The 52,719-nt window shown below is 39.2% G+C and carries 51 protein-coding genes and 5 pseudogenes; 21 read left to right on the top strand and 35 right to left on the bottom strand.

Features of this window, described 5'->3' with window-relative positions:
- Positions 1-3 precede the first annotated feature (3 nt).
- The 3 genes from BG00_RS14570 to BG00_RS14560 form a co-directional block, all read right to left on the bottom strand.
- Complete coding sequence (locus BG00_RS14570) at positions 4-213, bottom strand: cold-shock protein (RefSeq protein WP_036983594.1); 210 nt, start codon at positions 211-213, stop codon at positions 4-6.
- 184 nt (positions 214-397) lie between these two features.
- Positions 398-607, bottom strand: a complete 210-nt coding sequence (locus tag BG00_RS14565; protein ID WP_008463923.1) for a cold-shock protein — start codon at positions 605-607, stop codon at positions 398-400.
- 289 nt (positions 608-896) lie between these two features.
- Positions 897-1,349 (bottom strand): Lrp/AsnC family transcriptional regulator, encoded by a 453-nt coding sequence (locus tag BG00_RS14560; RefSeq protein WP_036983593.1) that lies wholly within the window; start codon positions 1,347-1,349, stop codon positions 897-899.
- A gap of 114 nt (positions 1,350-1,463) precedes the next feature.
- Between BG00_RS14560 and BG00_RS14555 the strand changes: the two genes are divergently transcribed.
- Positions 1,464-2,108, top strand: coding sequence for a LysE family translocator (locus BG00_RS14555; RefSeq protein WP_036983592.1), 645 nt, complete (start codon positions 1,464-1,466; stop codon positions 2,106-2,108).
- 14 nt (positions 2,109-2,122) lie between these two features.
- Here the strand turns inward: BG00_RS14555 and BG00_RS14550 are convergent, their stop codons facing one another.
- Both BG00_RS14550 and BG00_RS14545 read right to left on the bottom strand, forming a co-directional pair.
- Positions 2,123-2,659 (bottom strand): DUF6942 family protein, encoded by a 537-nt coding sequence (locus BG00_RS14550; protein WP_036983591.1) that lies wholly within the window; start codon positions 2,657-2,659, stop codon positions 2,123-2,125.
- Between the two features lies 1 nt (position 2,660).
- On the bottom strand, positions 2,661-3,116 hold the full coding sequence (locus BG00_RS14545; protein WP_008110780.1) for a YaiI/YqxD family protein: 456 nt from the start codon (positions 3,114-3,116) through the stop codon (positions 2,661-2,663).
- A 68-nt stretch (positions 3,117-3,184) separates the two neighbouring features.
- On the opposite strand from BG00_RS14545, the gene BG00_RS14540 reads away from it, so the two are divergent.
- Positions 3,185-3,718 carry a lipocalin family protein gene (locus BG00_RS14540; RefSeq protein ID WP_036983590.1) on the top strand — a complete coding sequence of 178 codons (534 nt, stop codon included), beginning with the start codon at positions 3,185-3,187 and terminating at the stop codon, positions 3,716-3,718.
- Positions 3,719-3,923: 205 nt separating this feature from the next.
- Here BG00_RS14540 and BG00_RS14535 read toward each other — a convergent pair whose 3' ends face one another.
- The 4 genes from BG00_RS14535 to BG00_RS14520 all read right to left on the bottom strand — a co-directional run bounded on the left by BG00_RS14535 (position 3,924) and on the right by BG00_RS14520 (position 7,648).
- A complete protein-coding gene (locus BG00_RS14535; RefSeq protein WP_036983588.1) occupies positions 3,924-4,265 on the bottom strand; it encodes a DUF3325 domain-containing protein in 342 nt (113 codons plus the stop codon).
- The gene (locus BG00_RS14530; protein WP_036983586.1) at positions 4,262-5,851 is read right to left on the bottom strand and encodes a PepSY-associated TM helix domain-containing protein; all 1,590 of its coding nucleotides are present in this window, start codon (positions 5,849-5,851) and stop codon (positions 4,262-4,264) included. The genes BG00_RS14535 and BG00_RS14530 overlap by 4 nt, the downstream gene beginning before the upstream one ends.
- Positions 5,848-6,192 (bottom strand): hypothetical protein, encoded by a 345-nt coding sequence (locus BG00_RS14525; RefSeq protein WP_033103215.1) that lies wholly within the window; start codon positions 6,190-6,192, stop codon positions 5,848-5,850. The genes BG00_RS14530 and BG00_RS14525 overlap by 4 nt, the downstream gene beginning before the upstream one ends.
- 886 nt (positions 6,193-7,078) lie before the next feature.
- Positions 7,079-7,648, bottom strand: a complete 570-nt coding sequence (locus BG00_RS14520; protein ID WP_036983585.1) for a hypothetical protein — start codon at positions 7,646-7,648, stop codon at positions 7,079-7,081.
- A 171-nt stretch (positions 7,649-7,819) separates the two neighbouring features.
- On the opposite strand from BG00_RS14520, the gene arfB reads away from it, so the two are divergent.
- Positions 7,820-8,242, top strand: coding sequence for an alternative ribosome rescue aminoacyl-tRNA hydrolase ArfB (gene arfB, locus BG00_RS14515; protein ID WP_036983584.1), 423 nt, complete (start codon positions 7,820-7,822; stop codon positions 8,240-8,242).
- A gap of 110 nt (positions 8,243-8,352) precedes the next feature.
- On the opposite strand, the gene BG00_RS14510 is transcribed toward arfB, so the two are convergent.
- The 6 genes and pseudogenes from BG00_RS14510 to BG00_RS14485 form a co-directional block, all read right to left on the bottom strand.
- On the bottom strand, positions 8,353-9,402 hold the full coding sequence (locus BG00_RS14510; protein WP_036983583.1) for a DUF2955 domain-containing protein: 1,050 nt from the start codon (positions 9,400-9,402) through the stop codon (positions 8,353-8,355).
- 11 nt (positions 9,403-9,413) lie between these two features.
- Positions 9,414-10,478, bottom strand: a complete 1,065-nt coding sequence (locus tag BG00_RS14505; protein WP_036983582.1) for an HlyD family secretion protein — start codon at positions 10,476-10,478, stop codon at positions 9,414-9,416.
- Positions 10,479-10,480: 2 nt separating this feature from the next.
- Complete coding sequence (locus tag BG00_RS14500) at positions 10,481-10,957, bottom strand: MarR family winged helix-turn-helix transcriptional regulator (RefSeq protein ID WP_008110790.1); 477 nt, start codon at positions 10,955-10,957, stop codon at positions 10,481-10,483.
- Positions 10,958-11,248: 291 nt separating this feature from the next.
- A pseudogene (locus BG00_RS18500) lies at positions 11,249-11,953 on the bottom strand (glutamine amidotransferase-related protein).
- 71 nt (positions 11,954-12,024) lie between these two features.
- Positions 12,025-12,921, bottom strand: a complete 897-nt coding sequence (locus tag BG00_RS14490) for a spermidine synthase (protein WP_036983581.1) — start codon at positions 12,919-12,921, stop codon at positions 12,025-12,027.
- A complete protein-coding gene (locus BG00_RS14485; protein ID WP_036983580.1) occupies positions 12,914-13,534 on the bottom strand; it encodes a fused MFS/spermidine synthase in 621 nt (206 codons plus the stop codon). Before BG00_RS14485 ends, BG00_RS14490 begins: the two co-directional genes overlap by 8 nt.
- A 160-nt stretch (positions 13,535-13,694) precedes the next feature.
- On the opposite strand from BG00_RS14485, the pseudogene BG00_RS14480 reads away from it, so the two are divergent.
- Both BG00_RS14480 and BG00_RS14470 read left to right on the top strand, forming a co-directional pair.
- A pseudogene (locus BG00_RS14480) lies at positions 13,695-14,232 on the top strand (TonB-dependent receptor plug domain-containing protein); the annotation flags it as partial.
- 223 nt (positions 14,233-14,455) lie between these two features.
- Positions 14,456-15,064 (top strand): hypothetical protein, encoded by a 609-nt coding sequence (locus BG00_RS14470; RefSeq protein WP_036983576.1) that lies wholly within the window; start codon positions 14,456-14,458, stop codon positions 15,062-15,064.
- A 291-nt stretch (positions 15,065-15,355) separates the two neighbouring features.
- On the opposite strand, the gene BG00_RS14465 is transcribed toward BG00_RS14470, so the two are convergent.
- Entirely contained in the window at positions 15,356-17,437 is a 2,082-nt protein-coding gene (locus BG00_RS14465) for a TonB-dependent hemoglobin/transferrin/lactoferrin family receptor (protein ID WP_036983575.1), read from the bottom strand.
- A 137-nt stretch (positions 17,438-17,574) separates the two neighbouring features.
- On the opposite strand from BG00_RS14465, the gene BG00_RS14460 reads away from it, so the two are divergent.
- The 5 genes from BG00_RS14460 to azu are packed head-to-tail and all read left to right on the top strand — an operon-like array spanning position 17,575 to position 21,404.
- Entirely contained in the window at positions 17,575-18,384 is an 810-nt protein-coding gene (locus BG00_RS14460) for a heme/hemin ABC transporter substrate-binding protein (RefSeq protein WP_036983574.1), read from the top strand.
- Positions 18,381-19,433 (top strand): FecCD family ABC transporter permease, encoded by a 1,053-nt coding sequence (locus BG00_RS14455; protein WP_024602445.1) that lies wholly within the window; start codon positions 18,381-18,383, stop codon positions 19,431-19,433. Before BG00_RS14460 ends, BG00_RS14455 begins: the two co-directional genes overlap by 4 nt.
- Positions 19,430-20,218, top strand: a complete 789-nt coding sequence (locus tag BG00_RS14450) for a heme ABC transporter ATP-binding protein (RefSeq protein ID WP_051498254.1) — start codon at positions 19,430-19,432, stop codon at positions 20,216-20,218. Before BG00_RS14455 ends, BG00_RS14450 begins: the two co-directional genes overlap by 4 nt.
- Complete coding sequence (locus BG00_RS14445; protein WP_036983572.1) at positions 20,215-20,958, top strand: HugZ family pyridoxamine 5'-phosphate oxidase; 744 nt, start codon at positions 20,215-20,217, stop codon at positions 20,956-20,958. Before BG00_RS14450 ends, BG00_RS14445 begins: the two co-directional genes overlap by 4 nt.
- Positions 20,955-21,404, top strand: coding sequence for an azurin (gene azu / locus BG00_RS14440; RefSeq protein WP_036983571.1), 450 nt, complete (start codon positions 20,955-20,957; stop codon positions 21,402-21,404). The genes BG00_RS14445 and azu overlap by 4 nt, the downstream gene beginning before the upstream one ends.
- Before the next feature lie 39 nt (positions 21,405-21,443).
- Here azu and BG00_RS14435 read toward each other — a convergent pair whose 3' ends face one another.
- Positions 21,444-22,376, bottom strand: coding sequence for a ChaN family lipoprotein (locus BG00_RS14435; RefSeq protein ID WP_036984057.1), 933 nt, complete (start codon positions 22,374-22,376; stop codon positions 21,444-21,446).
- A gap of 153 nt (positions 22,377-22,529) precedes the next feature.
- Between BG00_RS14435 and BG00_RS14430 the strand changes: the two genes are divergently transcribed.
- Entirely contained in the window at positions 22,530-22,949 is a 420-nt protein-coding gene (locus tag BG00_RS14430; RefSeq protein ID WP_036983570.1) for a hypothetical protein, read from the top strand.
- A 38-nt stretch (positions 22,950-22,987) separates the two neighbouring features.
- On the opposite strand, the pseudogene BG00_RS14425 reads toward BG00_RS14430, so the two are convergent.
- The 3 genes and pseudogenes from BG00_RS14425 to BG00_RS14420 form a co-directional block, all read right to left on the bottom strand.
- Positions 22,988-23,269 (bottom strand): annotated as a pseudogene (locus BG00_RS14425) (GNAT family N-acetyltransferase); the annotation flags it as partial.
- Between the two features lie 204 nt (positions 23,270-23,473).
- The gene (locus tag BG00_RS17505; protein WP_445322876.1) at positions 23,474-23,626 is read right to left on the bottom strand and encodes a hypothetical protein; all 153 of its coding nucleotides are present in this window, start codon (positions 23,624-23,626) and stop codon (positions 23,474-23,476) included.
- Between the two features lie 159 nt (positions 23,627-23,785).
- Complete coding sequence (locus BG00_RS14420) at positions 23,786-24,286, bottom strand: lactoylglutathione lyase family protein (RefSeq protein ID WP_036983569.1); 501 nt, start codon at positions 24,284-24,286, stop codon at positions 23,786-23,788.
- Positions 24,287-24,390: 104 nt separating this feature from the next.
- On the opposite strand from BG00_RS14420, the gene BG00_RS14415 reads away from it, so the two are divergent.
- Positions 24,391-25,257: a LysR family transcriptional regulator gene (locus tag BG00_RS14415; RefSeq protein ID WP_036983568.1), complete on the top strand. Its 867-nt coding sequence runs from the start codon at positions 24,391-24,393 to the stop codon at positions 25,255-25,257.
- A gap of 37 nt (positions 25,258-25,294) precedes the next feature.
- On the opposite strand, the gene BG00_RS18265 is transcribed toward BG00_RS14415, so the two are convergent.
- From BG00_RS18265 to BG00_RS14405, 3 genes are all read right to left on the bottom strand, one after another.
- Positions 25,295-25,789: a hypothetical protein gene (locus tag BG00_RS18265; RefSeq protein ID WP_248532274.1), complete on the bottom strand. Its 495-nt coding sequence runs from the start codon at positions 25,787-25,789 to the stop codon at positions 25,295-25,297.
- 333 nt (positions 25,790-26,122) lie between these two features.
- A complete protein-coding gene (locus tag BG00_RS18260; protein WP_248474909.1) occupies positions 26,123-26,356 on the bottom strand; it encodes a heparan-alpha-glucosaminide N-acetyltransferase domain-containing protein in 234 nt (77 codons plus the stop codon).
- Complete coding sequence (locus tag BG00_RS14405) at positions 26,340-26,690, bottom strand: hypothetical protein (RefSeq protein WP_253861417.1); 351 nt, start codon at positions 26,688-26,690, stop codon at positions 26,340-26,342. The genes BG00_RS18260 and BG00_RS14405 overlap by 17 nt, the downstream gene beginning before the upstream one ends.
- A 129-nt stretch (positions 26,691-26,819) precedes the next feature.
- Here BG00_RS14405 and BG00_RS17820 point away from each other — a divergent pair, with 129 nt between their 5' ends.
- Entirely contained in the window at positions 26,820-26,969 is a 150-nt protein-coding gene (locus BG00_RS17820) for a hypothetical protein (protein ID WP_190276283.1), read from the top strand.
- A pseudogene (locus BG00_RS18255) lies at positions 26,905-27,039 on the top strand (IS982 family transposase); the annotation flags it as partial. The gene BG00_RS17820 and the pseudogene BG00_RS18255, both read left to right, overlap by 65 nt.
- Before the next feature lie 214 nt (positions 27,040-27,253).
- Here BG00_RS18255 and BG00_RS14400 read toward each other — a convergent pair.
- Complete coding sequence (locus BG00_RS14400; RefSeq protein WP_036983567.1) at positions 27,254-28,294, bottom strand: methionine synthase; 1,041 nt, start codon at positions 28,292-28,294, stop codon at positions 27,254-27,256.
- 31 nt (positions 28,295-28,325) lie between these two features.
- Positions 28,326-29,300: a DUF1852 domain-containing protein gene (locus BG00_RS14395; protein ID WP_036983566.1), complete on the bottom strand. Its 975-nt coding sequence runs from the start codon at positions 29,298-29,300 to the stop codon at positions 28,326-28,328.
- A gap of 463 nt (positions 29,301-29,763) precedes the next feature.
- On the opposite strand from BG00_RS14395, the gene BG00_RS14385 reads away from it, so the two are divergent.
- Entirely contained in the window at positions 29,764-30,573 is an 810-nt protein-coding gene (locus tag BG00_RS14385) for a sulfite exporter TauE/SafE family protein (protein ID WP_036983564.1), read from the top strand.
- A gap of 152 nt (positions 30,574-30,725) precedes the next feature.
- On the opposite strand, the gene nhaR is transcribed toward BG00_RS14385, so the two are convergent.
- The gene (gene nhaR, locus BG00_RS14380) at positions 30,726-31,619 is read right to left on the bottom strand and encodes a transcriptional activator NhaR (RefSeq protein ID WP_036983563.1); all 894 of its coding nucleotides are present in this window, start codon (positions 31,617-31,619) and stop codon (positions 30,726-30,728) included.
- A 109-nt stretch (positions 31,620-31,728) separates the two neighbouring features.
- Here nhaR and BG00_RS14375 point away from each other — a divergent pair, with 109 nt between their 5' ends.
- From BG00_RS14375 to BG00_RS14365, 3 genes are all read left to right on the top strand, one after another.
- Positions 31,729-32,040, top strand: a complete 312-nt coding sequence (locus tag BG00_RS14375) for a hypothetical protein (protein ID WP_036983562.1) — start codon at positions 31,729-31,731, stop codon at positions 32,038-32,040.
- A 432-nt stretch (positions 32,041-32,472) separates the two neighbouring features.
- The gene (locus tag BG00_RS14370; protein WP_008464453.1) at positions 32,473-32,760 is read left to right on the top strand and encodes a helix-turn-helix domain-containing protein; all 288 of its coding nucleotides are present in this window, start codon (positions 32,473-32,475) and stop codon (positions 32,758-32,760) included.
- Complete coding sequence (locus tag BG00_RS14365) at positions 32,753-34,021, top strand: HipA domain-containing protein (RefSeq protein WP_036983561.1); 1,269 nt, start codon at positions 32,753-32,755, stop codon at positions 34,019-34,021. Before BG00_RS14370 ends, BG00_RS14365 begins: the two co-directional genes overlap by 8 nt.
- A 232-nt stretch (positions 34,022-34,253) precedes the next feature.
- Here the strand turns inward: BG00_RS14365 and BG00_RS14360 are convergent, their stop codons facing one another.
- Both BG00_RS14360 and BG00_RS18495 read right to left on the bottom strand, forming a co-directional pair.
- Positions 34,254-36,590 carry a S9 family peptidase gene (locus BG00_RS14360; RefSeq protein ID WP_036983560.1) on the bottom strand — a complete coding sequence of 779 codons (2,337 nt, stop codon included), beginning with the start codon at positions 36,588-36,590 and terminating at the stop codon, positions 34,254-34,256.
- Positions 36,591-36,720: 130 nt separating this feature from the next.
- Positions 36,721-37,615 (bottom strand): annotated as a pseudogene (locus BG00_RS18495) (LysR family transcriptional regulator).
- Positions 37,616-37,779: 164 nt separating this feature from the next.
- Between BG00_RS18495 and BG00_RS18240 the strand changes: the two are divergent.
- Positions 37,780-37,983 (top strand): hypothetical protein, encoded by a 204-nt coding sequence (locus BG00_RS18240; protein WP_051498253.1) that lies wholly within the window; start codon positions 37,780-37,782, stop codon positions 37,981-37,983.
- A 255-nt stretch (positions 37,984-38,238) separates the two neighbouring features.
- Here BG00_RS18240 and BG00_RS14345 read toward each other — a convergent pair whose 3' ends face one another.
- From BG00_RS14345 to BG00_RS14325, 5 genes are all read right to left on the bottom strand, one after another.
- Entirely contained in the window at positions 38,239-39,036 is a 798-nt protein-coding gene (locus BG00_RS14345; RefSeq protein ID WP_036983559.1) for a DODA-type extradiol aromatic ring-opening family dioxygenase, read from the bottom strand.
- A gap of 104 nt (positions 39,037-39,140) precedes the next feature.
- Entirely contained in the window at positions 39,141-40,610 is a 1,470-nt protein-coding gene (rmuC, locus tag BG00_RS14340; protein ID WP_036983558.1) for a DNA recombination protein RmuC, read from the bottom strand.
- Between the two features lie 591 nt (positions 40,611-41,201).
- Complete coding sequence (locus tag BG00_RS14335) at positions 41,202-44,348, bottom strand: DEAD/DEAH box helicase (RefSeq protein ID WP_036984054.1); 3,147 nt, start codon at positions 44,346-44,348, stop codon at positions 41,202-41,204.
- Between the two features lie 425 nt (positions 44,349-44,773).
- Entirely contained in the window at positions 44,774-45,736 is a 963-nt protein-coding gene (locus tag BG00_RS14330; RefSeq protein WP_036983557.1) for a transcriptional regulator, read from the bottom strand.
- Positions 45,737-45,751: 15 nt separating this feature from the next.
- The gene (locus tag BG00_RS14325) at positions 45,752-46,990 is read right to left on the bottom strand and encodes an AAA family ATPase (protein ID WP_036983556.1); all 1,239 of its coding nucleotides are present in this window, start codon (positions 46,988-46,990) and stop codon (positions 45,752-45,754) included.
- A 771-nt stretch (positions 46,991-47,761) separates the two neighbouring features.
- Here BG00_RS14325 and BG00_RS14320 point away from each other — a divergent pair.
- Positions 47,762-48,976, top strand: coding sequence for a hypothetical protein (locus BG00_RS14320; protein WP_013463357.1), 1,215 nt, complete (start codon positions 47,762-47,764; stop codon positions 48,974-48,976).
- A gap of 62 nt (positions 48,977-49,038) precedes the next feature.
- On the opposite strand, the gene BG00_RS14315 is transcribed toward BG00_RS14320, so the two are convergent.
- Positions 49,039-49,914, bottom strand: coding sequence for a DNA replication terminus site-binding protein (locus BG00_RS14315; protein WP_036983555.1), 876 nt, complete (start codon positions 49,912-49,914; stop codon positions 49,039-49,041).
- A gap of 590 nt (positions 49,915-50,504) precedes the next feature.
- Here BG00_RS14315 and BG00_RS14310 point away from each other — a divergent pair.
- Complete coding sequence (locus tag BG00_RS14310; RefSeq protein WP_171034713.1) at positions 50,505-51,854, top strand: class II 3-deoxy-7-phosphoheptulonate synthase; 1,350 nt, start codon at positions 50,505-50,507, stop codon at positions 51,852-51,854.
- 50 nt (positions 51,855-51,904) lie between these two features.
- Here BG00_RS14310 and BG00_RS14305 read toward each other — a convergent pair.
- Positions 51,905-52,719, bottom strand: an 815-nt coding sequence (locus tag BG00_RS14305) for an IS4 family transposase (RefSeq protein WP_036983552.1), incomplete at its 5' end; no start/stop codon positions are given.

The following is a 52,719-nucleotide window of genomic DNA, read 5'->3' as shown; positions in this document are numbered from 1 at the left end:
TATTTAGATGCAAACGATGTTTTCAGCTTGCGGGCCTTTTTGACCTTGAGTAACAGTAAACTGTACTTTTTGGCCTTCGGCTAATGTTTTGAAACCGTCGCCAGAGATAGCACTGAAATGTGCGAAAACGTCTGCGCCAGATTCTTGCTCAATAAAACCAAAACCTTTTGCTTCGTTAAACCATTTTACTGAACCAGTAGTTGTATTAGACATAATATGTATCCTAAAAATTAATTAAAGTGTGCCTGAAAAGAGGCGATTGAGCCGAAAAAATAGTTAACTTGAGGATATCGCGTAGGATTATTACTAAAACAACGGGGTACTAACAAATAAAACAAAACTTCTTTCAAACTTATAAGTATTGATGGGTTAACACTAACCCATCAATTAAAACTATTTAGATGCAAACGATGTTTTCAGCTTGCGGGCCTTTTTGACCTTGAGTAACAGTAAACTGTACTTTTTGGCCTTCGGCTAATGTTTTGAAACCGTCGCCAGAGATAGCACTGAAATGTGCGAAAACGTCTGCGCCAGATTCTTGCTCAATAAAACCAAAACCTTTTGCTTCATTGAAAAATTTTACTGTACCAGTAGTTGTATTAGACATAATAATATCCTAAAAAAATAATAAAAAATTTGCCTTAAAATAGGCGTTTAACAGGAAGAAAACAAACATTTAACTTGAGGATATCGCGAAGGATTATTACTAATAACAACGAGGTACTTACAAATAAACAGGGCTTTCTATCAACCCGATGGCAAGCAGAATAACAGCAATACACTTTATAACAAGCTTTATTTACACTTTATTTTTACCTATTTAGGCAAAGCCCGCTGCCATAGGCTTTGCAGCGTCATCGGCTTAACTTTTTAAAGTTCGTGTAAAACATAACCTGTTAAAAGTGCAAGTTACGCGTTCTTACAATATCTTTCATCACAATGGTTGAGGTTAAACGTTGTACACCCGGTAAGGCTGATAGCTTGTCATCGTAGAGTTGCTGAAACGCGGCTAAATCTTTAGTAACGACGTGTAATAAGTAATCAGGGGTGCCAAATAAGCGTTGTGCATTGGTGATCTGAGGGATAGCATCGACTGCTTGCTCTAATTTGCTTAACGACGCTTTATCACCTTCTTTAATAGTAATAAATACTAACGCAGAAAAGTTTAAACCAACCTTCTCCGGTGATATTTCTGTTCTGTAGCCAACAATTGCTTTGCTTTTCTCAAGCTCTTTTACACGACGATGACAAGGTGACACGCTTAGCCCAACACGATCAGCCAATTCAGAAAGGGTGAGCCTGCCATCAACTTGCAACTCAGCAAGAATTTTCCTATCTATGGTATCCATAGTTGATTATTTCCTAAAATGAACGCTTATGTCAGTAAAATACAGTAACTTTTACTCATCAGAAAGAAATAAAATAGCAGCTCACTTATTTTGGGTTTTAGCGCATGGATACGTATGGATATTAATATTATTTTTTCTTTTTGGCTGGTATCAATCTTGTTTGTACTTACCCCCGGTGCCGATTGGGCTTATACAATCAGTGCAGGTATAGCGGGTGATAAAATCATTCCTGCGGTGTCAGGATTAATACTTGGGCATTTAATGGCCAGTTTAATAGTGGTGGTAGGTTTAGGCGCGTTATTAGCATCGCATGCCATGTTTATAAAGCTGTTAACCTTATTTGGTGCTTTGTATATCATTTGGATTGCCGTATCACTGTACCGATTTCCTCCAATGCCTGCAGCCTATAACGATGGCCAAGAACACACCTCAGACACGCCCCTAAAGTGGATGAGAAAGGGCTTTATAATTAGTGGCTTGAATCCCAAAGTGATGCTGTTATTTTTAGCCTTATTGCCGCAGTTTGTTTTACCAACACTGTCATTTTCTATTACTGAACAATTGCTGGTACTTAGCATTATTCATTTAGTTGGCTGTGCGCTGGTATATTGGTTAATAGGGGTAAGTGCCAGAAAAATCCTCAGCAATAATCCGGCGCTCTCACTAAAATTTGGCCGTGCATCGGCCTGCATCCTATTTATTTTGGGCTCGCTCATGCTAGTTGATAGCGCTAACACACTGAGCGTAACACTTACCTAAAAAACGAAAGTGGCTTAGATTATTCGTAACTGAGCCACTAATTCACTCAAACGGGCAATTTTAATATTACTCAGCTGCCTATAATCAAAATAGGGGCATACAATAATATTCTGGCTTTTATCTATAGCAAACTCATCATCAAGCCAATCAAGTTGGGCGTTTAACTTACCTTGTTGTATCAAGTTTTTAGCGTGAGTTCTTCCTGCAATAATGTGCAATTGATTTTTATGCTCAGTAAGCACCGGCGCACTAAATAGTAATGCAGTACCGCTATGTTGCTGTAACAACAGCTCATCGCGATATGCTTGCCAACTCACGGCTTGTTTAGCAAAAGCGTAATACTCGCTTGGCAGCGCAAATAACACCTTGGCGTACACATTAAAGACTTTTCGCCAGCCATTGCCACAGTGCTGGTTTATGCTATTTATTTGCCCACTAACTACAGGCTCTAGCTGCGCAAGTGTTTCAAAGTAAGGCATAGGGGGCGCTTTTGCTACATACACAGCAACACTGAATGAATTATCACCTAACCCTATTAACTGGCTGCTCACTTTAACTGCTCTTATTTTGCGCTAAAATACGATCAAGATTGTTAGCAAAGTTTTGTCTGTCACTTTGGCTTAATGGAGGCGGCCCACCACTCATTTCTACACCACTTGAGCGCATAGTATCCATAAAATCGCGTACATTTAGTAATGAACGAATGTTTTCAGTGGTGTAAAGCTCACCGCGCGGATTAAGTGCTTGGCCGCCATTATCAATCACTTCACTTGCCAGCGGAATATCTCCTGTGATCACTAAATCGCCTTTTTCTATTCGTTTTACTATTTCATCATCAGCCACATCAAAGCCCGATGACACTTGTAGTCGGCTAATAAATTTTGACGGTGGGATTCGCATGGCATGATTTGCAACCAGTATAGTTTCTGTTTGTGTACGCTCTGCGGCTCTAAATAAAATTTCTTTTATTACCACCGGACAAGCGTCAGCATCAACCCAAATTTTCATGCTAAGTTCTTTAAATTGCTTTAGTATTAAGACGATCCTATAGCAATTTCTAAAGAAAAGGAAACAACATGAAACTCGCTTTTAAAACCGCATTATTTATTACCACCGTGTTTTTACTCAGTGCCTGTACCAGCGCCCCCGAAGGAATAACTCCTGTTAAAAACTTTGATTTAGAGAAATACCAAGGCAAGTGGTATGAAATAGCACGATTAGACCACTCTTTTGAACAAGGAATGGAGCAAGTAACAGCCACTTATTCAATTAACGATGATGGAACGGTAAAGGTATTAAACAAAGGGTTTATTAGTAAAGAACAAAAATGGGACGAAGCTGAAGGCTTAGCTAAATTTGTAGAAAACGCCGATACAGGGCATTTTAAAGTGTCATTTTTTGGCCCGTTTTATGGTGCCTATATTATTTTTGAGCTCGACCAACCTGATTATCAATATGCGTTTATTACAAGTTATAGCAAAGATTACTTATGGTTTTTATCGAGAACACCTACAGTGAGTAAAGAGCTCAAGCAGCACTTTTTAAACCAAGTAAAAGCACTTGGTTTTGCAACTGATGAGATTATATGGGTAAATCAAAAATCGCTGTAAAGGGGGTTTACACCCTTAGGTTGTAATAAAACGTTCACCTTACTGTAAGGTAAACTAAATAAAGAGGGGCTATATTAGCCCCACTTGCAAAAGGAAAGGCAAGTACAAGACATAATGACAATCCCCCTTTTTAATTGGCAAGCCTGATGGCTTGCCATTTTTTTACCTCAATTTAGCCTATTCTTTGGGATCAGGTTTTTACTAACTAAAGTCCATTTAAACCAAAAAATAACGTACTCGCGGCCAATATCAATAATACAAGCAAGTTAAAAAGCTTAGTTAGATTGACTAAAAAACTATAAAAAATCATTATAATTAAAGCACTTAACGACATAAACCCGCAAAACTGTAGAGCGCCATAGCCGTGTAATTCGCTAACACAAAGTAGTAAACTTAGTAAAATACTGATCCAAGCAACACTCAATAAAATTAAACGCTGCTGATCAGTAGGGCGCTTGTTAAAAACATCCTTAAAATGATTAAACTTAGCCAGTGCAAAGCAGTTAAAAGCCACCAAACATAAACTAAAAGGGAGCAATGCCATCATACTTTTTGCTCCTGAGTGTTTATCGGGCTAGGTTTTTTAGCTTGCAGTGCAGTACGTAATTTTTCGGTTTGTAACAAAAACAACAAACCAAATAACAAAAAGAGACTATCAAACATAAATAAAGCCCACTGTTCATTACATAAATAACTGATTATATTCCCTTGTGTTGTTAGCGCATTAACCACTGGCACACTAAAACAAGCAATGCTGTTTATGGCCGCCATAACACACCACTGCAGCTTGTCACGCTTTACAAAAGCGATAATAAGTACACACAGCCAAGTTAAAAAGAAGGCAAGTATCTCTTTATCCGCGCGCTCCATTGCGCGTGTGCTGATTAATCGGTTTGCTAAAAAGAACGCAGACGTTGCCAAGGGCAATCCCATTAAAGTTCCTAAATTAAGCGCTTCGACGAGTTTTAAACCCCATGATGGCCGGGCATTTTTTTTCATTCGCTCTCGAATGCGCTTTGCCCACATAATACAGCCCGTGGCTATCATTATGCAGCCAGCAATGCCGCCTAAAAAGTATAAAACACGTAATAATGGCTCCGCTAAACGCCCAGTGTGCATTGAATTTAGTGACTCATACAGCGCTTTACTGCCGGTAAGTTCATCATCAGTTTGAGCAACAAGCTCACCACTCGCTCCACTAAATATCAAACGCGGTGCTTGATCCCTTAATGTTTTTCCAGGGCTGACCAAAACCATAATAGTCGCAGCGGCCTTATTCGGCTTATTTATAATCACCCGAGTTATATCAGCCTCTGGCCACTTAGTATAAACCTGATCCAAAACAGTATTGATAGGCACTAATGGCGCTGTGCCTTGCAACGCCTCTGTTGCAGGACTACTTGGCGAAACATCATTAAAAAAGCCTCGTATTCCATCCTCATAAACGGTTTGCGCGGGGTAGGGGAAAATCATAAATATCAGGGTAATAATGCCCGTATAAGTAATCATTAAATGAAAAGGTAAGGCAAATACCGAACTTAAATTATGCACATCTAACCAACTACGGCTGCCTTTATTAGCTCTAAAAACAAACATATCTTTAAAAATACGTTTGTGAATAACGATGCCAGATATCAATGCAATGAGCATAAATAAACTAGCAAAACAAACAATCCAACGTGCCGTTTTTACATCAATATAATGCAAATCAAAATGCAGGCGATAAAAGAAATTCCCCCCTCGAGTATCTATAAAGGGTGCTAAAGGCTGCATATTATTTGGATCTAAACGGGTATTTTCAAAAGAGGCTCTGCGCTGTCCAGGCTCTTTTGGTTTTGCATAACCATACGTTAAATAAGGTATACGCTCCTCAGGAAGCGTTATACGCCAATTAGGCGCATTAGGTGCTTGCGCATTTAAATACTCAACACCCGACACGATTTGTTGTTTTTGCGCGCCAATACGATCTGCCTGCTGCTCAATATTATGGACACTTGGCTGATTCCATAAGCTCACTTCATCTCTAAAAAAACTAATAGTGCCTGCAAAAAATATTAAATACAGTAACCAACACACGAGCAAACCCACCCATGTATGTAACCACGTCATTGAACGAAAAAAACTCCCTTTCATAACCATCCCTTCAGTAGCGATAAAACGACAAGTTGCGCTGCAATACTTAGTAAAATACTGATCCAAACAGTTTTTAATGAATGAATATAAAAGCTATAAATAAACACCAGGGCATAAATTAAAATACTCGCAGACACACTAAGCAAAACCGCGTCAACTTTAGGCACAGGCACTACTGCACTTAATAGCGACACACTAACGGCTGTAAAAAAATACCCGCCAACAATGGCAATAAAAAAACGCGATAAAACCGCTAATTCATAGCTAAAGCGTTGCATAAATTGCCATAACATAGAAAAAACGGGTTTAGGAAAGTCTAAAAGACGGTTGGAGGCCTGCATAAACTGCAAATTCCTTTTAAACATAGCTAAAAAAAGATGGTGATATTATAACGCCAATAAATACAAAAGATAGTAGTTCTTATTTGCATTTGAATAAAATAGGCTCTTTTAATACTGTTAGTTAAATAGTGATCTGAAATAAGGCACCTGAACAAACAGTTATAACCGCTGCAAACGGCTATATAGCGATGCTTTAGTCCCATTATTTGCTATTAACATACGCTCCCTTTGGGATTACTACTATTTTAGCTTTGTAATACTAAAGCCTAACCACCTAATTTATAATAACTTTATTTAAAAACACCGAAAGGATCACGATTTTACTAACTACTTTTCAAAATTGTTAAAATAAACCGATTTTTTACTAACTCAACCGTATAAAAATTAAAAAAGGCTAATAAACAAACAAAAATAAGCTAGCGGAAAGAAATATACCATCATTTACTACTTAAGTTGATAAATGGCTGATCTGTATAAAACAACAACTTGTTAGTAGCAACTAACTTAATACCAATTGTGTTAAGTTACTGACCATTGATAGCGACAAATAAATGGAGTGATAACAAGGCGTAAATTTTGACATGTGGTTGTTCTACTTGAAAAAAATTATAACGCAGTTAGCGCTTTATTTAGCTCGCTAAAATGGTTAAATATTTAAGTCGATTGGTATAACTTCAGCACCAAACAAAACGCAGCCTTAGCGTAAGTAAAATTAGGGTTTATTTATTACTTTTTTTTTTAGCGCTAGCGAAATAACGCCTTAATCATAGCCGTAAAGGGGGTTTACAGCATTAAAACTGAAGCCATTATTTAAACTTAAAATACATGAGACTGGAAAAGTAAGTATAAAAAAGGTGGCCAATGCCACCTCTATAAACAATAACTTTTACAACATTGAAAACAGCTTTTTAAGTTGTGGCATGTATTCGCTCACAAGTGCTAGGTTATTTTCACTGACTACAGGCTCTGCCGATTGGGCTGCGCTTGATGCCTTGCCAAACGTTCCCATTAATGAACTAACGCCTTTGTCTTTACTACTTTGCATACTTTGTAAGCCACCCATTAATTTATTGGCGGTTTGTTTATGTTCATCTGATAAACCTGATTTTAGGTTTTCAATGTAAGCCATTGAAACTTCCGATCCTACAGCAATTAATTGTTCAGGCGTAAAACCATATTGGCTAGTTACGTTGGCAAAGCTTTTATATAAGTCTTGCTGTTTGATCATGCTAAGTGCGCTGTTGGCTAACGAGCTTTGCTCAGTGATCGTTTGATCTGCCGATGCGCCCAGCATATTCGCTAAATCTAAGCCTTTTAACGACTCTTGATTGCTTGCCCAACTTGTAACTGCAGGTAATGCCTTAATGTAGCTTTGTAATTGACCTTCGTTAATGTCTTGTGCAAAGCTTGAGAAGCTCATCGCTAACAAGCTGATTGATAACAGTAATTTTTTCATTAAGCATTTCCTAATAGTAAAGTAGCGTTAATTAAAAACTAATTAACGGCTATTGCCAATACAAAGCGTAAATTTATAAATTATTATTTACTTAGGTGTGAGTTTAAGTTGATTCACCACAACGCAATGTACTGATGATATAATACATTTTTGCAAAAAGAGCGGGGCACTATGTTAACTATTTCAAACAGCGTAACCATTGATGAATGGGAAGTAGAGCTCAGCGCTATTCGCTCGCAAGGCGCAGGCGGGCAAAATGTTAATAAAGTAGCCAGTGCTATACATTTACGCTTTGATATTAATCGCTCTAAATTACCTGACTTTTATAAAGAACGATTACTTGCTTTGAAAGATTCAAGGATCACCAAAGAAGGGGTATTGGTTATTAAAGCGCAAAGCCATCGCACCCAAGAGCTCAACAGAGAAGATGCGCTAAAACGGCTAAAAGATTTAATTTTAAGCGCCACTAAGGTTAATAAAGCACGCCGTGCCACTAAACCTAGCCGTAACTCACAGCGTAAACGCATGGATAAAAAAACCAAACACGGCCAAACTAAAGCCCTACGCGGTAATATCAAGCTAGAACTTAAGTAATCTGAACTCTGGATAATAAATCTACCTCAAGCAGCTATTTCCAGCGCTAACTGCGTTGAATTTACTTGCAATAGGCTAGTATAAAAAAGGCTGCGAATGCAGCCTTTAATTTAATCATAAGTATGATGGCGGGTGACGCTAAATCGGTTGAGGATTCGATGCACTACATACACTGCGCTTAAGCTTACCGTAACCGCAACGGCCACCGAGCTAAATCGATACAAAGCACTGTATATTAAATCTTGCCCTGGGCCTAACGACTGACCAAATAAAATGCCAAACGTGGTTAATACCCCAAACCCAACACCCGGTGGACCACCACCTAAAATATGAAAACGGCTGAATATAAAAGACAAAATCCATAATATAGCCACCGGAAAAAGCAAAACGTCGGTATGATTATACAAAAACAACTGCGAAACCAAAGCAGCATTACAGCCTATCAGTGTACCAATAATACGTTGCCAACTTGCGGTGCCCGCTGCCTTAAAACACAACGAAAACAAAATTAAAATAGACGCCGCTTGCGCCGAAATTGAATCTTGTAAATCAAGTACCTGAAAAACTACGAATGATAAAGTCGCAACGCTAGCGCATAGCAACACCTCGTGACGAATACTTTCTTTGTCCTTGTGTGGCACAGCGCGCATGGGCCGCGCTGTCACATCAGGAAACAAACCATGCATCAAGAGCGCAATAATAATAGTAATAAAAATAGCCATACCATTACTTAAAATAAGCGGGTAAATGCTGCTTGCTTGATCAACATGGCTGGCAAAGTGCAACTGAATCGATAAGCTCACCGCACCTAACGCACCAAATAAAAACGCGCCGCCACTACTCATTAAATAAAATAACACGCAAAAACTAGCAAAAATAATGAGCGTCATTAACACCGGTAAGTGTGAAAATAAGCCCTGCAAAACAAGCACAATAAACGCACTGTAGGCAGCACTGGCAACAAATTGACGGATCACACCTTTGTTAATACTTGGCACTAAACCCAGTAATAACATAGGGTAAACTGTAAAAAATATCCCATTTGGCCAATTCATTAACTTACATAAAGTAAAACCAATAGTGCAACCACCGGCAATCCGCAGCGCTTGGCGTAAGCCATTTGAATCGAGTTGTGGCGCTTGGCTAACATGTTGTGTCATTACTCGCCCCACTAATAAATGTAATGTAACCAACTAATAAAGCGGATTTGTACTGACCCCAACCATTGGCCTATTGCCGATTGTGGGAGTAACTGCACGGTAGCACGCGCACCACTGGGCATATTATTTATAAGCTGAGTGTTATTTGGTAGCACTAAATGAATACGCTGGCGCTGAGCGTCACGAACCCAGCGGTTGCTGGTTTCGGTGGTGCTAAGTAATCCATTCGCACTAAGTTGCCCGTCACTGACACCGGCCTCAAAAGTTTCAATTTTAGCGTCGAATACTTCACCAGGTCGGCTATCAAACACTACTTTTGCTAAACTCCCAGGCTGCATATTTAATAGTGACTTTTCACGAAAATCAGCCACTAAATCTGCTTTTTTTGCCACAATAGCAAGTAATGGCTTACCCGCAACCGCATAGGAACCCTCAAGTAACTGTAAATTAGCCACTACACCATCGCTTAAAGCACGCACTTGTGTATAGGATAAGTTAAGCTCGGCTTGCGCTAACTGATTGGCCGCATGGCGCAGCGCTAAATTATTTTGCCCCGAGTCGCCACGCGCTAAAACAGCTTCAGCAAGCTGTGCTTCAAAGGCAGCTAAATTAGATTGACTTGCTGCAAAGTTAGCACGAATGCTTTCAAGCTCTTGCTCCGAAATAGAGTTTTGTTTGTAAAGTGTTTCGCCACGCTTTTTTAATAGCTGCTGCTCATGCAATTTAGCGTTAGCTGCACTTATTTGTGCCTCCAACGCTTTTACATTGGTATCAAGGCGTTTATTTTGTAGTTTGGCATCATCAAGCGCGAGCTGTGCTTGTTCAAGTGCCAGCTGATAGGTGTTTTTATCTATCTCAAATAATACATCACCCGCTTTAACCGCTTGGTTATTACTGACCAAAACATCGGTAACACGGCCATTTATTTGCGGTGATATTTGCACAACCGGATGATAAACCCGTGCCTGTGGCGTAACCGGCAACCATACATCGGCAACAATATAATAAAAAAAGACAACAATAAAACCAACAAGCGAAACTTTAACGTAGCGGGCAAATTTTTGATCAGGTGTCATACTTATTTATCTCCAGATAAGCTTGCAATACAACGCCGCGCGTTTTCTTCCATTTGCACTAAACTGTGCGCCATACCATCAAGTTGCTCAGTACTTAAACCGGCATATAAACGCTGTTTAATATCGCTTGTTAACTCTTTTAAATGTTCTAATAACTTTATACCCTCATCGGTAAAGTACAATTTTTTACTACGTTTATCGTGTTCATCAACTTGTCGAATAACCAGATTTTGCTGCTCTAATTGCTTAATGGTGCGCGTTAATGAGGGCATTTCAATACCTAAACTAGTCGCCAGCGCTTGCTGCGTTGCTCCTAAGGGTAAATGATGTAAGTGGATCATTGCCGTCCAGCGTGACTGAGTTAAACCTAGCGGCTCAACCGCCAGTGTCACCGCTTCTCGACATAAGCGGTGCACTCGGCCCATATTGCCGCATAAGGTTAAATCGAGTGTTTCATGAAAAGGAATAGTGCTACTCATAGGAACTCTTACTTGTGAATATACGGCAAATTTTAGCATTAGTTAGCAGGCTAAGTAAATATTTGGCATTTTAACTTCACGTAAATAACCTGAACTTTGGTTAAGAGATTTACTAACGTATTGAATCAAAATTGATATTTATGTTTATTTTCTCTAGCCAGAGATTTCCAGTGAAAACAAGGCGAAATTACGCGTCAATAGCTCGCCTATTGCAAGTAAATTCAACGTAGTTAGCGCTGTAAATAGCTGCTTGAGATAGATTTATTATCCAGAGTTCAGGTTAAATAAGTATTATTTTGATAAATAGTGCGCAGCAAGCTTTTCTAAGAAAGTATAAAGCTTATTGTTCATTTCACTATAGTCATGACTTAAGAGCTTTTCGGGCTGTTCAACAAAGCGGTACATTGGTTAAATCATCGTTGGCAATGAGGAGGGTAACCACCTCGGTGGTCAATTCCATGTAGCATTGAAAACCAAAGACTAAATCGCTATAAGCGACTATTTGCCTTGGACAACCTTCGCTATTGGCAATAATACTGGCTGTAGTAGTCAGCCTGGCATATCGTTATGCCAATGCCCCACATTAAGCTCACTGCCAAAATGGCTGAATAACGGATGATTCAAACCTGCATCAGTGAGGGTAGTCGCAAACTTACCAATTTCCTTTTCTGGACTAGGTTGATAAGCCGCGCCTAACGCTTCACCAATTAATTGCGACCCCAAACAAACGCCCAACTCTATTTTGTTTGCCGTGATCATGCTGGCAATAAAGGCTTGTTCTTTTTTGCTATCAAAATAGGCGCATTCTGCAAGCTATATAGCGGGCGATTGTGGCCCACCCATTACAATTAAAAAGTCTATATCATCAGCATGTTGTGGTAAGTGTTCAGCTAAATAAATACGGGTATAAGACAGCGTATGACCATTCATTTTAGCCCAAGCTTCATAAGCGCCTGGCGCTTCAAAATGTTCATGAATAATAAAGTGAATGTGCATTATCGCTTCCTTAAAATATTATCTTTTTAATAAGTAATGGCCACCGGATATAAGTGACCATGTAATAGCAATCAAAAATTAAGTAAATTAGCTGGAGAGTATTGATCGGTTAGCACCTTAGTACCACTTGGCCAATCTTTACCATCTTTAGTGAAAAACATACGCTGGCTAATTGCCTTTATATCTACGCCATAAGGAGCAAGTAACGGAGCTAGCTGCGTCACCCGCTGTGCTATTTGTTGCTCTGTAGGGATATTGCTATAACCAGCCAAAATAATACGATTACTGTTATTATTGGCTGTTACATTAATAAAATCGCCAAATACCGCATGATAGGTTGCCGACTCATGTTCATAGAGTTTACTTGATGAAAACGTGTTAGCAGCAACAATTCCGCCTTCAGCTAATACGCTTTTTATCTCTTCAAAAAACTCTTTTGTGAGTAAGTGCTCAGGAATGTAGTCGCCATTAAACGCATCCAAAATAATCCAATCAAATTGCTGTTTTTTAAGCGCCGCACGTTTAATAAAAATACGCCCATCTTGCACTTTAGCAGTTACGTTATCAGTTTCTATAAAGTTAAAATAATCGCGCGCCACTTTAATTACCGCAGGATCTATTTCTACATTTTCAATGTGTGCCTTTGGGTATAGCTCATGAATCATATTAGAAAGCGTACCGCCACCTAAACCAATAATGAGCACTTTTTTAGGGTTATCAATCAGTAACAAACTAGAAAAAGCCAGCTTAGTGTAGTTAAACACGAGTTTTTTAGGGTCGCTAATGTACATGCAACTTTGGCTGCTTTGTCGGGTTTTTTCATCAAACTTTAAACAGCGTAAATCGCCAGTTTCTTCAACAAGTAGATTTCGATACAAGGAGCGCTCTTTATGCACAACATTAGCTGCACTGTATGATGAAAACAGTAGCGCCGTAATACAAACAAACAGGGATTTAAACTTAAGCATAAACGGCCTCTCGTACTTTAAGTTTGTCAAAGGTAATGGCAATTAGCCCAAGCGTGCCTAATACACCAGCAAAACCTAAAATAATCGCGTTAACATCAAACGCCAATACCATATAAAAAGAGGTAATAATGGTGCCCAGTGCGCTGCCTAAGGTACTTACAAAATAAAGGCCACCTGCCACTTGGCCGCTGCGCTCACTGTTTGTAACCAGCAAACGTACGGAGTAGGGCGAGATCATGCCTAAAATAATGGTGGGTATAAAAAATAACGTGGTTGAGGCGAGTAACGAGCCATAGCGACTGTCTTCAATATGCGAAAAAATAAATGCCATAATTGGCTCAGCATACAAAGCAATGGGTAGTACCATAATACTGGCAACTAAAAAGATTAACCCATATTTGGTCAACGAAGGATGACGAATAGACAGCTTACCCCCCAGTAAATACCCAAATGATAAGCTAAGCATAAATACAGTAATAATACTGCCCCAGATATGTACACTACTGCCAAAGTAAGGCGCTAAAATGCGCCCACCTAATAGCTCTATTCCCATAATACTAAAGCCACTACTAAACGCTAAAAAGTAAATTAATGCATTTGTTTTTGTTAACATTATATTGTTCTTATTGTGTTATTTTTACCCATCTTAACGTGATAGCTGCATAGTCGCTAGTGTAAAAATTAGACGCATACATAGAGCGCAAAAAACATTTTGTTATAAAGTAACACATGCTATAGTTTAAGTTATAATATAACATTACCAAAAGCATTTTATGAAGTACTTATTAATTTACTTAGCCTGCTTAAGTGCAAGCGCACAAAGCATTGCCCAAAGTCAACCAATAGAGAAAATTGCGGTTACATATAAACAAGCTTACCGAGGCGATATTCCTCAAAAGCAAATGCCACAATCAATCGAAACCCTCGATAACGCGGTACTTGATCAAAAAGGAATAACTCAATTACAAGATGCGCTGGATTTTTCTGCCAGTATTTCACGTAAAAATAACAGTGGCGCGTTATGGGATAGCTTTTCGATTCGTGGATTATTGGGTAACGAAAACATGCCATCGGGTTACTTAATTAATGGTTTTAGCGGTGGGCGCGGATTCAGCGGCCCTCGTGATGTATCAAACTGAGTACATTGAAGTATTAAAAGGTCCAGGCTCCGCACTTTATGGCCGCTCAGAGCCCGGCGGTACAGTAAATATCGTAACCAAAAAACCTCAATTTGAGCAACAGGGTGAGCTAAAGCTTAGCTTAGGTAGTGATAATTTTAACCGCGTTGAAGGTGACTATACAACCAGCATTTTTAACGTCTAGTTATTTATAGTTTTTCATCCAAAGTGTCTTAATGTAGTGGTTAAGGCGCTTTTTTGGATAATAAGTAGCTGCTTACCATCTTTAAAGATACTTTTACTCTTTTAGGTAACTATCTTGTTTATAACATTTTAGGTACGCTGCATTTTAAATTATGTTATAAATATTACACTAAAAATACAGCGACTCCGGTTAGATTAAAGGACAAAAATCAATGGATAAAAGCAGCAATAATGTCTCGTTAATTATCTTTCTTATTACGGCATGTTTATTGTTACCCTTTCTGGAGAGTATGCATGGTGGAGCGCTTTGGGGTTTAAATTGGCACTCTCCACGGCTTATGGATACATTAAGCCATAATTTACTTTATATAAAATTGGTGTTGGTAATTACAGGTTTAATATTACTGCTCGCCAAATCTGAAAAAATTAAAAGCATAATTAAAAATAAAATCGCTCAGTGGTTGTTCTTTATCATTCTTACATTAGTCGGTGTAGTACAAATTCCTTTTTTGTGTTTAGGGATTTTATTCAATGGTTCTTCATTATCAACCCCTGATTATATTCATAAACAAAGCACGTTTACTGATCGTACTATTTATATTTACACCGCAGACCCTGGCGCGATGGGGAAAGCCTACCATTATGTGTATTTAAATTGCCCGCTAGCATTTGGCCGTTATGAGCTAAAACAAATTGCTAAACTCAATTGGATGCGCGAATACACTTTTTACATTGAAAAGAATAACCTAATAGTAATTAATAAAGATCCTGCTGGTTTAACGCATACTTTCGATATGAGTGACGTAACCTGTTCGAGCTAATACCTCCTTTTTATAATTAGCTTAGGTTTCTCGTGTTAAATACGCATGCCTTAAATGCCTTTAGTAAACCAATATTTATTTAAGCGCACTCTTTTGAAAATGTATGAATAGTGTTATTGAAAGATATGAGCAGTACAAAGATCACGGGGCGTAAACCCCCTTTACACTATGGCGCAATACGCCGTGTTTTTGGTGCTTTATATACCAATCAGCTTAGACATAGAAAAATTCAATCCGTTAAATTATTCAGATATTTATACTGATTGGTATATACACAACTTTTAATATTAATTAAAACTGATAGCTTATCCGAGCCGAAACATTACGTCCTGGTTGGCTATATTGGCTAAAATCAGTGCCTTTGGATTGACCAGCAATAAGTTCAAACGGTACGTACTCTTTATCGAGTAGGTTAAGTAAACCTACATTCATTTGCCATGCTTGCCACTGATAATTTGCATATAAATCAACAACACCATAACCGTTACCTTGTGTTGTTTTATTACCATTAGTATCAAGTACTACATCAGACTGCGCCTTAGCTAAACGCCAAGCAGCGGTCCAATTAACATTGCCAAACTCAGTGCTTACCAATATAGAACCATTTAACGGGCTAATACTAGTGAGTGGCTGGTCAGAGTCTTTGTTTTCACCATCTACGTAAGCAACATTGGCCTCTAATAAAATATCGTCGGTAACATACATAGCAATACCAGCTTCTACACCGCTGATCTGGGTTTCGCTAATATTTTGGTATTGGTAAAATGTTTTATTTACATTAGGAATATAAGTTGGTTCAACACCCGCAATTGCCGTTTCGATAAAGTCATCATAGGCAGCATAAAAAGTACTTAGATTTACACTAATATCGCTACTTGCGTATCTTAATCCGATCTCAAATGAGTCACTGCTTTCAGGGTCTAAATCTGCGTTTGGTAATATTTGATAAAATGGCTCAACACCATGGCTTTGATAGGCTTGGTCGTGTGGCGGTATTTTAAAGCCTCGAACATATTGCCCATACCAAGATAAATTATCGTCTACCTGATAAATCACACCCAGCTTTGGTGAAAATGCAGATTCGGTAATATCATCAAGCTCGGTGTCAGCGTATAGCGCATCTTTTTTAGCTTCAAGTGCATAATAATCGTAACGAATACCCGCAACTAACGACCAATCAGTCTCATTAAATTTAATACTGTCTTGCATATATACACCAACTAAAGAAGTATCGGCGCCAGGAAATGCTTTTTGTTTTTCATTCGTAAAATCAACAGTACCATCATTTAATACACGGGTTTTTAAGCGTGGTCGTGTTGTATCATATAAATCAATATCGATTCCATAAACAAATTCATGCTTGGTATTTTCTCCTTTAATTTCCTTATTAAATACCGCTTTTAGGCCTAAAATATCTTGCTCAAACCCGTAGTCATTATAATCAATGTAATTTCTAGCCGCGCTTATTTGGTCACTTTGTTGCTCGTAACGACTATAGGATAGTTGCCCATACCATTTATCAAATATGGCTGTTGCCATATTTGAATCATAATCGAGTGCAAATGAGATATTTGTATCTTCGTCTTCGGTTTCTTGAATGGATGGAGTGATTACTTGCTCTGTCGTTTGGTTAAAGTAATCTAAGGTGTACTTAAGGGTTCGTTTTTCATCAAATTTTTGCTCAACTTTAAGTAGTAAAGCGTCCGAGCGGGCATCGTAACCTGGTAAATTTTCAACGTAATTTTGTACTTCTTCACTATCGCGATGGCTATAAACAGCGCTAATAGCAAAGTCACCTAAATCTTTTGCTGCTGTAATATCAGCAGCAACCTGATTGCTTTGGCCTTGGTAGCCTAACGCTACTTTTACCAAGCTTTGTTGATCCACTAAATAATCACTTGGATCTTTAGTTGTTATTACTACAATTCCCCCTAGTGCATCAGAACCATATAGCGATGATGCCGCCCCTTTTGCAACTTCAACTTGTTTAACACCCGCAACATCAAAGTAGTTTCGACCCACTAAATAACCGCCGCCGCCAGCGTAGCCATCGTTTGTGCGTCTTCCATCTTTAATAAAAACAACTCTATTGCCACCAACACCCCGTACAGTTAATGTTTGCGCGCCTGCGCCACTGCCAGTACTTGAGATACTTGGATCATATTTAAACATCGTTTGTAAATCTACAGCGAGTTGACGCTCAATATCTTGTTCGGTAATCACCGTTACTGAGCCAGTTACATCTTCAAGCTTTTGTTCAAAGCGAGAGCCACTAACCACAATATGATCGTCAATAATATTTTCGGCCAGTGCGCTACCAGAGCTAATTAACAAAGAGGCTAATGCTGTAAATTTAAAAGAAAAGGGATTCATCTCCACTCCAAATGATAATAGTTATTATTTACTTTTAAATGTTACAACTAACCCAAAATAAGATCAATTAATTATGATAATCATTTTCATTTAGATTAAAGTGGTTATAATACTAAAAAATAAAATCGGAGTTTGTTATGAAGTACCTCATTTTTTTTCTGGCTTTAGCCACTCAATCAGCACTCGCTAAAGAGCGTGTGATCAGTGCTGGCGGCACATTAACTGAAATAATCTACGCACTAGATAAACAAAATAGTTTAGTAGCGGTTGACCAATCGAGTATGTATCCGCAACAAGCAACACAATTGCCACAGGTAGGTTACTATCGAGACCTAGCCGCTGAGGGAGTGCTTTCAATGCATCCAACTGCGTTACTTGCACTTGAAGGTGCAGGAAGAGAGCAGGCGCTCAAGCAAATAGAAGCGACCGGAGTGAAGGTTATTCACTATAAAAAGCCGACTTCTGTAAATGAACTACTTGAACTAATTAAGCACCTTGGTAGTGATTTAGATGCAAACCTAAAAGCTCAAAACCTAATTACTAAAATAAAAAAATCGTTACCTAATAAAGTAAAAACACAGACTCACAACGCTTTGTTTTTACTTTCAGCTAATGAGCGTGGGCTCGTCGCAGCAGGACAAGAAACGGTGCCCAACTTACTGTTTAACTATGCGGGCATTACCAATATAGCTGCTACGCATACAGGCTTTAAAGCAATTAACAGTGAAGTACTGGCTGTAAATCAGCCCGATTTTTTAGTAGCGCCAGCGCATGTTGTGCAAAGCCTTGGTGGTAAACAAGCCTTTTGTAAACAGCCTACACTTCGCTTATTAAAAGCAGCGCAAGAGTGTCAATTACTGGTCATGGACAGCTTACTTTCACTGGGCATATCGCCGCGTATTGCAACTGCGATTCAAGCATTGCATGAGTATAAAACACGCTTATGAGCACGTTAACTTTGAATCGTTTTAACGCCATAACACTGAGTAATCCGCATAAGTGGATGCTATTAAGTTATGGCTGCATTTTTGCTTTAGCATTACTTAGCATAGGCTATGGAGCGGCAGGGTGGGATTGGCGTTTAGCGATTGCATGGCTAGCCCCTGAGCATTTTAGTCAATTTGATGCGCTACAAATCAATGTGGTTACACAAATACGCCTGCCTCGTTTTGTCCTTGCAGTGATGGTGGGTTTAGTACTTGCACAAACAGGAGCTGCAACTCAAGCGCTGTGTCGTAACCCGCTTGCTGATCCTTCTATTATTGGTATAAGCGCAGGCGCTGCAATGGTCGCGGTTGCTTTTATTGCCCTTAGTGCACAATTTAATTTTAACGCCCAACACTACTTACCTTATGCCTCATTTTTGGGCGCACTATCAGTAACATCGCTGGTATATTTAGTCTCAAAACAACAAAAACAAATTAATATAAATACACTTATATTAGTCGGTGTCGCCATTAATGCATTGGCATTCGCTGTTATTGGATTATTAAGTTTTTATGCCGATGACAGCGCACTGCGGTTAATTAACTATTGGACCATGGGCTCATTAGGCGGTGCAAGCTGGGATAATATAAAACAGGCGAGTCCTTTGCTATTACTGAGTCTTATCGGGCTATGGCGATTAAAAGAGCCAATGAATCTACTTCTTATCGGTGAATCACAAGCCCAATACTTAGGAGTGGATACCAGCAAGCTTAAATTATACGTCATTATATTAGTTGCATTGGGCGTAGGTGCGGTGGTTGCGCTAACAGGTTTAATTGGCTTTGTTGGTTTAGTTGTCCCTCACATCGCACGCCTTATGGTTGGCCCACACTTACGGAATATGCTGCCACTTTGTATGCTTTTAGGTGTCATAGTGTTGCTACTTTCAGATTGGTTAGCACGCTTGGTTGTTATGCCTGCGGAGCTGCCGATAGGCATTATAACGGCGTTACTTGGGGCTCCTCTGTTTATATATTTGATCATTAAAAATAAGCGAGATTGGTCATGATCACGTTTAACAACCTCAATATAGGCTTTAACACGCATCGTGTTTTAGAGGATATTAGCGGCAATATCCAAGCAGGACAACTTGTCGCTCTGATAGGCGAAAATGGTGCAGGTAAATCAACCTTACTGCATACTTTGGCAGGCATGCATCCCTTTGAGGGAGATATACTATTTAATACCAAGCCTTTGCATTCATTTTCTAAAGAGCAATTAGCTAGCAAGCGCGCTGTAATGATGCAAAGTAACCATGTTGGCTTTGATTTTAGTGTATTTGAACTCATTGCTATGGGTCGCTATCCCTATACAGAGTCTCTTAAAACACAAGCCAATAAAGTTCAAAAATATGCCTCACTTATGGATTTAACCCATTACCTAACACGTCGAATGAGTGCGCTTTCGGGCGGCGAACAACAGCGAGTTCATATGGCGCGCACATTAGCCCAGTTAGATGCTTTTACTGCGCAAACTGAGCCTAAATTAATGTTGCTCGATGAGCCAACATCAGCGCTAGATATGCGTCATCAACATACTTTACTTAGCTGTGTTAGAACCTTTGTAGAGCAAGGAAACAGCGCCATTATTGCTATACACGATCTTAATTTAGCAAGCCTTTATGCAACCAACGCTATTTTATTACACAACCAAAAAGTGCTGCAAAGCGGGTCTATAAATACCGTTTTAACAGCACAAAACTTACAACAAATGTACGCCATGAAATTGCACGTTAACCCTCATCCTTATAACGATGCGCCCATGGTTTTTTCTCAACGTCAGGAGTTTTCATGAGAGAGCAAGCATTAAACGACGCACGTACGCTCGTTTTTAAAACCCATGCCGGCGTAATGTCGACCATTTCAAATAATTTACGCGGCTATCCGTTTGGCTCTGTTACACCTTATATGTGTGACGAACAAGGTCGCATCTACTTTTTTATTAGTGACATAGCTCAGCATACCAAAAATTTAAAACAGGACTCACGCATGAGTCTGACTATTTTTGATGCCGCCGATTATGGCGATCAAAACGAACATGGGCGAGTAACACTCGTAGGTGATGGCTCTATTGTGGCAAAAGAGCAAAGCGAAGTGCTACTTGATAAATATATAGCTTTGTACCCTGAGGCTGCAAGCTATCGCAATGCGCATGATTTTCAGCTTTGGCAATTAGATGTAGTACGGGTGCGTTATATTGGCGGTTTTGGAAAAATATTTTGGCTTGAGCAAAACGAGTGGCAAGCTCAGCCTAAAAAGTGGGATGAAAGCCAGCAGCAAAGCATGATCACTCATATGAATGAAGATCATCAAGATGCTATGTCGCTGATATTAATGCAGCTCTATAACGTAGCCGATAACACCCCAATAATGAGCGGCCTACTACCCACAGGCTTTTATATACAAAGCCACAAGCGTAATTACTTTATTAATTTTGCGAACGAGTGCGATAGCCCATTAGCCGTGCGAAAAGCACTTGTAGCCCTAACAAATCAAGCACGAAACAGCTCAAACCAACTAGCGGAGACAGTATGAAAAAATTAATAGCCTTACTCAGCACTACACTGCTACTGAGTGCCAATACTGCATATGCAGACGAATGCACACTAAATATAGATGCAAACGATATGATGCAGTTTTCAACTAAAACACTAAGCGCCCCTAAAAGCTGTAAGCAAGTGACTGTAAAGCTTAGTCACACCGGTAAATTACCTGCTAATGTAATGGGCCATAACTGGGTGCTATCTACTGAGCAAAACATGCAAGGTATTATCACAGATGGCAACGCTGCAGGGCTTAGCAACCACTACATAAAGCCTAATGATAGTCGCGTGATTGGTGCTACAGACATTATTGGCGGCGGTAAAAAAACCGAAGTTACTTTTAAAACCAGCGGCTTAACCGCCGGAACCGATTACACTTTCTTTTGCTCTTTTCCTGGCCATTACGCCATGATGAAAGGCACATTTACGCTTAAGTAAATATTAAAAAGTGTATTACACAAACACAGTGCCAACCTATTATTGGCACTGTGTTTTCTCCCCTCGTTTAGCTAACGCTTTAAATGCAGCTTGTTGATGTGCTTTTTGCACATAGCGAGCAGGCAAAGCGTTAACTTCTAATTGATAACCACTTTGCTCAGATTGTACTTTTGATACTGGCGATATCCATACAATATTAAGCTCTGGGGCAATTCGCTTAATTACCCGCGCTATGCCTTCACCATTTCTCACATGAAAGTCACCGGCTAAATGTATAACCTGCGTGCCCTTATTTTCACTAATATAGTTAACGATAGACTCAGCCATGGTTTCGTCCCAAGTAACTTGCGCGGCGTATAGTTTTTCGTTTTTACTCGCCGTTCCATGATGCATGGATTGCATAAAGCGTTCTTTATAAAGGCTTGGAGAAATATCTATCTCTTTTGCAATAAAACTACGCTGTTGTGCGTCGAGCTTATTAATATAATTAATACCTTGGCGACCAATACAGGTAACAATATGCTTAGGCGCATTTGCAGCTATTACATCGCTATTTTGCATCTTCGCCAATTCCACTAACGCACGATAATCACTCTTATAATTAGCCCAAGCCTTAGTATTATCAATTAGGTATTGTTCACCTATTTTACTCTCAAGATAAAGGTTTAGTGTTTGCTGATCAGCGCGGCTAAATTGCTCAAGCGATAAGGCAATAGGCTTATTTTGCGTGCTTAATTGCTGAAATAGCTCAGCTTCAAATAAGTGCACACCGGGGTGTGTATGCCACTCACCGACTAAAATAACATCGGCATTCAAAAGCGTGGACTCTGACAATATTGAATTAACTCGCTGGCCATTTGCGTTATAAAGCCCGTAATTATACAAGGATGAACTTTGAGATACTGATACTGTGTTTATACTGCAGCCTGATAATCCACTGAATAAAACAAGTGCTAAAAATGGGTTTTTCATATCGGTTTTTATAAAAATAAGAATCAAAACAATGAAGTTAGTATACACAACAAACTGCTTCAAACCCACAAATGCAAATAAAAACAATTATCATTTGATGTTTTGGAGTTTCTGTTTTACAGTCTTAAAAAATATACAAATATGGAACGTACCATGGCCTTACCTTTTTTATGTGCTCGACACAAACAACATGTTTTATGTCAACCAGAACAAGCAATTATAGATATTCAAAACGCGCAGCTAAGTGGCGAAGCGCTGTTTAAACGATACCAATTTGCACAAGCATTGCCGTACTTGGGGTGTGCACTTGAAAGTGCGTCCTTGTTAGCTCAAATGTATAATTGTGCAAACAAACAGCAAGTAGTACAAATTACCTCACTTACAGAGCGCCTTTATTCCACACTTCACTTTTTAGGCGAACAAAGTGCTGCGCACAATGCACTCATACAATCTATTAATCTGCTAAACGAGATATTGTATAGTGACGATGAATATCATGATTTAGCGCTTTCATGTATTACACAGCTAAAAAAATTAGCACTGCAACATCCTCCACATCTTACTCAGCACTAATTTTTATGGCAATAAGCAACGCGCTAAACAAAATTGGGTTAACTTTTTATATTAATAATGGCTAACATATCGTCTTCATCTAGGCCAACTTCTTCAAACCCAAAACTAGAATAAAAATCCTTAGCAACAGGGTTTTGCGGGTTATAACAAATCTCGATTTGTTCAAGCTTAGAAGTCGTTTTAATCTCTGCAATTGCCATGAATAATGCTTGGCGGCCAATACCTTTATTTTGATGATGTTTATCTACCATAAAACGCCAAATAGAAACCTTTGTAGGGGTTTCTTGCACCCACATAAAAAAGCCTACAGGCTTATTATTTTTGCTAAATAACCTGAACTCTGGTTAAGGGATTTACTAACGTATTGAGTCAAAATTGATATTTATGCTTATTCTCTCTAGCCAGAGATTTTCAGTGAAAATAAGGCGAAATTACGCGTCGAAAGCTCGCCTATTGCAAGTAAATTCAACGAAGTTAGCGCTGAAAATAGCTGCTTGAGATAGATTTATTATCCAGAGTTCAGGTTAATTCGCTTTACAGGTATACCCGCTATTATAATGAGACTCAACTAACGACCACATATTACTCGCTACGTAATCTTGTTGCGCTTTGGTAACGTCTAAATCGCATACCTCTTCGTAATTAGCAGAGGTGACACCTTCCAATGAAATGTTCATTATTGTCCTTAATTTCAAACATGGAGTTATAAGTAGTTTTGTTTTATCACGTTATCAGCACTAACATATCTAGGCAATGTATTCTTTTTAGGCACAAAAAGCCGCAGTAATAAATACTGCGGCTTTGTTTTTAACTAAACTTTTTTAGACTAGCTAAGTTTAATAAGCGCCTGCGCTGTAAATAAGCTCGTAGCTGTGGCTGTAAATCTCAAGGATGTTACCAAACGGGTCTTCCATGTAGATCATGCGGTACGGCTTTTCGCCGGGGTAATAATAACGTGGCTCTGGCATACGTTTTTTACCACCTGCGGCAACAATACGATCCGCCAAGCCTTCAACATCTGGGTCTTGTACACAGAAATGAAAGATACCGGTTTTCCAGTATTCAAAGTTGTCTTTAGGGTTTTCTTGGTCTTTAAATTCAAAAATTTCTACACCAATTCGGTCGCCTGTTGAAAGATGCGCTATTTTAAATTTTTCCCAATTTGGACCAAATACATCGGTACACATTTTGCCAATTGGGCTGTTGTCTTCAGTGATCACGGTAGGCTCCATTATGGTGTACCAGCCCATCACCTTAGTGTAAAACTCTACGGCTTTTTCAACATCCGGTACTGAAATACCAATGTGCGAAAAACTACGTGGATATGTATGACTCATAATAAATACTCCTACTTAACTATGTTTAGTTGATGGAATTAGTTTACGAACCGACCAACATTAAGTAAAATTATCATTAATCATCATTTTGAGTATGTTTTGTAATGATAAATCCTACATGGTTAAACACGTTTTGTACTTTAGTTGAGGTAAACCATTTTACCCAAACCGCCGAGCGCCTTTATATGACCCAGTCAGGCGTAAGCCAACATATAAAAAAGTTAGAGCAGCAAGTAGATTGCGCCTTGCTTGATCGCCACGGTAAACAATTTACCCTTACCGTTCAGGGTCAAAATTTATATCAGCAGGGTAGTCAGTTACTCAAAGAATGGCAGTTTTTAGAGCAGCAATTAAAAGATGATTCACCTTGCAGCGGTTTAGTTAAAATACAATCGCCAGGCAGTTGCGGGCTGCAGTTTTACAATCAACTATTAGCATTGCAAGTAGAGCACAAGGAGCTAATTATTGATTACCGCTTTGCTCCAAATACCAGTGTAGAGCAAGCTGTGGCAAACCACAGCGCCGATATTGGCTTTTTAACTCAAGCGCCTACCCTTAGCGAAGTTACTAGCCATAAAATAGGCCAAGAACCTTTACTATTGGTAACACCGGCCGCAATAAAAAATCCAACATGGAGCGCATTAAATGAACTGGGTTTTATTAGCCACCCCGATGCAAAACACCACGCGCAGCTTTTACTTAGCGAAAACTACAGTGAGTTTGAGCATGTTGATCAAATTAAGCGCACGGGGTTTTCTAACCAAATAAGTTTAATACTAGAGCCGGTAAGTTTAGGGCTCGGTTTTACGGTTTTACCCGCACACGCAGTAAGTGCTTTTAATAAACCTGCGCTTATTAAAACGCATCATTTAACCAAACCAATTAGCGAAAATATTTATGTGTGCCATCACCGAAATAGGCCGTTAGCAAAGCGTATGCATAGCGTTATTGACGCAATAAAAGCAAGCTAGGGCACCCAAATCAGCATCCGTAAAGCCCCTTTACAGTTTATGCTGCACGTTTAGATTTTTGCTTAAAACCAAGTAGGGTTAACTTAGTTTGCAAATACATTTTGTGTATTGCAAAAGTGAGTAAACTCATAAGCGCCATTAGACACAAGGTTGGCACAAGCGACTGCGTATGATAACCAAACACACCCATAAACCAGCAAATAAGGACCCACTGAATAACATACAAAGCGGTAACATGTTTACTGGCATATAAAAGAGCACGTGTAATAGGGCCATTATATTTATCAGCAAAAATATACTGTATAGCCGCTAGGGCACATAAATTTAAGCCAATTAAATAGCTAATACCGCCGCCATTTAAATTGAAAAATTTGCCAAACTGACCTTTAAAATCAATGGCTAACCATATGCCGCCAATAACTAGTAAAGCAGCACCAAGTTGTGCACATACTTTATATAAGTAATCGGCACATTGGTGGTTACTACTGTATAAACGACAAAGTACATACCCCGTTAATATCGCACTTATCAAAAGAAATACCGGAAAATGCACCTGATAGTTATTAGCAAAAAAACAAATCGCTAAAATAAGGTGAAAGCGTAAATTGCAGCCGCCTTACAAACTGGCTCAAAACTGCAATTGCAATGGCTAAACCCGCAATCCATGTTGTTTTCCAACGGTCAATATTAAGCACACCAAATAGCAATAAGCTAACTCCAGCCAGTTGTAAAATAATTGTAACTGCCCAGCACTGAGCGGACTTTGCCAGCCATACGCATTTATAAACGCCTCAGGCATGGTATTAAATACTTCAATAGGCAGCCAGGACTTGGCCGCATTCATTAAATAAGCAAGCAGTAAAAGCTATATGCCACGCTTAATTAATAGCAAGGGTGTTTGCCTGCGCGAAAGCGCCATAAATAGCCCCATTGCCACCAAAAACGAGGCGGTGCCTTTGCCAAGTATATGTACAACCGTACCAAATGCGCTTTCACTTTGAAGCGTTGTGGAGGCATACATCCATAAGGTATGCACAATAATCATAATGAAAACGCTCGCACCACGCACAAGATCAATCGTTTTAAGACGTTGGTTCATTGGTATTAATGTCCTTTTTAGGGCAGGTTTGGCATTTGCTATAACAGGCTAAATAATAGCGGCAACAGGCTAAACGCTGGTTTTTTTCAGTAAATGGCGCATCAAGATTTAAGTGTTCACAAATAACGGTGTGCAGCTGACGATGGCAATTGTTGATATGTAAAATAGTAGCAAGGGCTAAACTATGAGCTCGATCAATGGCGCTACTTAATGAATCGAGTAATAACCGTGCTTGTTCTTTTTTATCCAGCGCGTAGTCGGTATTTATCCATTCACCAACTTGGCTTATAAAATGAGTAAACGCTTTGGTTTGCTCAGTTTTACTTACTAACACGTCGTTATTCAGATTAAACCCACGACAAGAAGCGTAAATAACCTGAGCTGCACATAAGAAATGGAACTAAATGCCCTTGCGGTGATCAGATCTTTCGACCAAGAAACATAAGATTACCGAGGGAAGGGCATGAATAACTTAGATGCAATTAACCTAGGTGTCGATGATTTTTGTTTATTGTTTGAACCTCAATGGCTTAAACACCTAATAGAGTCAGCTGAAAAATATGGCTCAAATAGACCACACAAGGCACCGCAGCGGCATCTCATTTATGGTTAATTTAATGGCTGGATTAATTGCCTATACTTTTCAGACTAAAAAGCCGAGTATAAAAGTGACTCGGCTTTAATTCTTATGCAGATCTGAGGTTAATTACGCTAGGTTTGCTGCACTCACCCAACCAATATTCAACGAACTTAAACCTTTTCCCTTTCACCTTAAACCTTTTCCCTTTCACCTTTGACCTTGCACTTTAACTGTAAACCCCCATGACATTTTGATTAAAAAAGCCACACATCAACATGTGTTAAGGCGTGGCTTTTTACAGCTGCTTTAACTAAGAATTAAGCGACATTCGCTGCTAACAGTTCGTTACGTACTAGCTCTGCGCCTTTGCTTAGGGCGTTAAGTTTACCGTTTGCGATGTCGCGGGGTAGGGGTGCCATACCGCAGTTGGTGCAGGGGTAGAGTTTGTCGGCATCAACGTATTTAAGCGCTTCGCGTAGGGTTTTGGCCACCTCTTCGGGTGTTTCTATAGTATTGGTGGCTACATCGATTGCGCCCACCATTATTTTTTTACCGCGCACCAGTTCGAGTAGCTCTATGGGTACATGTGAGTTTTGACATTCGAGCGAAATAATATCAATATTCGATTTTTGCAGCTTAGGGAATACTTCTTCGTATTGTCGCCACTCGGTGCCAAGGGTTTTCTTCCAATCGGTGTTGGCTTTAATGCCGTAGCCGTAGCAAATATGCACGGCGGTTTCGCATTTTAACCCTTCTATGGCTCGCTCTAGGCAGGCTATGCCCCAGTCGTTTACCTCGTCAAAAAACACGTTAAAAGCGGGTTCATCAAATTGAATTATATCAACCCCTGCGGCTTCTAGCTCTTTGGCTTCTTGGTTAAGTATTTTAGCAAATTCCCATGCCAGTTTTTCACGGCTTTTATAGTGATCGTCATACAGGGTGTCGATCATAGTCATGGGCCCAGGCAGTGCCCATTTAATTGGTTGGCTGGTTTGCTGGCGTAAAAACTTAGCGTCTTCAACAAATACCGATTTAGTGCGAGACACAGGGCCAACCACTGTGGGTACACTGGCGTTGTAACGGTCGCGAATTTTAACTGTTTTGCGTTTTTCAAAATCAACGCCATTTAAGTGCTCAATAAAGGTGGTTACAAAGTGTTTGCGAGTTTGTTCGCCATCGCTGACTATATCTACGCCTGCGGTTTGTTGCTCGTGCAGGGAAATACGCAGGGCGTCGTGTTTGCCATCAACCAGCTCACTGCCCTGTAATTTCCATGGCGACCATAAGGTTTCGGGCTCAGCAAGCCATGACGGTTTTGGCAAGCTGCCTGCTGATGATGTGGGTAATAGTTTTTTCATAATAAATGCTGCCTTTAATTTTGTTGTGTGATTAAGCGATACTTGCTGAGAACTGCTGCAGCACTGATTGATAAGGCTTAATAAAATGCTGCTCGGTAAATTTGCCTTGCTCAACCGCTAATTGACCTCGCTCTGCGCGGTCATACACAATTTGCGTTAATGAATGATCGTCATTTTTTAAATTAGGTTTATAACGGCTGCCTGCAGCGGCATTAGCGTTATAAATTTCTGGACGATAAATTTTTTGAAACGTTTCCATGGTGCTAATAGTGCTAATTAGCTCAAGGTTGCTGTAGTCGTTAAGTAGGTCACCAAAAAAGTAAAAGGCTAACGGTGCAGCGCTGTTTGGTGGCATAAAGTAGCGCACTTGTAAGCCCATTTTTTTAAAATATTGCTCTGTTAACGACGACTCATTAGGCTGATACTCTACGCCTAAAATGGGGTGTAGATTTTCGGTTTGCTGATAGGTTTTGTTATCAGACACGCTTAAGCAAATAACTGGTGGCTTTTTAAAATGCTGTTTATAGGTATCTGAGTTTACAAAGCATTTAAACAACTTGCCGTGTAAGTCACCAAAGTTATCGGGAATACTAAATTGCGGTTTGCTTTTGTTATGCTCAAGCAATAACACACTAAAATCGTAGTCGCGCACATACGATGAAAAGTTATTACCCACTATGCCTTCTATTCGCTCGTTAGTTTGGTGGTCAATAATATTGGTTTTTAATACCTCTATTGACGGAAATGCTTGGCCACTGCCTGCAATGTTTAAATCAACCGAAATGATCTTGAGCTCAACCTCGTAACGCTCCCCTTCAGGGTTATCCCAACTGGCCAGTGCATTAAAACGATTGTTGATCATTTTTAGAGTATTACGCAGGTTTTGTTGGCGGCTTTCACCCCTTGCTAAATTAGCGAAATTGGTCGTAATACGTGTGTTATTTGATGGATGATAGTTTTCATCCAAGTTAGTGCTTTTAATCGTAAATGTAAGATCAGTGCTCATAGCCGTATCCTTTCAATCTGAGTTATTACTGCTTTTATCAATGACACATTACTTGCTGTTAAAACCAAACTAACGGGATAACTGTAATGGTGCTTTGCAGAGTTAATAAATTTATACGCGGTATGTAGCATGAAGAAAAACGGTATTATTTCAGGTAAAACATGAGCCAGATTCACTCTCTTACTAAGTTGCATGAATAAATTAGGCTAGTAGACGCCCCCTCTGCGACAAAACCCACTTTAGAAGTCTAGATATCTAGATGTTTTTACGGGTGTTGTGATTTATTCATACAAAACGTGAGTATTATTCAATGCTTATAGGCACTTAAAGTGGCATTTGCATAAACGGTTGTTGATATACTCGAATAAACCTTGGTGAGCTTAGCTGTTTTATTAAACGTTTTTTACACGCAACTCACCGCCACAGAGCATAACAACCCCTAACATAAGAAGAGACAAAAGGAATGAGTGATTTAATAGTGTTAATTATTTACTGCGCCATACTTGGCAGTGGTGTTGGTTTTTTAGCAGGCTTATTAGGAATAGGGGGCGGGCTGGTTATTGTACCCATACTCAGCATGATATTACTGCACTTTAATGCTTTGCCACCTGAACAAGTGGTGGTGGTTGCCATTGCGACCTCGCTGGCCTCTATTTTATTTACTTCGACCTCGTCGGCTATTGCGCATCATAAAAATGGCAATGTACCCTGGGATATTGCACCTTGGGTTATGGCAGGCGTTGCCTTTGGCGCGCTTATTAGTGGCTTTATGGCTGCGCTGTTACCTGAGCATGTAGTGCGTTTGGTGTTTGCTGTAAGCGTAGTGCTAATTGCACTTAAAATGATTTTTTCAGGTAAGAGTGATTCCGCAATAGCGCGCCCGTTACCAAACAAAGGGCTACTGAGTGTTTATACGACCATAACCGGTGGGTTATCTGCCATGATTGGCATTGGCGGCGGGGCAGTATTAGTGCCGCTACTAACGTTTTTTTCTGTTGATATGAAAAAAGCCATTGGCTGCGCCTCGGCCTCAGGCATTGTGATAGCGCTGTTTGGTTCAATGGGTTATATCAGCTCAGGCAGCCAGTTATTTAGCCTAAAACAAGGATTTGCAGGCTTTGTGTATTTGCCCGCTTTATTGGGTATTGTATGCACCTCATGGTTTACTGCGCCACTCGGTGCTAAAGCCACGCATTACTTACCGGTTTCAACCATTAAAAAAATATTTGCCGGCTTATTAATAATAATGGCAATTAATATGTTTACTCGATAAGAGCATTTATATGAGCCTTAAAAACACGCGGCATAAAGCCGCTGCTACCTAGAATATTAGCGACTAGTAGCAGCGGGTTCATCCCGCGTAGGTGTTGAGCGTTAGAGTCCGAATCCTTTAACCTTTAACATCTTAAGGTGATTAACTAAAATCTACGTCATTTGCGCGTGCTTTATAAATTCGTCATAAATACTGTCTTTAATGAGCCTGTCGGGCGTAAAGGCATAATAATGCTGATAAACATTATCAATTGTACCAATGTAATTTACGCCGTAATGGCGCTCTACTTCGGCTCTTACCAAAATAGGCGCAGGGAATATCCCAAACCCTTGCTCACCGAGTGACTTCATTAATGCGCTGTCGTCAACATGGCCAGCTATTGTCATTTCAATGTCTTGCTCTTGCAGCCAATAATAAATAGCCCGCGCGACAGGGCTTTCTTTTGCGGGAAGCACTAAGGGCTTGTTATTTAAAGACTGCGGAAATTGCTTATGTAACTGCGAATGCCATGTTTTGTTACCAAAAAGAGCGATTTGGCTTTTACCTATTTCATGACAAAACGCCTTAAATGGCAAGGTGGTATCGAGTGGTTTATCGGCTAACACTAAGTCGAGCTTATGAATCGCCATTTGTGCAAGCAGCTCATCTTGTTGGCCGTCAATACAGTGCAAGTTGGTAATACGGTCGTTATTAATTAAAGGCGCTAGCCACTTCGACACCAGTGATTTGGGTAACACATCTGAAATACCGACCTTTAGTGTTCGTGAGTATTGCGTGGTATCACCTTGCGTGGTTTCTAGCCATTCGTGAGCAATAGCAAACATATCATTGGTGTATTGCTGAGTTACATGGCCAAATTCAGTTAACTGTAGGCCTCGCCCTTGGCGAACAAACAGTGGTTTTCCTAATCGTTGCTCTAAGTTAGTAATTTGTGAGCTGACCGTTTGCGGCGTTAAATTAAGTATTTTACTCGCCGCTGCAATACTTCCATGCTTACTTACCTGCCAAAAATAATATAAGTGATTGTAGTTAATGTTGGTAATCATTCGAAAATACCTGTTTTAAAGTAAGAAATAATCAGCTTTTTCCTTTGCCACTAAGTTAGTAGATTACAGTCATGCCTGCAACATAGTTACTATTAAAAGGTGTAATTGCATGAAGCTAAAACTTACAGTTAAAAACAAGATAATTAACGCAAGTGAAAAGATGTCGCTTTTGAAGTTGATAAAAAGCCAATTGGCAAAACATGCTTTAAATATTCGTAAAGTTGAGATTCAAATAAATGATCTTTCGAGTGAGCGCCACGGCACTTTGCAGCAATGCAAAATTAATATTCTTTTGCCTGGACTACCCAGTATTAATGTAAATACAAAAGGAAGAAGTATGCTGCAAGCGATAAAGCGGGCACTAAAAAGTTTGCAGCAAATTCTCGTTAATAAGTATCAACCTTCGCAACCAAGCTCTTAGTTTTTATTAATATCGCACTTGCAGTAGCATGGATGCTACTCTTTTTATTTCTATTCTCGTACCAAGCTGTGTTTAACATTAAACGATTCACTTATTACCTATTGAGCAGTATTTCCTTGTTGGGTTTTGTTGGACTATACCAAACTTACCGTAACTAAAATTTTTTGACCTTGTTCCTTTAACCTTTGACCTCAGCTGTAAACCCCCGTTACATTTTGATTAAAAAGAGAGTGAAATTTTCAATTACCTAAATTCATAGTTTATTGTGAATTTATTAGGTTCATGCCTATTAATTTACTAATTCACAAAATACTGTGAATTTATCCTTAAATGAGTTAACTTTCGCTGTAATTCACAAAATATTGTGAATTATTAGCTTTTTTGTACTTTTTTAACTATTATTCACAAAACACTGTGAATTTTGGATTGGTAATGGAAGTCACGATAAAGTCAGCAAAACAATTAGGTAAATTGGCAAGCATTGTGAGAAAAAGCCAAAAGCTTGACCAAAAAACTGCGGGAGATTTCTCCGGTATTAGTATTAATACAGTAAGTGATTTTGAAAATGGCACAGGTTCGTTATCAATTGGCCGCGCGTTTGATTTAATGGAAGCTTTAGGCTTAGAAGTAAAAATAGACGTGGTTGTACCTCAACATGATGAAAAGGCTAAAAATAAATTACTAATGCAAATCCAGAACATGGTGGCTGAGCATGAATAATAGATCACTTGATGTTTATGCCGGCAAACAGCTCATGGGTCAATTACAAGATAGTAACGGTTTTTGGTCATTTAAATACGATCAAGATTGGCTTAACTCAGCTAATAAATTTGCAATAACTCCCAGCATTCCATTACAAGAGCAAATCATTCTTGATTCTGGTACTACACGACCTGTGCAGCAGTTTTTTGATAATTTACTGCCAGAAGAAAATGCACGTGAGTTATTAGCTAAAGAAGTGAGAGTTGACCATGAAGATTCATTTGCTCTACTTACTGCATCCGGCATTGAGTCTGCTGGTGCTTTAACGCTATTACCAGAGCATGTCGATTTTCCTAGCCCTAGTGCAATACCGTTACCTTTTGCCGAGCTATCTAGGCGAATTAAAAACTTACCCAGAGCACCGTTAAATATCCGCCAAAGTAGCCGTATGTCACTTGCTGGCGCGCAGCATAAAATGCTAGTTATTAAGCTCGGCAATGAATTATTTGAAGGAAATGAAGGCACACCTTCAACTCATATACTTAAACCAGATCATTCTGAGCCAGACCAATATTGGCAAACGACATGCAATGAATGGTTTATGATGAAACTAGCCAAGCGCCTAGGAATAGATGTACCCAATGTGCAGCTCATTTATACACCCGAGCCAGCCTATTTGGTTGAGCGCTTTGACCGTGTAGGAAGTTATCCTGATCAAGAGCGCAAGCATATTATAGATAGTTGCCAATTATTAAGTTATAGCAGACACTCCAAATATTCTGCATCAACGGTTGAAACATACCAGAAAATACTCAATAACGTACGTCCTAAAGCGGCAACGGCCATTAAATTATATCAATGGATTATTTATAATTTATTAGTCGGTAACGGGGATGCGCATTTAAAAAATATCAGTTTTTATTACGAAAACGGGTCTGCGCAAATAACACCGTTTTATGATTTATTAAGCACCATTATTTATGTTCCAGAAGGTGCAAAGCCCCTAGAAGAAGCCTTATCTGTTCCCATAAATGATAAAAAACGTTTCTGTGATGTTACTAAAGCAGATGTAATCGCTTTTGCAAAAGAACTCGGTATTCCAAGCTATACAGCAGTAAAACAGCTAAGTTTTTTTTTAGAAAACATAGAGAGTGAATTTAGCAACTTATACCAAGAAGTTGTAAATATGCCATCTGCGGATGTACGCGCAGCGGAATTAAGAATGTTAAGACAAGTGCAGTTTTTAGTAGTTAAAGAAATGGTTGGGCGGCTGAGTTAAAACAAGGAAATGAGGATTAATAAAAGTTCCTCATGAACACAAAGTTTTAGCCCGTTTCGATAAATAACTTTTCATTCAGTATGGACTTCCTATACTTAGTGTTGGGTGCTGTTGTACTTCAAACAAAACCTTTGATATTTCAATCCAGCTGTAAACCCCCGTTACATTTTGATTAAAAAAGCCGCACACTAACAGTTAGTATGCGGCTTTAGTATTTTATTTTTTAAAGCGATTACTTGTTTAGTAAGTGCTTTTCAAAAAAATCAGCCATCATAGTGTGGTAATGTAAGGTGGTACCTTTGCCTTCACGTAGGCTATGTGAGCGGTTAGGGTATGAGAAAAACTCAAACTGCTTATTGTGCTTTACAAGCTCGTCAATTAAGCGTTCTGAGCCTTGATAATGCACGTTATCATCGCCTGTACCGTGAATAAGCAATAGCTTACCGGTTAGGTTTTTAGCAAAGGTAATCGGCGAGGTGTTATCGTAACTCTCAGGATCGGTGTTTGGGTTGCCCGCATAACGCTCTTGGTAAATGGTGTCGTACAAACGAATGTCCGGCACGGGTGCTGAGGCAATCCCTACTTTAAATTTATCACCATGGCGGAACAGTAAATTAAGGGTTGAGCTACCGCCGCCTGAGTGTCCCCATACGCCAACGCGGTCTGTGTCTATTACATTCCAACGTTTAGCCATGGCATCTAGGGCGTCGACTTGGTCTTGCACGGTAATAGAGCCAATTTTTTTATAAATCGATTTGCGCCAATCGCGGCCTTTTGGTGCACGTGTACCGCGGTTATCAACCGATGCCACAATAAAGCCTTTTTGCGTTAGTAACGATTTGTATAAGTAACTGTTACCTTCCCAGCGGTCTTGCACGGTAGAGCCCCATGGTTCGCCGTATACGTAAAACACAATTGGGTATTTTTTACTTTTATCCATGTTCTCAGGGAACATAATATAGCCGTCAAGCTCAGTGCCATCTTGCGCATTTACTTTAAAAAACTCATGCTTTGGTAAGCTTTGCTCAGCAAGCTTTTGTTTAAGCTCGCTGCTTTCAACTAAGGTTTTTACATTACTGTGATCGCTCACTTTAATGATCTCTTTAGTCGGTGGCGTACCAAATTTTGAGTAAGTATGCATTGCCCATGAGGCATCTTTTGACATGTAGTAGCTATTTGAGCCCTCAAACTCAGCAGGTGTTACCCGTACCGGTTTACTGCTGCCATCAAGCGGTGTGCTGTATAAATAACGCTGACCAGGATCGTTTGGCGAGGCAATAAAATACATTACGTTTTTGTCTTCATTGATGGTAAGCATATCAATAATGTCGTAATTGCCTGGGGTTAGGTCGATAATAGTTTTGCCATCGCGCGATACACGGTAAAGATGACGCCAGCCGTCGCGCTCGCTATGCCAAATAAAAAACTCACCGTCTTTTGACCAGTTGGCTTTATAAAACCATTCGATAAACGCATCGTCTTTGTCTTCTAAAATTTTGGTCAGTTGCTGCTTTTGCCAATCAAACAGCCACACTTTGTTATGGTTTTGTGGGCGGTTTAAGTCTTGGATCATTAATTCATTACCGGTGCCCGCCCAACTAATACGCGGAATATAACGGTCGCGGTTATCGCCCTCAAGCTCAGCCCAACGGGTTTGTTTATCACTAAGGCTTACCACACCAACACGCACGGCAGAGTTGGTTTCACCGGCTTTAGGATAAGGGAATTCTTTAAGGGTAGGGTACAGTTCGTCGGTGTTGTTAATCATAGTGAAAAATTTAACGTCACTGGTATCAAGCTGCCAATAGGCGATTGATTTGTTGTCGGGGCTCCAACGAAAACCATCGGCAATAGTGAACTCTTCTTCGTATACCCAATCAAAATTACCGTTAACAATGGTGGCACTGCCATCGGTTGTGAGCGCGGTTACATCGTTACTACCAACCGCTTGCATATAAATATTGTTATCGCGTACGTAAGCCACTTTTGAGCTATCTGGCGAGAACTTAGCAAACATTAACTTAGTTGGCTCAACGTCTTTACCACCTAATTGCTGTAATTGGTTTGTCTCAAGGTTAAGTAACCAAAAGTCGCCTCGGCTGCGCGAACGCCAAACTTGCTCACTGTTGGTAAATACCATCAGCCATTTACCGTCTTTTGACCACTGATAGCTTTCGATTGCAAATGGCTCGTCTGCGCCCTCTGGCAACAGCTTTTCAAACTCAACCAGTACTTTACGGCCTGTGCCGTCAGCATTGTAAAATACAATGTCGTTGCCTTTTACGCCGTGCTCTTTTTCGTCATCGACGTTGTTATCGTCTGCTTTTTCTTTTTCACTTTCGCGCTCTTCAAGCACAGTGTAGCCGGTACCATCGTCTAGCCACTTAAAATAAGTGCTACGCTGGGTTTTAAATTCTTTGTCTTTATAAATTTGCGCTAGGCTTAATGGATTATTCACGGTACTCATCGCTGCATTGTTGTTGGTTGATATGCTAGTACTTGAACATGCTTGCAAGCCTAAGCCCGCAACAATGGCCAGTGCCAAGCCCGATGTTTTGATCAGATTCATTGTTATTGTTCCTTGGGTCTGTTGGCCTTTATAGATTAAGGCGCTCATTACATTTACTTTAACAAAATAACGTACACAATATCAGCATGCTTAACGCACAAAGCCATGGTTTAAACCCAAACTTTTATAATTAATACCATGCTGGACTTTTAAATTCTTCACTGAGCGTGTCGATTAGTGCTCTTACTGTTGTCGATATATGCTGACGAGAAGGGTAAAGCACATAAATTTTCATTGGGTTTAATGTCCATGGCGCTAATACACGCTGCAAGCGACCATCCAGTAAATATTGATTTGCCAAATACGTAGGCTGCACTGAAATACCACCACCGGCTATGGCTGCATGAAGTAATGTGGTGGCCTCGTTTGCACTTAAATTACATTTAACATCAACCGATTGAAATTCATCCCCGTTGTGTAAATGCCAAATATATCGGTCAAAGTTTTTATAGCCTAAACACTGATGAGTGCTTAACTGTTGTGGTGTCGTTATTGGCGGATAATCTGCAAGGTAATCAGCTGAGGCCACCCACTAATATAGATTCACACTCGGCAATAGGTTTACCTATTAACGAAGGATCAGGATTGGCTGCAATACGTATAGCCAAATCAACACGTTGCTCTATTAGATCTGCGGTTGAGTCTTCAAGATCTATGTCTATTTGCACGTTAGGGTGACGTTTCATAAAGCGTGTAAATATAGGGGCTAATTGTGCAAAACCTAACGACATACTGGTCACTACTCGTATTTTACCTGACAACTGTTGCTGGCTTTTAGTTTGTTCAACTAAACGGTTAGCCTGTGCTAACCATTGCACTATTTCGGGTAAACAGGCCTCGCCAGCGGTGGTAAGTGTAATTTTGCGGGTAGTTCGGTGTAGCAAACGAGTATTGAGCCATGCCTCTGCCGACTCAATACGACGAGTAATCATAGGGCGTGACATTTCAAGCCGATCGGCAGTGGCAGTAAAACTGCCTGAGTAGGCAACATCAACAAAAACCTGCGGTGAGTTTATCCATAGTATTTGCACGACTTATGAAACAATGATGCTAATTATTGGTTGTTTTTCTGAACATATCAAACCTTTATTATGCTCGCATTAGCAACCAATGCTGAGAATACCATGAACCTACGCATGCTTTAATCAGCAATATCGCTATTGCAGACGAAACCCCATCAACCCTTGATGTGTATAACGCTGACAGCAATAGCTTTCATGTTAATGCCACGCTGGTTTATGGCCGTACCGTTGCAATTTTATTTGATACCGGATTTACCAAAGCCGATGCACAAACTCAGGCAGAGCAAAATGCATGGGCAAATCAACTTAATGAAATGAAAGCATTCAACCCTCACGTGGTGATCTCTTGGCATATGAAAGCAGGCACCTAATTAGATGCTGCAAATATTGATTTTTCAATCCAGTATTTAAAGGATTTTGCACACGCTAAGCAAAGTAGTGATAGCAGTAAGCTGCTGATAGATAAAATGATCAACTCATACCCAGAGACTGTATTACCTATGGCTCTTAGCATTGGCGTTAAAGTTCATAAAGGCGAAATGAAATGGTAATTGCTTACGCTTAACCACTGTAATAAATACAGTAGAACCAAAAAACACGCCTAGCAAAGTCTGGCGTGTTTTTTATTATTGCCACAAATACATACTGGCTCGCTTATTGGCAATATTTAATTCAAATACCTCAGTGCTTGCACACATAGCAGCGCCATAGCATACATGAAGCGGTAACAAGTGCTCCTCTCTGGGGTGATTAAAGCGTGCAGCTGGAGCTTGCTGCCATGCTAATAATTGCTGTTCACGCTGTTGCTCGGTTAATGTTTGATCTGCGATTGTGCTTACCAACCAATTTTCAAATGCCTGATTTTGCTGGTTAACATCGTTTGATTGGGTAACACCAAAAGCGCGCATATTATGGAAGGTAAAGCCTGAGCCTATAATTAATAAGTTATCGTAATCAATACTTTGCAATGCTTTACCAATTTCAACATGCAACAGCGGATCAAGGCCTGAGTGCAAGGATATTTGCACACAGGGAATATCGGCCTCTGGATACATAATTTTTAACGGTACAAACATACCGTGATCAAAACCACGCTGTGGATCGAGTTTTGAGTCAATATTATGTGTTGCGAGCGCTTGCTGTACTAAATTAGCAAGTTGCGGCTGGCCAGCACAAGGGTAAGTTAATTGGTACGCCTGCTTAGGAAAACCGTAGTAATCGTAAATAAGCGGTGGTGAAGAGTGCGCTGTTATACTAATTGGTTGAGCTTCCCAATGCGCGCTGATCATTAAAATAGCAGAAGGCTTTGGGATTGTAGCGGCAACTTGTTCTAAGCAGGCTCGCATTTCTGCATGGTTGGCATCACCTAGTAATGGCATTGGGCCGCCACCATGAGAAATGAAAAAAACGGTTGGGCGTTGCATGTGGTTAATCCTAAAGGACAGATATTATTATAGTGCCTGCGCAGTTAGTAAATAACTAGCCACATAAACGCACAACCTCCGTGCGAAAATATTATATGTGGTGTTTATTCATCAAGCTCTAAGTGAGCGCGTTCAACGCTTTCTTGAGGTAACTCTTTTTGCACCGATACACCCAGCTCTTTAAATTCTGAGGCTTGTTTAATTAAGTTACCTTTACCACGGTATAACTGAGAAAATGCTTTATCGTAGGTTTCTTTGGCTTTATCGAGCTGTTTACCCACCCCTTCCATACTGGTTAAAAAGCCGTTGAGTTTACTGTAAAAACGCTCAGCACGATTAGCCAGCTCTTTTGAATATTTAGTTTGCTCTTCAAAGCGCCATAACTGCTTAACAATATTTAAACTGGTTAGCAGGGTAGTAGGAGTTGCAACCAAAATGTTTTTTTCGATTGCTTGCTGGTAAATGTCGCTTTGGTATTTAAGTGCTTCTACAAAGGCGGATTCAATCGGTACAAACATAATAACTACCTCAGGCGAGTTTATCCCTGGTAAACGGTCATACGATTTACTGGCCAACTCATTTATACGGGCAGTTACGGCATTTACATGCTCTTTAATCGCTTGTTGAGATTCCAGCTCTGTTTCGGCATTTACGTAGCGGGTATAGGCATTTAACGATGTTTTTGCATCAATCACTAAGTGCCGACCTTGGGGTAAATACACCACCACATCAGGACGAAGACGACCATCTTCGGTATTAAACGACACTTCGCGTTTATAGTCTGTGCCAGCTCGAAGTCCTGCGCTATCAAGCACGTTTTCAAGCATGAGTTCGCCCCAATTACCTTGGGTTTTCTTTTGCCCTTGTAAGGCATTGCTTAGCTTGTCAGCCTGCTCGGTAATGGCTTGGCTTTTGGCTTGTAAATGTAATAGCTCGGTTTTAAGTGCTGCACGTTGTTTTAAGTCTTCAACGTGAATAGATTCCATTTTATCTCTAAAGCCTTTTAGCTCACCTTCAACCGGCTTGAGTAACTGCTCTATGCTTTCTTGATTGAGGGTTTTAAATTTTTGCGATTTTTCTTCTAAGATTTGATTGGCTAAATTTTCGAATTCTTTTTTAAGCGTTTCTTTACTTTGCTCTATGTGAGCCAGTTGCTCGCTGAAATGTTGCTGCTTTTGCTCAAGGGTCGTGCGTATATTATTAAGCTCGACATCGCGCAGATTGTATTGCTCGCGCAGGGCGGTTAGCTCGGCTTCGGCTTTACGCCAATATTGATTATAAAGTTGGCTTTGTTTTTCTTGCTCAGTTAATCGCGTTTTAAAATGTTGCGCCTGATCACGTTGCTCTTGATGAGTAAGCCCTAACAAGTCGTGCTCTTCCACTAAAGAGGCATATTGATTTTGCGTATGCTCATACTGGCTTTGTAATAACAATAACTGTTGCTGCTGCTCACTCACTTGGCGCTTTATTTTTTTGCTTAACTGGACTGATACAACGCTGAAAATAGCCATACCGGCTAAAGCGCCAGTAGCAACACTTAACCAATCTAAATGGGATAAAAACGAAGTAAACATAGAATAAACTTTTAAAATTTAGTGACATGCCATCATAACGAATTACGCTCTTTAGCAGTAGGGTAAAACACTAAATTAAGCGCATAAAAAAAGCCAGCTAGTAAAGCTGGCTCAATATTACTAAATTAGTAATCAAACAGGGAAATCAACATGAAACTTGTAAAACAACATATCAACTACAAGCATAATAGTAGACGCGCTGCATTTAAATTAGTTCAAAATAATTTTAAAAAAAGTTGAATTTGAGGCATAAAAAAAGCCAGCTAATAGAGCTGGCTCAATATTACTAAATTAGTAATCAAACAGGGAAATCAACATGAAACTTGTATAACAACACATCAACTACAAGCATAATAATAGACCTAGCCATTTGTGATTAGTTCAAAATAAATTAAATAAAAAAATAAATATTTTTAAAAGCAAAAAAAAAGCCAGCGCATTACTGGCTGGCTTAATCATTACTATGTCTAGTAACTACTATATGGGATATCAACATGAAAGCTTGGAGAAACTGCAATTTAACCAAGCATATTAATAGACGCCTACAATTTAAATAAGTTCAAAAACTCGTCATGATTTTTTAAAATTATTTTAGCTTTTAATTAAAGACAGCATTTGTTGTTCGTCAAACTGGGTAAAACTCATTGATTTTTCGGTAAATAATGCATCTACAAGCGCTTGCTTATCTTGCTGCATTTGAAATACTTTTTGTTCAATAGAGTTAGCCATGATTAGTTTATAAACAAACACTGGGTTTGTTTGCCCAATTCGATAAGCACGATCGGTGGCTTGTTTTTCAACGGCTGGGTTCCACCATGGGTCAAAATGAATAACGGTGTCGGCTTGGGTTAAATTAAGCCCTGTACCACCGGCTTTTAAGCTAATTAAAAACACGGAAGTGTTACCACTGGTAAATTCGTCTATTACTTTGTCGCGATGACGCGTTTGCCCAGTTAGCATACTAAAATTAATATTTAGCTCATTTAAACGCTCGGCAATTAAATCAAGGGCAGAGGTAAACTGGCTAAATATAATCACTTTACGGCCAAGGCTAAGCATTAAAGGTAAGTGGCCCGATAACCATTCTAATTTAGCACTGGCTGCCTCAGTTTCAGGTTCAATGAGTTTAGGATGACAACAAATTTGGCGTAACTTTAATAAAGCTTCTAAAAAAGCGAGTTTACTTTTTTGTACGCCTTGCTCGGCAAATAAATCAATGAGTTTCTCTTCAAGCGCACGGGTTATACCTTGGTACATGTCTTTTTGTTTAGGTTCAAACTCAAACTCTTTTATAAGTTCGGTTTTTTGCGGCAGCTCTTGAGCCACTTGGGCTTTAGTACGGCGCAAAATAAACGGCATAATTAACGCTTTTAGTTGCTCTGCACGTTCAATATTGCTTTCGCGTTCAATAGGGCCTTGAAAATGCTGCTTAAAGTGCGCCTGTGAACCTAAAAGCGAGGGCATTGCAAAGTCGAGCAATGACTTTAATTCAAATAAATTGTTTTCAATTGGGGTGCCACTTAAACAAAGCTTAAAGTCGGCATTTAAACGTTTTACCAGCCGCGAAACTTGTGCGGTATCGTTTTTAATATACTGGGCTTCATCAAGAATAATGTTTTCAAAATACAGCGGTGAGTAATAAGCAATGTCACGTTTTAATAGCGGATACGTGGTTAAAATACACTGCGCTTGTGCCAAATGCTGCAACGAATCATTTCGGTGTGCACCAAAAATAGTGGTCACTTTTAAGCTTTTTGCGAACTTGGTAATTTCGTTTTGCCAATTACTCACTAAACTTGTAGGGCACACAATAAGCGTAGGCCCTGCTTGCGGTGTATTGTATGAGCTTGCTAAGTAGGCAATCACTTGTAACGTTTTACCCAAGCCCATATCATCCGCTAAAATCCCACCTAACTGATTACGCTTTAAAAAGTTAAGCCAAGCCACGCCTTCTTGCTGATACTCTCTTAATACTACAGAATCGTGTAAGCCATGAATGGCAGTGTTCGGTGATAGCAGTGCATCGTTATTTAGTTCTTCAAGGTAACGCTCTAGTGACGGGTCATGTAGCTCTATATTAATAGCTGTGTGCTGAACTAATTCAGGTAAGTATGAAAGCGGAATGTTAAATTCGTCACGGGTTTTAATAAATTCAAATCGCATTTTAAATTCAATTAATAAATTAAACGCTGCTTTATCAATAACCCCAAATTGACGGCCAACAGGGTAGTAATAAAATAATTCACTTTGACGGTTTAACGATTCATAAAGTTTATTATTTACATTTAATAGGGTAGCTACTTTGGTATCGTTTAGCATTACTTTACTATGCATTTGATGATTTGCAGCTCTGTTTACATGCAATGAGATTTGGCTTTTAGTATCAGCAACATTAACTTTGCTCATTGATACTTGCCAACCGCGTTGTTTAAAGCTGGGCAGTACCTCGTGAACTAGCCAATGTAAGTGAATAGCCGATTCCTGACTAAAAATAAACTCGCTGTGTAAACCCCCTTTACAAAAATCGAAGCCTAAGTTGACTAACTCATTGGTAACGGTGTTTTCGAAGGCGCTATTAATTAACTTTGCAGGCGCTGTGCCCGCTAAATAGTTTTTATTTTTATACTTAAACGATAACGAAATAGCCATTACTGAGCCCGACATGCTGACTTTAAGTATGGCATTACTCAACGACTTAACAGGCGTGCTTGGTGTATTAGTCGGGTGGGGAATAACACCTACTCCAAAGTTATCAGCAAGCTGCTTATAAATTCGGTCAAAGTTTGTATCGTGCAGCGCCGGTATAGTTTGTAAGTGCGCAATTTCATCAGCACTGAGGGGCGTACGAATACGGCCTAATTTATATTTATCTAAATCTAAGTAGATGGGCGGCGTTGTTTTAATTAACGCCCAATTAGGAATTTGATCCAAGTGAATTTTTAACTGGGTTACCTCTTTTTGTTTTTCCCAAACAAAGTTAAGAGGTAAACCAGGTTGCGCTTTAATAGGTACTCGAGAGCGTTGTAAAAATAATCGGTCTGTGGCAAGTAATTGCTGCAGGGCATTAAATCCCCATTGCCCTTTAAGCTCAATATTACCGACCGCATTTTGCGATCGGATCCAGCTATATAATCTAAAATCACTTTCGAGCAAATCGCTAGGGGTTACAAAACTATTAAGCTGTTGCTCAGTTAAATTTCGCCCAAGTGCATAATTATTATTTTTATCGTAGTTGGCAATTTTAGGGGTTAAAAATACTTTGTTGTTTTCTATGTCTAATACAAACAGTAATACTTGCGAGGGTTGAGCTTGGTCGGTGTTTTTAAGTGCGCTTAGTTCACTAAACCAATCATTAATAAAATAATCTTCACCGTACTCACCAGAATGCTCAATTTTAAGCTTTAACAAAATAGCGGCCAAATGGCGGCATTTAGTTTTAACATTACAGGTACAATGAGTATCGACCGAATAACCAGTTGGTAATTTACTGATCTCAATACGTTGGTTAAACGCGAATCCTTTATCACCTTGCACCGTGGAGTCAACCACAGAAAAATCTGCATTATGTTCTAACCAACTGATTTGGCCGTTTTTATAGTACGATTTTCCTTTGGCCAACACCGCGGGTTTAAATAATTTTTTTATGAATCGCTCAGAAAGAGGAAACTGGGTAGCCTGCTCATTTTTAATTTCTTCAAAAATAGCCATTAAATCATTTTTTGATAAGTTAGCAGACATGTCACTCAAAGTATTAAAATTTAAAAATAATTTTCCCAGTATATGCCTTATCAGCGCTGAGCTAAAGCAATATTATTTTTAAAATAAACTGGTTGGATCTGATTGGTTAGTAAAAAATTGGTTTATAGCGAATTGGCGATCATTGTTTAATTTTGCTCACTAAAAAAGCACACTTAAATTACAAAAGAAAAACAATTAATTAACTTTGGCAGGAGATTTAGTTAGGCTTAGATCAGGTTTTTACTAACAAGCAAAAAATGGCATTAAAAGGAAGTGTTTAGTTAGTAAAAATATGATCCTTGATGGTTTAAGCCATGTTTTTAGCCTTTATATGCCACTAAAGATCAGATTTTTACCAACTAACAAAGGGGGTTGGATCATGATTTAACTAACCCAACCCCTTTTACAGATCACGATATTACTAACTAATTAAAGGCACTTAATAACTTAGTAAGTTGCTCTAAGCGCTTGTCTGTCATCACTTTATTATTTATTTTAATTGAAACGTCACCACTTTTAAGGTTGCGTTGCACACTAATAAAGTCATTTTCTAAAACCGCTTCACGTTTTGATGCTGTTTTAGGCTCTGCAGTTAGGTATTTAGTAATTAGCATAGCGCGCTTGTCGTCGGCTTCTAAGGCGTTAATTTCATCATTGCTGGCAAGTGCAACAACTAACTCGTTAAATGCTTCCTCATCGCGCTCCTTTGCGTTAATCAACTTTTTAGCAACTTCTCTACCAACATGATTAGCTGTTGGGTAAAGGGCTATAACATCTGCAGATATTTGCTCATACGCTTTTATCGCATCAGCAATCGCTGTATGCGATACCCCTTCAATAACAGCAATTTCACGGTACGAGCCTTTTTTGCCTTGTTGAATAAGATCGTTTCTAGTTTGTTGATACGCTTGACCCAACTCCCAAAGACTAGGGGCAATGTATTGATCTGATGAAACCGCAAGTACTTTGGCATCTTGCTCGCTAAAGTCACTAGAACTCAATACGAGGTAGTCTGCGCCACCTAAAATACAGGCTTTACGACGTCTAGAGCCAGCTAATACAAGGCTTGTATCACCTTGCTCCCATAATAGGGCAGGGTGCTGATTACGGCCATCTTCTTTAATAGCAGGAAGAATATCTGCGACTGACTTTTCGTTTAAAAGCGCTTGTACGCGACGATTTTTACCATAAACTTGGGTCGATTTTTCAATTTCGTTGTGAGCAATCACTTTACAAACAAGCGTTATTTCCCGATTAGGATCACTGGGTGCAGGCATACGGATAACGTCGCCTGCATTGGCTTGCTCTAAAAGGGCATCTAAGCTGCTACTGCCAACAGCGGTTGCAAAGGGATCTAAGCGGGTGTCATTTTTACGTTTTTTAGCCATTTTTAGTCAACATCCTTACTTAGGCGTATTTAATTTAGATTGAGTGGATTGCCAATTAGAACGAATTAGCATTTCGAGTTCATCAACTACATCTTTGATATTTTCTTGTGCGCGCATTAATGACTCTCTACTCGCTAAACTATCGGACGCTTTTTGATCAAAAATGGTATTAAACGAGGATGAACTCGCAGTAATTGCTGAACTGTGATTAATAGGGTAGCTCATGACTTGGCGACCAAAGGCACTACGAACATCTTTAACTATGTCACGTTGTGAGTGGTTACCTTTTACATAATTAGTAACCAAAAATTGCATGAAATCCCAACCATCGTGGCCAAGGGCTGCAACAGTATGGTAAATCTCACCTAAACGTTTTAAATATTTATTATTAGCATCAAAGTCTACCGCTTCAGGGTGAACCGGAATAAGCATGGCTGTGGAGGCCATTAATGCATTATAAAACATAAAATTAAGAGTAGGCGCTGTATCAATTAATAAAATATCAAACTCATCTTTTACTGGTTCAATAACGCGCTCTAGTAACTTATGGTAATGGCGCGTTTGCTCATAATTTGAGGTATCTTTAAGCAAAGTTGCGGTTTCGTGTTCAAAATAAAAATCGTCCATACCAGAGGGCAAAACACGAATATTAGGAATATGAGTTGGTAAAAAAGAATTTGACACAAATTCAGGCCAGGTTTCACCTTCTTCAAGATCAATGCAATCACGCATCAAATCACCGACAGTAATTGGATCGGGCTCAGAGGATGGGAAAAAGCTTGATGATGACCCCTGAGGATCTAAATCAATAATACCGATGCGATAACGTTTTATGTTGGTAGTGGCAAGTGCAGCAGCAATATTAACCATGCTAGTTGTTTTACCACAACCACCTTTTAAAGAATTAATAACAATAACTTGGAGTTTGTCTGTCGGTGCACGGTGATCAGGCTTTATATCCATTGTATCGGCCATAGCAAAAATATTAACCAACGTATATGCGTAATGACCGTTTGCACCGCGTTTTATATTTAAATCGTCAAAGTCACCATTGTCATGACGTCTTTTTAAGGTACGATTATTACAGCCAAGTAAATCAGCTGCTGCTTTTTGGGTATAAGTTCTTAATTCTTTTTCTTCAGATTTAAGATGGGCGCGGTAATGTTGGATACGTCCTTCTAGTGATTTTTCAGCAACTTCTGCGGTTGCTTTCAAAAGTCGGTAGGTATCTAGCGCATTATTATTGATAGACATACTTTATTCCTCAAAGTTAGGCGTTTAGTATAATGTCCATTCAATTAGCTGTAAACAACTATTTAAGGCGACATACATTTTAAATACATGACATATAAAATAATTTTACGCCTTTAATATTGCTTAGTATAAATAAAGAAGTTTAAGTATGGTTAAGTATATAAGGTATTAAAGGCTAAGGGCTTAAAATACGCATTTAACTTTATGATTTATATAAATAATGTTTAAGAAAGTGGATCAGTATTATACGTGGTTAAGATCAGATCCTTATTTACTGGCAGATCACCTTTATACTAAGCAAATATTTAGTAGCTGAGTTACGCACAGGTTAAGCACTGAGTTACTCACAAAGTAGATGGTATAGATCATGTTTTTACTAAGTAAATTATAAAGTTATGCACCCACCATCAGAGATAATACGTGCTTTAATTAGTATAGATCTGATCTATAGTAAGTACAGATCAGATCTATGCTAACTCGAACTAAGCTTATCCACAGGCCTCTCATTTTTGCAGTAATTTGTCGTGCTAAATTTCAAAAAAATCACTTTGCAATGGACAAATTTATTATTCAGTTAGTAAAAAATCGTTTTATAAAAGCATTGTTAGTAAAAATGTGATCTGAAATCTTTTGTATTAACTTTTTCTTAGTAAAATACTGATCTGAGCATTTTATTTGAAATCAGATCACTTTTATACTAACTTAAACATTTAACTTTTGTGGCTTTATGTGTTGTTATTAGTTGCCACAATAAAAACGGAAATAAAAACCATGAGCCGAAAGGTCAACATCTCGGTAGATAACTTGCCTGATACACTTAGAGGCCAAATTCACGGGGTGGAAAGTGCAATTGATAACGAAAGTTTAGCACTATTTACAGATAACAAAGATGTGCGAATTTCGATAGAAAATGCAGCCCATGGGTTACGCGCTTACTCTAACACATTTAATCATTATGATCTGTGGGGACGCTTTGTTCGCTCAGGACATAAAAAGCTGCCACTTGAAGAAGCCCCTAAAAAAACCATTATTACACGTAAGATATCTGAGAAAGTAGACGGTATTTTATACGATGGTGAAATTAAAATAACACCGGCTGTGGTAAGTACTCGTAAAGATGGTGAAGACGTAGAATACCTAGTTTGGCCATCAGACAGAGAAGAAAAAGTTGAGCGTGCACTAATTCGCCTTGCTTCAAAAGGTAAAATAGTAAAAATTAATTTTAAATCCGGTATTCAATATGCTGTTGTGTTTTCTATGAACGAATTAGCACAAGAACTCAAAGCGGTTGGTCAGTCTATGCCATATCCGCAAATTAAAGAATCGCTTGAAGCATTGCAAGGTTCAAAACTTTCATTTAAATATTCTGCCACCGACACTAAAAATTCTGATATTGATGATTCGTTTTACGAGTCAAACATGAACTTTTTATCGTCTTTACACTTTAGCGGTAAAAAAGGCCAAGGCGGAAATGTTAAATGTGTGGCGTGTTTAAATGCTTTTGTTCATAACATGATCGATAACCTTGAATATAAAGGCTATTATTTTAATAGTGCTCAAGAATTAAAGCGCGGGTTATCGCGTTGGATGATGTTACGTTTATATCACTTATGGCGTTATGCTGCCCCAGGAAAAACGTATCATTTTAGACTGTTATCTATTATGGAAAAATATGGCTCTATTTATTCAACGGATGATATTACCGAAAATAAATTAAAAGCACTGCGTCGTGACATGACCACCACGATGAAAGATTTAATTGAAAAAGGGGCAATATCTGAGTACAGCATAACTAATGTAAAAGATGATAAAACAGGTAATATTGTAGATTACACCTATGAAATGCATCCATCTGATCAATTTTGTGATGAGATACTGGCATTAAATAAACACAACAAGCGTATAGAAATACAAGGTGGTAAACGCATTGTTGAAAATGCAGTATTAATTGATGAAGATAAGCTGGAAGAAATTGTAGAAAAATAATTATATTAATTTTTACCAGTCCGTTGTATTAAAGGCCACATTATGTGGCCTTTTTAACATAATTATTTTGTTACTTGTTCTAAATATAAACGGTCTACCAGAAAGTCATACTCTCGTTTTCGTGGATGTGATAAGGGCTTTTGGTAACTCGGTAGTTCGCCAAATTTTACGTCGGGTTGTGGGTTAATTAGTATAAAAGGTAAAGCAGCACTAACATGATAGCGATTTTGTGCAGTGTACCTCACATTAACTTGAGGACTAACTCGAGTAGGGCGCCTAATTCGCAATTTTTCTTTTTCACCCAAACTGGCTACTCGAACCTGTTCTTGTGCAACCAGTGACTGCCATTTTTGCTGATCAATCATTCGCGGGTTTTTATAGCCTGCCGATTTTTCTAACATTTCAAGCGCCATTTTTTTTGTAAGTGTTTTGGTTGCGTGTTTATGCATCCAAGTAAAGCGAACAGAAAAAGGGGATTCAATTTCACTATGAATTTTACGATACGCCGCAAGTGTTATTAAATTTGGCATTGCATTATGCACAGCTTCAAATCGCGCGTCGTTATTATCTATTGCTAAAATACAATTTTTAAAAGCTGCTTTTGCACTATTTACCTGTGCTATGCGATCAATAATGGCTTGTTTATTCGTCTCTTTTATTACTAGCAAACCAGGGTGTCGCTTTAATACTCGGCTGCTTAGTCCTGGCTTTTTATACATATCTGAAAAAGCATTTAAAATTGCCTTATGCGCCAATTCCCCAGTTATTTTTGAAACGCTTATAGACTCAGGGATTATATTTTCTTCAGTACTACTAATCTCAGGTAATTGAAAATACTCTGCTTTAGCGAAGCCAACCTCTTTAAGCTCATCAATTAAGCTAAGTGTTAATTCATTGAGTAAATCAAACTGACTTCTTATTTGCACCTTTGTAACCATTAGCTACCTACTTAGAACACATCTTACTGAGTCACTATTTTCGCAAACAACCTTTTCTTTTGATAGATTTTTCTTAAATAAAATTCTTTTGCTAAGATTTTTAAAAATTTAAATAAAGTATGATGTGTTCTTAGTGGTTTTTTAAAGTATTTTTGCTTCATATGCTTTAAAGGAAATAATAGATAGGGGTGAGTTAAGGTACTGAGCTTTGTATGCAGCACTAGCATAAATATTTAAAAGCGCATAATTGAGCAGCATTTTTTTTAAACCTTCCGTAAAGTTAAGATTACATAAGCACAAAATAAGTATGATGTGTTCCTATAGCTATCTGTATCACCATCGCTTAGCTGTTAAGCTTCTACTCAAGCCATTATAATGCACACTCTATTTACTTAGATTGTTGTTTTTAAATGTTTATTTGTTTTTACTTTATAAACTTGCTCATTAGAAGTAACTCAAAATAGGCTCTTAAATCTTATAAAAATTTAACTAATAACTAAATAATTGGTAAATAGTCGATTTAGTCCTTGAACAAAGCCCTCTGCATACGTTAATTTCAATGCATCAGGTAATAGGAATGAGGAATGAGCATGCAATCGTGGAACCCAAATAGTTGGAGAGAACTGCCAATACTGCAGCAACCACAGTACCCAGATCAAAACGTATTAAAGTCGGTAGAAAGCCAGTTGAAAAGTGCACCGCCTTTAGTATTTGCCGAAGAAACAAGAAGTTTATTTAAACAACTTGAAGACGTATGCGAAGGCCGTGCCTTTTTACTTCAAGGTGGAGATTGTGCAGAATCGTTTAGCGACTTTAATGCCGCTAATATTCGCGATACATTTAAAACCATCTTACAAATGGCTGTAGTATTAACCTATGGTGGAAAGTGTCCGGTTGTTAAAATTGCACGTATGGCAGGTCAATACGCAAAGCCACGTTCAGCCGACTTAGAAACAATAGACGGCGTTTCGTTGCCATCTTACCGTGGTGATATAGTAAATAACTTTGAGTTTACTGAAGAAGCACGTATTCCAGACCCTCAACGTTTAATGACTGCATATCATCACAGTGCGGCAACGCTAAATTTGCTACGCGCTTTTGCACAAGGTGGACTTGCCGACTTACATCAAGTTAACCGTTGGAACATGGGCTTTGTTGCTGCTAATCCACAAAAAGCAAAATACCAACAGCTTGCAGACAAAATTCAAGACGCGTTAGAATTTATGGAAGTGTGTGGTATTAATTCAACTATAGCGCCAAGCTTAAAAGAAACTGATTTATACACGTCACACGAAGCGTTATTACTAGGCTACGAAGAAGCATTAACACGTAGAGACCATTTATCAGGTGACTGGTACGATTGTTCAGCACACTTTGTTTGGATTGGTGAACGTACTCGCCAGCTAGACCATGCCCATATTGAATTTTTTAAAGGTATTAAAAACCCAATTGGCGTTAAAGTTGGACCAGGTATGGATCCAGACGAGCTTATCCGTTTAATCGATGCGCTTAACCCAGATAACATTCCTGGTAGATTAACGCTCATTACACGAATGGGTGCAGATGTATTGCCAGAGAAGCTACCAGCGCTAGTGCGTAAAGTACAGCAAGAGGGTCGCAAAGTTATTTGGAGTTCAGATCCAATGCATGGCAATACTGAAAAAGCCAGCTCAGGTTACAAAACGCGTAGCTTTGATAACATTATGCGCGAAATTAGTCAGTTCTTCGCTGTTCACAAAGCTGAAGGCTCATACGCAGGCGGTGTTCATTTAGAAATGACCGGCCAACATGTAACAGAGTGTACCGGCGGTGCATACGGTTTATCTGATGATGACCTTGCTCAGCGCTACAAAACACAATGTGACCCACGCTTAAATGCTGATCAAGTATTAGAGCTTGGCTTTTTAGTAGCTGATTTACTAAAAGATGCGCGTAAATAATACGCCTTCTAATATATTAAAAGCCGCTATTATTTAGTAACACCACTCGTTTAAGAACGAGTGGTGTTTTTTCGTTTATATCTAACCGCATATTTTTGTGTCTTTGCCAGCACTGCTCGCGGATAAGCTTTTCGCTTTCTTTTTTCCGGTAATATTAGCCGTTTACCGTTTTCACGTAGTTCTTTTAGCTTTTTAGGGATTGTCCCTGGGCTTCGACCTGAACACCATAAAAACTCGTCTTGTATGAGATATAATGCGTTAATAAAACTGATGCGTAATGGCTCAACTTTATGGGCTTTAGCCATCTCTGCCATTTCAAGTCTCACGATATTATATGATGTCAGAATACCCCAGAGCTCTTGATAAATACCTTCCTGTTTCAGGCTCCGTAATGCTGGTTTATTTGATAGTTGATATTGCTTGAGCTCACCATAGCCTCGCTCTATTTCCCATCGTTGCCAATACACATCGAGTAGCGCTTTCAGCGGGTACTTTTCTGGACAGACGCATGAGGTGATGAACCCTTTTATTTCCCCTTTAGGTGTCGGAATTTGAATAAGCCTTGCTTGCCATGTATCACCTAGGTAAGGGGCTGATTTCTTAGCTTGTGGTGAAATAGGCATTGTTATTAAGTGGTCGTAATCGCTAAATGACTCCGTTATTTCATAGCGCATTTTGCTTTTGATGGGCGTAAGCCAATGATGATTTTCGCTAACGCCTTGCCAGCTCGTAAATAGTTCAGCCGAAAAGAAACCTCTATCAAATAGCGTCAATGAATATTCAGGTGCTGAGCCAACAAGCTGTTGAGCATAATGAATTTCACTTTGAGTAATGGGGCCAAACGCTGCATCGGATATTAAATGCG

The sequence above is a fragment of the Pseudoalteromonas sp. SCSIO_11900 genome (assembly GCF_000576475.1).
GTDB classification, from domain to species: Bacteria; Pseudomonadota; Gammaproteobacteria; order Enterobacterales; family Alteromonadaceae; genus Pseudoalteromonas; species Pseudoalteromonas tetraodonis.
The sequence above is the reverse complement of the archived record's forward strand: the minus strand, read 5'-3'. Positions and strand labels throughout refer to the sequence as shown.

Coding starts and splice junctions, on each gene's coding strand:
- BG00_RS14570 (WP_036983594.1), bottom strand. CDS start 213: ATGTCTAATACAACTACTGGTTCAGTAAAATGGTTTAACGAAGCAAAA.
- BG00_RS14565 (WP_008463923.1), bottom strand. CDS start 607: ATGTCTAATACAACTACTGGTACAGTAAAATTTTTCAATGAAGCAAAA.
- BG00_RS14560 (WP_036983593.1), bottom strand. CDS start 1,349: ATGGATACCATAGATAGGAAAATTCTTGCTGAGTTGCAAGTTGATGGC.
- BG00_RS14555 (WP_036983592.1), top strand. CDS start 1,464: ATGGATATTAATATTATTTTTTCTTTTTGGCTGGTATCAATCTTGTTT.
- BG00_RS14545 (WP_008110780.1), bottom strand. CDS start 3,116: ATGAAAATTTGGGTTGATGCTGACGCTTGTCCGGTGGTAATAAAAGAA.
- BG00_RS14540 (WP_036983590.1), top strand. CDS start 3,185: ATGAAACTCGCTTTTAAAACCGCATTATTTATTACCACCGTGTTTTTA.
- BG00_RS14535 (WP_036983588.1), bottom strand. CDS start 4,265: ATGATGGCATTGCTCCCTTTTAGTTTATGTTTGGTGGCTTTTAACTGC.
- BG00_RS14530 (WP_036983586.1), bottom strand. CDS start 5,851: ATGAAAGGGAGTTTTTTTCGTTCAATGACGTGGTTACATACATGGGTG.
- BG00_RS14525 (WP_033103215.1), bottom strand. CDS start 6,192: ATGCAGGCCTCCAACCGTCTTTTAGACTTTCCTAAACCCGTTTTTTCT.
- BG00_RS14520 (WP_036983585.1), bottom strand. CDS start 7,648: ATGAAAAAATTACTGTTATCAATCAGCTTGTTAGCGATGAGCTTCTCA.
- arfB (WP_036983584.1), top strand. CDS start 7,820: ATGTTAACTATTTCAAACAGCGTAACCATTGATGAATGGGAAGTAGAG.
- BG00_RS14510 (WP_036983583.1), bottom strand. CDS start 9,402: ATGACACAACATGTTAGCCAAGCGCCACAACTCGATTCAAATGGCTTA.
- BG00_RS14505 (WP_036983582.1), bottom strand. CDS start 10,478: ATGACACCTGATCAAAAATTTGCCCGCTACGTTAAAGTTTCGCTTGTT.
- BG00_RS14500 (WP_008110790.1), bottom strand. CDS start 10,957: ATGAGTAGCACTATTCCTTTTCATGAAACACTCGATTTAACCTTATGC.
- BG00_RS14490 (WP_036983581.1), bottom strand. CDS start 12,921: ATGCTTAAGTTTAAATCCCTGTTTGTTTGTATTACGGCGCTACTGTTT.
- BG00_RS14485 (WP_036983580.1), bottom strand. CDS start 13,534: ATGTTAACAAAAACAAATGCATTAATTTACTTTTTAGCGTTTAGTAGT.
- BG00_RS14470 (WP_036983576.1), top strand. CDS start 14,456: ATGGATAAAAGCAGCAATAATGTCTCGTTAATTATCTTTCTTATTACG.
- BG00_RS14465 (WP_036983575.1), bottom strand. CDS start 17,437: ATGAATCCCTTTTCTTTTAAATTTACAGCATTAGCCTCTTTGTTAATT.
- BG00_RS14460 (WP_036983574.1), top strand. CDS start 17,575: ATGAAGTACCTCATTTTTTTTCTGGCTTTAGCCACTCAATCAGCACTC.
- BG00_RS14455 (WP_024602445.1), top strand. CDS start 18,381: ATGAGCACGTTAACTTTGAATCGTTTTAACGCCATAACACTGAGTAAT.
- BG00_RS14450 (WP_051498254.1), top strand. CDS start 19,430: ATGATCACGTTTAACAACCTCAATATAGGCTTTAACACGCATCGTGTT.
- BG00_RS14445 (WP_036983572.1), top strand. CDS start 20,215: ATGAGAGAGCAAGCATTAAACGACGCACGTACGCTCGTTTTTAAAACC.
- azu (WP_036983571.1), top strand. CDS start 20,955: ATGAAAAAATTAATAGCCTTACTCAGCACTACACTGCTACTGAGTGCC.
- BG00_RS14435 (WP_036984057.1), bottom strand. CDS start 22,376: ATGAAAAACCCATTTTTAGCACTTGTTTTATTCAGTGGATTATCAGGC.
- BG00_RS14430 (WP_036983570.1), top strand. CDS start 22,530: ATGGCCTTACCTTTTTTATGTGCTCGACACAAACAACATGTTTTATGT.
- BG00_RS17505 (WP_445322876.1), bottom strand. CDS start 23,626: ATGAACATTTCATTGGAAGGTGTCACCTCTGCTAATTACGAAGAGGTA.
- BG00_RS14420 (WP_036983569.1), bottom strand. CDS start 24,286: ATGAGTCATACATATCCACGTAGTTTTTCGCACATTGGTATTTCAGTA.
- BG00_RS14415 (WP_036983568.1), top strand. CDS start 24,391: ATGATAAATCCTACATGGTTAAACACGTTTTGTACTTTAGTTGAGGTA.
- BG00_RS18260 (WP_248474909.1), bottom strand. CDS start 26,356: ATGAACCAACGTCTTAAAACGATTGATCTTGTGCGTGGTGCGAGCGTT.
- BG00_RS17820 (WP_190276283.1), top strand. CDS start 26,820: ATGAATAACTTAGATGCAATTAACCTAGGTGTCGATGATTTTTGTTTA.
- BG00_RS14400 (WP_036983567.1), bottom strand. CDS start 28,294: ATGAAAAAACTATTACCCACATCATCAGCAGGCAGCTTGCCAAAACCG.
- BG00_RS14395 (WP_036983566.1), bottom strand. CDS start 29,300: ATGAGCACTGATCTTACATTTACGATTAAAAGCACTAACTTGGATGAA.
- BG00_RS14385 (WP_036983564.1), top strand. CDS start 29,764: ATGAGTGATTTAATAGTGTTAATTATTTACTGCGCCATACTTGGCAGT.
- nhaR (WP_036983563.1), bottom strand. CDS start 31,619: ATGATTACCAACATTAACTACAATCACTTATATTATTTTTGGCAGGTA.
- BG00_RS14375 (WP_036983562.1), top strand. CDS start 31,729: ATGAAGCTAAAACTTACAGTTAAAAACAAGATAATTAACGCAAGTGAA.
- BG00_RS14370 (WP_008464453.1), top strand. CDS start 32,473: ATGGAAGTCACGATAAAGTCAGCAAAACAATTAGGTAAATTGGCAAGC.
- BG00_RS14365 (WP_036983561.1), top strand. CDS start 32,753: ATGAATAATAGATCACTTGATGTTTATGCCGGCAAACAGCTCATGGGT.
- BG00_RS14360 (WP_036983560.1), bottom strand. CDS start 36,590: ATGAATCTGATCAAAACATCGGGCTTGGCACTGGCCATTGTTGCGGGC.
- BG00_RS14345 (WP_036983559.1), bottom strand. CDS start 39,036: ATGCAACGCCCAACCGTTTTTTTCATTTCTCATGGTGGCGGCCCAATG.
- rmuC (WP_036983558.1), bottom strand. CDS start 40,610: ATGTTTACTTCGTTTTTATCCCATTTAGATTGGTTAAGTGTTGCTACT.
- BG00_RS14335 (WP_036984054.1), bottom strand. CDS start 44,348: ATGTCTGCTAACTTATCAAAAAATGATTTAATGGCTATTTTTGAAGAA.
- BG00_RS14330 (WP_036983557.1), bottom strand. CDS start 45,736: ATGGCTAAAAAACGTAAAAATGACACCCGCTTAGATCCCTTTGCAACC.
- BG00_RS14325 (WP_036983556.1), bottom strand. CDS start 46,990: ATGTCTATCAATAATAATGCGCTAGATACCTACCGACTTTTGAAAGCA.
- BG00_RS14320 (WP_013463357.1), top strand. CDS start 47,762: ATGAGCCGAAAGGTCAACATCTCGGTAGATAACTTGCCTGATACACTT.
- BG00_RS14315 (WP_036983555.1), bottom strand. CDS start 49,914: ATGGTTACAAAGGTGCAAATAAGAAGTCAGTTTGATTTACTCAATGAA.
- BG00_RS14310 (WP_171034713.1), top strand. CDS start 50,505: ATGCAATCGTGGAACCCAAATAGTTGGAGAGAACTGCCAATACTGCAG.